At 72.5% G+C, this 56,929-nt stretch carries 48 protein-coding genes, 1 rRNA gene and 1 pseudogene (1 of these 50 cut by a window edge); 22 read left to right on the plus strand and 28 right to left on the minus strand.

All coding sequences use genetic code 11. From position 1 onward, the window contains the following. A 16S ribosomal RNA gene (locus ACZ7BZ_RS29065) occupies positions 1-268 on the minus strand; the annotation flags it as partial. 753 nt (positions 269-1,021) lie between these two features. Between ACZ7BZ_RS29065 and ACZ7BZ_RS29070 the strand changes: the two genes are divergently transcribed. The 4 genes from ACZ7BZ_RS29070 (at position 1,022) to ACZ7BZ_RS29085 (ending at position 6,460) form a co-directional block, all read left to right on the plus strand. Continuing rightward, positions 1,022-1,771, plus strand: a complete 750-nt coding sequence (locus ACZ7BZ_RS29070) for a G1 family glutamic endopeptidase (protein WP_470360922.1) — start codon at positions 1,022-1,024, stop codon at positions 1,769-1,771. A 294-nt stretch (positions 1,772-2,065) separates the two neighbouring features. Continuing rightward, entirely contained in the window at positions 2,066-3,193 is a 1,128-nt protein-coding gene (locus ACZ7BZ_RS29075; protein ID WP_470360923.1) for an NADH:flavin oxidoreductase, read from the plus strand. 50 nt (positions 3,194-3,243) lie between these two features. Beyond that, positions 3,244-4,224 carry a carbohydrate kinase family protein gene (locus ACZ7BZ_RS29080; RefSeq protein WP_470360924.1) on the plus strand — a complete coding sequence of 327 codons (981 nt, stop codon included), beginning with the start codon at positions 3,244-3,246 and terminating at the stop codon, positions 4,222-4,224. Positions 4,225-4,264: 40 nt separating this feature from the next. After that, entirely contained in the window at positions 4,265-6,460 is a 2,196-nt protein-coding gene (locus ACZ7BZ_RS29085; RefSeq protein ID WP_470360925.1) for an HAD-IIB family hydrolase, read from the plus strand. A 75-nt stretch (positions 6,461-6,535) separates the two neighbouring features. On the opposite strand, the gene ACZ7BZ_RS29090 is transcribed toward ACZ7BZ_RS29085, so the two are convergent. The 4 genes from ACZ7BZ_RS29090 to ACZ7BZ_RS29105 form a co-directional block, all read right to left on the minus strand. Further along, entirely contained in the window at positions 6,536-9,130 is a 2,595-nt protein-coding gene (locus ACZ7BZ_RS29090) for a SpoIIE family protein phosphatase (RefSeq protein ID WP_470361007.1), read from the minus strand. A gap of 408 nt (positions 9,131-9,538) precedes the next feature. Continuing rightward, positions 9,539-10,672: an SPFH domain-containing protein gene (locus ACZ7BZ_RS29095; protein ID WP_470360926.1), complete on the minus strand. Its 1,134-nt coding sequence runs from the start codon at positions 10,670-10,672 to the stop codon at positions 9,539-9,541. Between the two features lie 12 nt (positions 10,673-10,684). After that, positions 10,685-10,915, minus strand: a complete 231-nt coding sequence (locus ACZ7BZ_RS29100) for a hypothetical protein (RefSeq protein ID WP_380456622.1) — start codon at positions 10,913-10,915, stop codon at positions 10,685-10,687. Between the two features lie 441 nt (positions 10,916-11,356). Then, positions 11,357-12,343, minus strand: coding sequence for a LacI family DNA-binding transcriptional regulator (locus ACZ7BZ_RS29105; protein WP_470360927.1), 987 nt, complete (start codon positions 12,341-12,343; stop codon positions 11,357-11,359). Between the two features lie 316 nt (positions 12,344-12,659). Between ACZ7BZ_RS29105 and ACZ7BZ_RS29110 the strand changes: the two genes are divergently transcribed. The 4 genes from ACZ7BZ_RS29110 (at position 12,660) to ACZ7BZ_RS29125 (ending at position 17,764) form a co-directional block, all read left to right on the plus strand. Then, positions 12,660-13,580 carry a carbohydrate ABC transporter permease gene (locus ACZ7BZ_RS29110; RefSeq protein ID WP_470361008.1) on the plus strand — a complete coding sequence of 307 codons (921 nt, stop codon included), beginning with the start codon at positions 12,660-12,662 and terminating at the stop codon, positions 13,578-13,580. A 3-nt stretch (positions 13,581-13,583) separates the two neighbouring features. After that, positions 13,584-14,513: a carbohydrate ABC transporter permease gene (locus ACZ7BZ_RS29115; RefSeq protein ID WP_470360928.1), complete on the plus strand. Its 930-nt coding sequence runs from the start codon at positions 13,584-13,586 to the stop codon at positions 14,511-14,513. 55 nt (positions 14,514-14,568) lie between these two features. Next, entirely contained in the window at positions 14,569-15,909 is a 1,341-nt protein-coding gene (locus tag ACZ7BZ_RS29120; protein WP_470360929.1) for an ABC transporter substrate-binding protein, read from the plus strand. A gap of 103 nt (positions 15,910-16,012) precedes the next feature. Continuing rightward, on the plus strand, positions 16,013-17,764 hold the full coding sequence (locus ACZ7BZ_RS29125; protein ID WP_470360930.1) for a beta-galactosidase: 1,752 nt from the start codon (positions 16,013-16,015) through the stop codon (positions 17,762-17,764). Positions 17,765-17,873: 109 nt separating this feature from the next. Here ACZ7BZ_RS29125 and ACZ7BZ_RS29130 read toward each other — a convergent pair whose 3' ends face one another. After that, the gene (locus ACZ7BZ_RS29130) at positions 17,874-18,548 is read right to left on the minus strand and encodes a TetR/AcrR family transcriptional regulator (protein WP_470360931.1); all 675 of its coding nucleotides are present in this window, start codon (positions 18,546-18,548) and stop codon (positions 17,874-17,876) included. Positions 18,549-18,689: 141 nt separating this feature from the next. Here ACZ7BZ_RS29130 and ACZ7BZ_RS29135 point away from each other — a divergent pair, with 141 nt between their 5' ends. Beyond that, positions 18,690-20,945, plus strand: a complete 2,256-nt coding sequence (locus ACZ7BZ_RS29135; protein ID WP_470360932.1) for an MMPL family transporter — start codon at positions 18,690-18,692, stop codon at positions 20,943-20,945. A gap of 185 nt (positions 20,946-21,130) precedes the next feature. Here ACZ7BZ_RS29135 and ACZ7BZ_RS29140 read toward each other — a convergent pair whose 3' ends face one another. Beyond that, entirely contained in the window at positions 21,131-22,471 is a 1,341-nt protein-coding gene (locus ACZ7BZ_RS29140) for a GH1 family beta-glucosidase (protein ID WP_470360933.1), read from the minus strand. A 284-nt stretch (positions 22,472-22,755) separates the two neighbouring features. On the opposite strand from ACZ7BZ_RS29140, the gene ACZ7BZ_RS29145 reads away from it, so the two are divergent. Both ACZ7BZ_RS29145 and ACZ7BZ_RS29150 read left to right on the plus strand, forming a co-directional pair. Further along, positions 22,756-23,280, plus strand: coding sequence for a hypothetical protein (locus tag ACZ7BZ_RS29145; RefSeq protein WP_470360934.1), 525 nt, complete (start codon positions 22,756-22,758; stop codon positions 23,278-23,280). A gap of 8 nt (positions 23,281-23,288) precedes the next feature. Beyond that, a complete protein-coding gene (locus tag ACZ7BZ_RS29150; protein WP_470360935.1) occupies positions 23,289-23,786 on the plus strand; it encodes a CinA family protein in 498 nt (165 codons plus the stop codon). Positions 23,787-23,951: 165 nt separating this feature from the next. Here ACZ7BZ_RS29150 and ACZ7BZ_RS29155 read toward each other — a convergent pair. Next, positions 23,952-24,209 (minus strand): annotated as a pseudogene (locus ACZ7BZ_RS29155) (plasmid stabilization protein); the annotation flags it as partial. 188 nt (positions 24,210-24,397) lie between these two features. Here ACZ7BZ_RS29155 and ACZ7BZ_RS29160 point away from each other — a divergent pair. After that, complete coding sequence (locus ACZ7BZ_RS29160; RefSeq protein ID WP_470360936.1) at positions 24,398-24,907, plus strand: hypothetical protein; 510 nt, start codon at positions 24,398-24,400, stop codon at positions 24,905-24,907. A gap of 169 nt (positions 24,908-25,076) precedes the next feature. On the opposite strand, the gene ACZ7BZ_RS29165 is transcribed toward ACZ7BZ_RS29160, so the two are convergent. Continuing rightward, positions 25,077-25,289: a hypothetical protein gene (locus ACZ7BZ_RS29165; RefSeq protein WP_470360937.1), complete on the minus strand. Its 213-nt coding sequence runs from the start codon at positions 25,287-25,289 to the stop codon at positions 25,077-25,079. A gap of 905 nt (positions 25,290-26,194) precedes the next feature. Between ACZ7BZ_RS29165 and ACZ7BZ_RS29170 the strand changes: the two genes are divergently transcribed. Next, positions 26,195-26,476, plus strand: coding sequence for a helix-turn-helix domain-containing protein (locus ACZ7BZ_RS29170; RefSeq protein ID WP_470361009.1), 282 nt, complete (start codon positions 26,195-26,197; stop codon positions 26,474-26,476). A gap of 205 nt (positions 26,477-26,681) precedes the next feature. Here ACZ7BZ_RS29170 and htpG read toward each other — a convergent pair whose 3' ends face one another. Then, positions 26,682-28,598: a molecular chaperone HtpG gene (gene htpG, locus ACZ7BZ_RS29175; protein ID WP_470360938.1), complete on the minus strand. Its 1,917-nt coding sequence runs from the start codon at positions 28,596-28,598 to the stop codon at positions 26,682-26,684. 221 nt (positions 28,599-28,819) lie between these two features. Beyond that, positions 28,820-29,518, minus strand: a complete 699-nt coding sequence (locus ACZ7BZ_RS29180; protein ID WP_470360939.1) for a hypothetical protein — start codon at positions 29,516-29,518, stop codon at positions 28,820-28,822. 108 nt (positions 29,519-29,626) lie between these two features. On the opposite strand from ACZ7BZ_RS29180, the gene ACZ7BZ_RS29185 reads away from it, so the two are divergent. The 5 genes from ACZ7BZ_RS29185 to ACZ7BZ_RS29205 all read left to right on the plus strand — a co-directional run bounded on the left by ACZ7BZ_RS29185 (position 29,627) and on the right by ACZ7BZ_RS29205 (position 32,219). After that, a complete protein-coding gene (locus tag ACZ7BZ_RS29185; RefSeq protein WP_470360940.1) occupies positions 29,627-30,061 on the plus strand; it encodes an Hsp20/alpha crystallin family protein in 435 nt (144 codons plus the stop codon). A 132-nt stretch (positions 30,062-30,193) separates the two neighbouring features. Next, entirely contained in the window at positions 30,194-30,508 is a 315-nt protein-coding gene (locus ACZ7BZ_RS29190; protein ID WP_465747106.1) for an STAS domain-containing protein, read from the plus strand. Positions 30,509-30,544: 36 nt separating this feature from the next. Further along, positions 30,545-30,949: a DUF2267 domain-containing protein gene (locus tag ACZ7BZ_RS29195; RefSeq protein WP_380456652.1), complete on the plus strand. Its 405-nt coding sequence runs from the start codon at positions 30,545-30,547 to the stop codon at positions 30,947-30,949. Positions 30,950-31,005: 56 nt separating this feature from the next. Then, positions 31,006-31,404, plus strand: a complete 399-nt coding sequence (locus ACZ7BZ_RS29200; protein WP_470360941.1) for a DUF2267 domain-containing protein — start codon at positions 31,006-31,008, stop codon at positions 31,402-31,404. A gap of 611 nt (positions 31,405-32,015) precedes the next feature. Continuing rightward, complete coding sequence (locus ACZ7BZ_RS29205; RefSeq protein ID WP_030918248.1) at positions 32,016-32,219, plus strand: cold-shock protein; 204 nt, start codon at positions 32,016-32,018, stop codon at positions 32,217-32,219. Positions 32,220-32,362: 143 nt separating this feature from the next. Here ACZ7BZ_RS29205 and ACZ7BZ_RS29210 read toward each other — a convergent pair whose 3' ends face one another. Both ACZ7BZ_RS29210 and ACZ7BZ_RS29215 read right to left on the minus strand, forming a co-directional pair. After that, positions 32,363-32,755 (minus strand): hypothetical protein, encoded by a 393-nt coding sequence (locus ACZ7BZ_RS29210; protein WP_380456655.1) that lies wholly within the window; start codon positions 32,753-32,755, stop codon positions 32,363-32,365. 118 nt (positions 32,756-32,873) lie between these two features. Next, on the minus strand, positions 32,874-33,740 hold the full coding sequence (locus tag ACZ7BZ_RS29215; protein ID WP_470360942.1) for a LysR family transcriptional regulator: 867 nt from the start codon (positions 33,738-33,740) through the stop codon (positions 32,874-32,876). A gap of 103 nt (positions 33,741-33,843) precedes the next feature. Between ACZ7BZ_RS29215 and ACZ7BZ_RS29220 the strand changes: the two genes are divergently transcribed. Next, positions 33,844-34,134, plus strand: coding sequence for a YciI family protein (locus ACZ7BZ_RS29220; RefSeq protein ID WP_470360943.1), 291 nt, complete (start codon positions 33,844-33,846; stop codon positions 34,132-34,134). Between the two features lie 264 nt (positions 34,135-34,398). On the opposite strand, the gene ACZ7BZ_RS29225 is transcribed toward ACZ7BZ_RS29220, so the two are convergent. From ACZ7BZ_RS29225 to ACZ7BZ_RS29275, 11 genes are all read right to left on the minus strand, one after another. Continuing rightward, the gene (locus ACZ7BZ_RS29225; RefSeq protein WP_470360944.1) at positions 34,399-35,658 is read right to left on the minus strand and encodes an ATP-grasp domain-containing protein; all 1,260 of its coding nucleotides are present in this window, start codon (positions 35,656-35,658) and stop codon (positions 34,399-34,401) included. A 71-nt stretch (positions 35,659-35,729) separates the two neighbouring features. Next, on the minus strand, positions 35,730-37,841 hold the full coding sequence (locus tag ACZ7BZ_RS29230; protein ID WP_470360945.1) for a prolyl oligopeptidase family serine peptidase: 2,112 nt from the start codon (positions 37,839-37,841) through the stop codon (positions 35,730-35,732). Continuing rightward, positions 37,738-39,834 carry an MFS transporter gene (locus tag ACZ7BZ_RS29235; RefSeq protein ID WP_470360946.1) on the minus strand — a complete coding sequence of 699 codons (2,097 nt, stop codon included), beginning with the start codon at positions 39,832-39,834 and terminating at the stop codon, positions 37,738-37,740. The genes ACZ7BZ_RS29230 and ACZ7BZ_RS29235 overlap by 104 nt, the downstream gene beginning before the upstream one ends. Positions 39,835-40,021: 187 nt before the next feature. Beyond that, on the minus strand, positions 40,022-42,373 hold the full coding sequence (locus ACZ7BZ_RS29240) for a tetratricopeptide repeat protein (RefSeq protein ID WP_470360947.1): 2,352 nt from the start codon (positions 42,371-42,373) through the stop codon (positions 40,022-40,024). A gap of 421 nt (positions 42,374-42,794) precedes the next feature. Further along, positions 42,795-43,541 carry a methyltransferase domain-containing protein gene (locus ACZ7BZ_RS29245; RefSeq protein WP_470360948.1) on the minus strand — a complete coding sequence of 249 codons (747 nt, stop codon included), beginning with the start codon at positions 43,539-43,541 and terminating at the stop codon, positions 42,795-42,797. Between the two features lie 3 nt (positions 43,542-43,544). After that, a complete protein-coding gene (locus tag ACZ7BZ_RS29250) occupies positions 43,545-44,294 on the minus strand; it encodes an SDR family oxidoreductase (RefSeq protein WP_470361010.1) in 750 nt (249 codons plus the stop codon). Continuing rightward, positions 44,291-45,160: a TauD/TfdA family dioxygenase gene (locus ACZ7BZ_RS29255; RefSeq protein WP_470360949.1), complete on the minus strand. Its 870-nt coding sequence runs from the start codon at positions 45,158-45,160 to the stop codon at positions 44,291-44,293. The genes ACZ7BZ_RS29250 and ACZ7BZ_RS29255 overlap by 4 nt, the downstream gene beginning before the upstream one ends. After that, positions 45,157-46,458: an aspartate aminotransferase family protein gene (locus tag ACZ7BZ_RS29260; protein ID WP_470360950.1), complete on the minus strand. Its 1,302-nt coding sequence runs from the start codon at positions 46,456-46,458 to the stop codon at positions 45,157-45,159. Before ACZ7BZ_RS29260 ends, ACZ7BZ_RS29255 begins: the two co-directional genes overlap by 4 nt. Positions 46,459-46,547: 89 nt before the next feature. After that, positions 46,548-50,666 carry an AMP-binding protein gene (locus tag ACZ7BZ_RS29265; protein ID WP_470360951.1) on the minus strand — a complete coding sequence of 1,373 codons (4,119 nt, stop codon included), beginning with the start codon at positions 50,664-50,666 and terminating at the stop codon, positions 46,548-46,550. Next, complete coding sequence (locus ACZ7BZ_RS29270) at positions 50,663-51,268, minus strand: DUF6309 family protein (protein ID WP_470360952.1); 606 nt, start codon at positions 51,266-51,268, stop codon at positions 50,663-50,665. Before ACZ7BZ_RS29270 ends, ACZ7BZ_RS29265 begins: the two co-directional genes overlap by 4 nt. 20 nt (positions 51,269-51,288) lie before the next feature. Next, positions 51,289-52,086 carry a phytanoyl-CoA dioxygenase family protein gene (locus ACZ7BZ_RS29275; protein WP_470360953.1) on the minus strand — a complete coding sequence of 266 codons (798 nt, stop codon included), beginning with the start codon at positions 52,084-52,086 and terminating at the stop codon, positions 51,289-51,291. Between the two features lie 378 nt (positions 52,087-52,464). On the opposite strand from ACZ7BZ_RS29275, the gene ACZ7BZ_RS29280 reads away from it, so the two are divergent. The 3 genes from ACZ7BZ_RS29280 to ACZ7BZ_RS29290 all read left to right on the plus strand — a co-directional run bounded on the left by ACZ7BZ_RS29280 (position 52,465) and on the right by ACZ7BZ_RS29290 (position 54,167). Beyond that, positions 52,465-53,136, plus strand: coding sequence for a TetR family transcriptional regulator (locus tag ACZ7BZ_RS29280; protein ID WP_470360954.1), 672 nt, complete (start codon positions 52,465-52,467; stop codon positions 53,134-53,136). A 108-nt stretch (positions 53,137-53,244) separates the two neighbouring features. Then, entirely contained in the window at positions 53,245-53,439 is a 195-nt protein-coding gene (locus ACZ7BZ_RS29285) for a DUF1918 domain-containing protein (protein ID WP_470360955.1), read from the plus strand. A gap of 50 nt (positions 53,440-53,489) precedes the next feature. Next, positions 53,490-54,167 (plus strand): DedA family protein, encoded by a 678-nt coding sequence (locus tag ACZ7BZ_RS29290; RefSeq protein WP_470360956.1) that lies wholly within the window; start codon positions 53,490-53,492, stop codon positions 54,165-54,167. Positions 54,168-54,193: 26 nt separating this feature from the next. Here the strand turns inward: ACZ7BZ_RS29290 and ACZ7BZ_RS29295 are convergent, their stop codons facing one another. The 4 genes from ACZ7BZ_RS29295 to ACZ7BZ_RS29310 form a co-directional block, all read right to left on the minus strand. Further along, positions 54,194-54,943 carry a PIG-L deacetylase family protein gene (locus tag ACZ7BZ_RS29295; RefSeq protein WP_470360957.1) on the minus strand — a complete coding sequence of 250 codons (750 nt, stop codon included), beginning with the start codon at positions 54,941-54,943 and terminating at the stop codon, positions 54,194-54,196. Between the two features lie 127 nt (positions 54,944-55,070). Then, entirely contained in the window at positions 55,071-56,279 is a 1,209-nt protein-coding gene (locus tag ACZ7BZ_RS29300) for an MFS transporter (protein ID WP_470360958.1), read from the minus strand. Continuing rightward, the gene (locus tag ACZ7BZ_RS29305) at positions 56,279-56,836 is read right to left on the minus strand and encodes a GNAT family N-acetyltransferase (RefSeq protein WP_470360959.1); all 558 of its coding nucleotides are present in this window, start codon (positions 56,834-56,836) and stop codon (positions 56,279-56,281) included. Before ACZ7BZ_RS29305 ends, ACZ7BZ_RS29300 begins: the two co-directional genes overlap by 1 nt. Continuing rightward, positions 56,833-56,929: the end of a type III PLP-dependent enzyme gene (locus ACZ7BZ_RS29310; RefSeq protein WP_470361011.1), read on the minus strand. 1,124 nt of this gene lie beyond the right edge of the window; the window shows 97 of its 1,221 coding nt (coding positions 1,125-1,221); the start codon falls outside the window, past its right edge; the stop codon is at positions 56,833-56,835. Before ACZ7BZ_RS29310 ends, ACZ7BZ_RS29305 begins: the two co-directional genes overlap by 4 nt.

Consider the following 56,929-nt stretch of genomic DNA (forward strand, 5'->3'; position numbering starts at 1 on the left):
CCTTGGTAGGCCATTACCCCACCAACAAGCTGATAGGCCGCGGGCTCATCCTGCACCGCCGGAGCTTTCCACCAACCCCCATGCAGAGGAAGGTCATATCCGGTATTAGACCCCGTTTCCAGGGCTTGTCCCAGAGTGCAGGGCAGATTGCCCACGTGTTACTCACCCGTTCGCCACTGATCCACCCCGAAGGGCTTCACCGTTCGACTTGCATGTGTTAAGCACGCCGCCAGCGTTCGTCCTGAGCCAGGATCAAACTCTCCGTGAATGTCTACCCGACAGTGCTCAATTAAAAGCGTCAGGTCCACACCCGCGTTGAGCGGCACGGCAACCACCGGAATAAGGCGGTCCCGCGCACTGCGTCCTCGCTAGTGTTTGTTTCAAAAGGAATCTCCAACCCCGATCAAGCGATCGAGGCCGGGGATGTCAACATATCTGGCGTTGACTTTTGGCACGCTGTTGAGTTCTCAAGGAACGGACGCTTCCTTCGGACCGCCTTCCAGCGGGCCCTCCGGGCGCTTCGTTCTTTCGTGTTTCCAGCTTATCAGATGTTTTCCGCTCCGTTTCCGGGGCTTCGTTCATCCAACTCGCCGGTGTCTTCCGGGGCTTGACGCCCTGTCCGACGTTTCAAACTCTAGCCGACCCCCGCTCCGAAAAGCGAATCCGGCCGCATTCCCCATAAACAGGCACAGCGAATTGAGCACCGGGCGAACCCGCGAGTACGCGGAAACAGCCGGCACGGATCCGGAAGTGGTGTTTCAGGGGAGTGGCCGCCCCGGGACCGTCCGCGCTGACGCGTGTCCGGTGCTCCCTGCCGAGCGACTGGGAGACAGTACGCCCTACCCGGCGCCCGACACAAATCGCGGCGTGAGCGGCACCGGGGCGGCCCGTCGGCCCGCCCCCGCTGGGCCGACCAGGGGATTCCGGGACCCGTCCCCGCTCCGCGCCCCGTCGCCCCAGCCACCGATCGCTACGTTTGTCGACGCTTGGTCAACTCCGCCCCCCTCACCTGGGATCAACCATGCCCAAAGCCCGTCGGCACGCCCTCGTCACCACGACTGCCCTACTGGCCCTGCTCGCCAGCGCGTCACCAGCCGTCCCCGCACCCGTCTCCGCCCTCCTCCGGGCGCCGATCACCGCGCACCACCACGGCGACGGCGTGTTGCACGGCACCAGCAGCAACTGGTCCGGCTACACCGCCACGGGCGGCAAGTTCACAGCTGTCAGTGCCGACTGGGTCCAGCCGGCCGTCTCCTGCACCAGCACCGACGCCTGGTCCGCCTTCTGGGTCGGCCTCGACGGCGACGGCAGCAAGACGGTCGAGCAGATCGGTACCGAGGCCGACTGCTCCAGCGGCGCCCCGGTGTACTCGGCCTGGTACGAGATGTACCCGGCGTACCCGACCGACCTGAAGAACCCCGTGCGCCCCGGTGACCACTTCACCGCGAGCGTCACCACGAACGGCAGCGGCTCCTTCACCCTCACCCTCCGCAACACCACGGCCGGCTGGAGCCGCGCGGTCGCCAAGTCGCTGAAGGACGCCGCCCTGGCCTCCGCCGAGGTGGTGGCCGAGGCTCCGTCCAGTCTCTTCGGCGTCCTCCCGCTGGCCGACTTCGGCGCCGTCGACTTCACCGGCGCCACCGTCAACGGGCAGCCCCTCGGCGCCTCGAACCCCGCGAGCGTGGACATGGCCGAGGACGGGGTCGCCAAGGCCACCACCTCGGAGCTCAGCTCCGGCACCGACTTCTCGGTGACCTGGCACCACAGCTGACCCCCCCCCCCCACCCACCGGCGCCGTCGGCCACCGAACGGTGGTCGGCGGCGCCCCGGGTACCCCTCAGTCGCTGGCCGGCTGCCAGCAGCCGGCCAGCGGTTCCCACGTCGTGATGCGCAGTGATGCGCAGCGATAGGCAGTGGCGCGTCGTGGTGCGTTGGCGGCACGTAGTGGCGTGGATCACAGCGGGTTCCGCCCGCCCGGCGAAATGCGGGGGCCGCCGAGGTGGTTGGCACGGGCAACCGCTTCCGCCTCCCCGGCGCACGCCACCGCTACCCGCGAGGAATCCGCATGACCGTCATCGAGCCCACCCCCAACCGCGCGGCCGAGATCCTGTCCCGGCCCGTCACGATCAACGGGCTGACCGTGCCCAACCGCATCGCGATGGCGCCGATGACGCGCAGCTTCTCCCCGGGTGGCGTGCCCGGCGAGGACGTCCGCTCCTACTACGCCCGTCGCGCCGCCGCGGGCGTCGGCCTGATCGTCACCGAGGGGACGTACGTCGGCCACGAGTCCGCCGGCCAGAGCGACACCATCCCGCGGTTCCACGGCGAGGAGCAGCTCGCCGGGTGGGCCGAGGTCGCCGAGGCCGTCCACGCGGCGGGCGGCACCATCGTGCCGCAGCTCTGGCACATCGGCATGGTGCGCAAGCAGGGCGACCCGCCGTTCGCCGACGCCCCCGCCGTCGGCCCGTCCGGCATCCGGCTGGACGGCACCGAGGGGACTGGCCGGGCGATGACCAGGGCCGACCTCGACGCCGTCATCGGCGCGTTCGCCGAGGCCGCGGCGGCCGCCGAGCGGATCGGCTTCGACGGCGTCGAGCTGCACGGCGCCCACGGCTACCTGCTCGACCAGTTCCTGTGGGCCGGCACCAACCGCCGCACCGACGCCTACGGCGGCGACCCGGTCGCCCGGACGAAGTTCACCGCCGAGCTCGTCGCCGCGGTGCGCGCCGCCGTCTCCCCGGCGTTCCCGGTGATCTTCCGCTATTCGCAGTGGAAGTCGGGGAACTACGACGCCCGCCTCGCCGAGACCCCGCAGGAGCTGGAGGCGATCCTCACCCCGCTCGCCGAGGCCGGTGTCGACGCCTTCCACGCCTCGACCCGTCGCTACTGGGTGCCGGAGTTCGACGGCTCGGACCTCAACCTGGCCGGCTGGACCAAGAAGCTCACCGGCCGCCCGGCCATCACCGTCGGCTCGATCGGCCTGGACGGCGACTTCCTCCAGGCCTTCGCGGGCGAGGGCTCGCCGCTCCAGGGCATCGACAACCTGCTGGACCGCCTGGAGCGCGACGAGTTCGACCTGGTCGCCGTCGGCCGCGCGCTGCTCCAGGACCCGGAGTGGGCGGCCAAGGTCCTGTCCGACCGCTTCGCCGAGCTGCGCCCCTACGACGCCGCCGCGATCCGCACCCTGAGCTGACCCTCGACGGTCATGGCCCCCCGCCCGGGCCTGGCCCGTATGCTCGCCGGATGGAGACGAAAGGGGCCTTGGCGCCGTACGAAGTCCTGGTGGCCGGGCCGTACTTCACCGACCTGGTGTTCCACGGCCTGCGTCGGCCCGTGCGACCGGGCACCGAGGTCTTCGCCGACGGCTTCGGCCTGGTGCCGGGCGGCGCCTACACCCTGGCGATGGCGCTGCACCGGCTCGGGCGGCGGGTGGTGTGGAGCGCGGACTTCGGTACGGACCCGTTCAGCGCCCATGTGCTGTCCTGCGCCGGGCAGGAGGGGCTGGACGAGGCGGCCTTCCGCCGGCACCCGTTCCCGGTGCGGAGCCTGACCGTCGCCCTGTCGTCCGAGGGCGACCGGGCGATGGTCAGCTTCCAGGACCCGATCGACCCGGAGCCGCTGGCCCCGCTGCTCCGGCGGTTCCGCCCGCGTGTCCTGATGATTCCCCAACTGCGCTGGGACGAAGGAACGGTGGCGGCCTGCCGGGTGGCACGGCAGCTGGGCACGGTGGTGGTGATGGACTGCCACGACACACCCGCGACCCTCGACGATCCGGCCGTCCGCGAAGTCCTGGCGCTGGTGGACGTCTTCACCCCGAACGCCGGCGAGGCCCTGCGCCTCACCGGCGTGGAGGAGCCGGACGAGGCGATCGCGGCGCTCGGCCGCCTGGTGCCCACCCTGGTGGTCACCCGCGGCGCGCAGGGTGCCACGGCCGTCCGGGGCGGCGAGCGCCATGACGCCGAGAGCATCCTCGGGGTGGACGCCATCGACCCGACGGCGGCGGGCGACTGCTTCAACGCCGGTCTGGTGCACGGGCTGCTCGGCGGCTGGAGCCTGCCCGACTGCCTCGCCGCCGCCTCGCTCTGCGGAGCAGCGGCGACCACCGGCCCCGGCTCCAGCGCAGCCCTGCACGAGCCGGAGCTGAACCGCCGACTGGCGGGCCGGCTGGATGGCCGGACTGACCGTCAACTCGGCCTGACCGTAACCGATATCAGCCCGAGGTGAACACTTCACTACCCGCCGTGATCGTGTTAGCGTCCGTCGGATGTCGAGAATTCTGGTCACCGATCTGGATGGCACCCTGCTCGGCGGCACCCGGGACGACCGTCGGCGATTACGGGACGCCCTGGCTCACCACCCCGAGGTGACCACGGTCTTCGCCACCGGACGCGGACTGGCCTCGATCCGTGCGCTCCTCCGCGACCCACTCGTCCCCCGCCCCCGGTGGATCATCGCCGACGTCGGCGCCACCGTCGTCGACGGTACCGACCTCACCACCGTCGACCCGGTCCAGGAGCAGCTGCGAGCCGGCTGGCCGGGCGCCGATCAGGTCCGCGAAGCTCTGCGCCGCTTCCCCCGACTCGCCTACCAGCAGGACGTCCGCCAGGACGGCCGGTGCTCCTACCACCTCCCGCCGGAGGGCCTCACCGAGGACCTCACCGCCGCCGTCGAAGCCCTCGGCTGCGCCTGGGAGTACTCGGCGGGCCGCTACTTCGACGTCCTGCCGCCGGCGGCCTCCAAGGGCAACGCCCTGCGGGCCCTGGCCGGGAAGCTCGGCTGGCGGCCCGACGAGATCCTGGTCGCCGGCGACTCCCTCAACGACCTCTCGCTGTTCCGCACCGGCACCCACGCGGTCGTCGTCGGCGGAGCCGAACCCGCCCTGCTCGCCGCCCTCGACGGGGACCGGCGCGTCCAGCGCCCCGACCGGCCCGGTGCGGGGGGCATCCACGCCGCGCTCCGCAACCTCGGCTGGGCCTCCACGGGTTCCACGAGCCCCACGGGCTCCGCGCCGACCCCCGCCCCCCGGCCCGCTCCCGAACGGCCCACCGGCCCGCACTCCCTCGTGGTGGCCTACCACCGCCCGCCGCTGCACTGGAACGGCGAGAGCTGGCAGCCGCCTGGCAGCCCCAACGGCATCCTGCCCACCCTGACCAGCGTCTTCACCGACGACCTCCCCGGTGTCTGGGTCACCGCCCTCACCGGCCGCGACCGGCGGGCCCCGCTCCCGTACCCCGCCTCCGTGCCGCCACTGGCCGCCGTGCCCGTCGACCAGGCCACCTGGAACGGCTACTTCCACCGCGCCTGCAAGGAAACCCTCTGGCCGGTCCTGATGTCCGAACCCGAGCGGGCGGTCTTCGACGAACGCTCCTGGACCGACTACCGCACCGTTAACGCCCGCTTCGCCCGTCACATCGCCGCCCAGGCCGCCCCCGGCGCCACCGTCTGGCTGCACGACTACAACCTGTGGCTCGTCCCCGGCCTGCTGCACCGGATCCGCCCCGACCTGCGGACCGGGCTCTTCCACCACACCCCGTTCCCCGCCCCGGAGACCTTCGCCACCCTCCCGGTCGCCGCCGAACTGCGCGCCTCACTGACCCGCCTCGACTGGGCCGGCTTCCACACCGAGCAGTTCGCCGCGCACTTCCGCCGGGCCCTGACCGGCCGGCCCCACCGGCCGCGCACCACCGCGCACCCAGTCGGGATCGACCGGCCCCGCACCACCGTCCACCCGCTCGGCATCGACCGGCCGGCCGTCGAGCAGCTCGCCCGCCGGCGCGCGGCGCACCGCCGCCCACCCACCGACCGGGTGGTGCTCTCGGTCGAACGCCTCGACTACGCCAAGGCCCCGGTCCAGAAGGTCGACGCCGTCGACCGCCTGCTCGCCCGCCGACCGGAACTGCGCGGCCGGCTCACCTTCCGGCTCGTCTGCCCGCCGCCCGAGCCCGGCATCACCGCCTACGACACCACCCGCCACCACCTCGAACGCCGCATCGACGAGACCAACACCCGCTGGCGCCACAGACATTGGCAGCCGATCGACTACCTGCCGCACCGACTCTCCAACACCGAGGTCATCGACGAGTACCTCACCGCCGACGTCCTGTGGATCACCTCCCTCCAGGACGGGATGAACCTCACCGCCAAGGAGTTCATCGCCGCCCGGACCGCCCTCCCCCACAGCGACGCCCCTGCCGACCCCGGAGTCCTCGTCCTCTCCCGCCACACCGGCGCCGCGACCCAACTCGGCGAGGCCGCCCTGCTCACCGACCCCCGCTCCCCCGAGGACCTCACCACCGTGCTGGCCCGGGCCCTCGACCTCACCCCCGCCGAGCGCCGCACCCGGATGGCCCGCCTGTCCCACCTCCTCGGCCACGACCGCCCCACCGACTGGGCCCACGGAATCCTCCGGGCCATCCGCGGCACCGACACCACACCACCCCCGCATGACCCGAGAGGTTGAGAAGGATGACCCGTGCGGGGATCGGAGGTGCGGGCATCAGGTTTCCGCGGACCGCCCGGGAGCGGCCTTCACCGGCTACAGGCGCTGCTCGGCCCAGATGATCTTGCCCTCGGGTGTGTAGCGGACGCCCCAGCGTTCGGCGAGCCGGGCGACGAGGAACAGCCCGCGGCCTCCCTCGTCCTCCGCGGCCGCGTACCGCAGGTGCGGGGCGGTGCTGCCGGTGTCGGAGACCTCGCAGATCAGGGTGCGGTCGTACAGCAGGCGCACCCTGATCGGTCCGCTCGCGTAGCGGATGGCATTGGTCACCAGCTCGCTGAGCACCAGCTCGGTGACGAAGCCGGCCTCGTCCAGGCCCCACTCGGTGAGCTGCCGGGTGGCGTCGGCGCGGACCCGGGACACGGCCTCGGGAGTCGAGTCCACCGCCCACTCGGCGATCCGGTCGGGATCCAGCACGCGGGTACGGGCGACGAGGAGGGCGATGTCGTCGGTCTGCCGGGCGGGCAGCAGGGCCTCCAGCACGGCGTCGCAGACCTCCTGCGGCGATCGGCCGCGGCGGGCCAGGGTGGCGCTGAGGACGTCCAGGCCGACGCCGATGTCGCGGGTGCGGTCCTCGATGAGGCCGTCGGTGTAGAGGACCAGGCTGCTGCCCGGCGGCAGCCGCACCTCCGTGGCTTCGAAGGGCATCCCGCCCAGGCCGAGGGGCAGGCCGGCGGGGAGGCCGAGGAGCTCCACCGTGCCGTCCGGGTGGACGACCGCGGGCGGTGGATGGCCGGCCCGGGCCAGCACGCAGCCGGCGGTGGTGGGGTCGTAGACGGCGTAGAGGCAGGTCGCTCCGGTGATCGAGAGCTGCCCCTCGGCCGTGGCCGTCTCCTGGTCGATGTGGGCGACCAACTCGTCCAGGTGTCCGAGGAGCTCGTCCGGCGGCAGGTCCAGGGCGGCGAAGTTCTGGACCGCGGTGCGCAGCCGCCCCATGGTCGCCGCCGCGTGCAGGCCGTGGCCGACCACGTCGCCGACGACCAGCGCGACCCGGGTTCCGGACAGCGGGATGACGTCGAACCAGTCGCCGCCCACCCCGGCTTGGGCGGGCAGGTAGCGGTAGTCGACTTCGAGGGCGCTCTGCTCGGGCAGCCCGCGCGGCAGCAGGCTGTGCTGCAGGGTGACGGCCATCGTGTGCTCGCGGGTGAAGCGGCGGGCGTTGTCGACGGAGACGGCGGCCCGGGCGGCGAGCTCCTCGGCCAGGGACAGGTCGTCCTTCTCGAACGGGCTGGTGTCCCGGCCGCGCCAGAAGCAGGCGACGCCCATCAACACACCCCGCGCCGTCAGCGGAACGGCGATCAGCGACGCCAGGCCGAACTCCAGCACCGCCTGGGTGCGCTCGGCGTCCTGCCTGCGCCACCCGGCGTCGACGGCCAGTTCGGGGACCAACGCGGAGCGCCCGCTGACGAAGCCCGCCGCCTGCGGGGTGCTCCCGGCCCAGGTGACCAGCTCCCCCTGGGGGTACAGCGGCGAATCGTCCCGGACGCCGGTGATGGCCACCCGCCGCAGCACCACCGGGGCCCCGACCGTCAGTGCCGTCGGTTCGTCGCCGCGCAGGACCTCTTCGGCGAGGTCGACGGTGGCGTAGTCGCAGAACTCCCGGGTGGCCATCCGGGCGAGCTCCTCCGCGGTGCGCCGGACGTCCAGGGTGGTCCCGATGCCCACGCTCGCGGCGTACAGCAGCCTCAGCCGACTGCGGGCGACCTCGGCCTTCCCCGCGAGGGCGAGCAGCTCGGTGGAGTCGCGCAGGGTGGTGACGCTCCCGGGCGGGCCTCCCCCACTGCCGGTGGGGCGGTGGTTGACGGCCAGCAGCAGGTCGCCGACCGGGATCACCTCGTCGGTGACGGCGCGGCCGGAGGTCAGCAGTCCGGTCGTACGGGGCGCGAGGCCGAGGCCGGCCACGGCGCGCCCCTCCGCGTCGGCGGGCAGGTCGAGCAGTCGGCGCGCCTCGTCGTTGGCGAGCAGGACCCGGCCGTCGCCGCCGACGATGACCACCCCTTCGCGCACCGCGTGCAGCACCGCGTCGTGGTGCTCGTACATCCGGGTCATCTCCTCCGGCCCGAGACCGCGGGTCTGCCGCAGGAGACGCCTGCCCACCAGTGCCGTTCCGGTCGTGGCCAGGCCGAGCGCGACGACACCGGCGCCCAGGACGACGGGCAGCTGCCGGTTGATCGCGCTGCTCACATTGGCGACCTTCATCCCGGAGGAGACGATGCCCACGACCGCGCCCCGGGCGTCCTCCACCGGGACCACCACCTGGTACTCCTGGCCGAGCGGGCCGTGCACCTGCTCGACGGTGACCCGGCCCTGCAGCGAAGGTCCGATCGTGCCGACGAACTTCTTGCCGATCTGCTCCGGCTCGGGGTGGGTGAAGCGGATGCCGTTCCGGTCGGTCACCACGATGAAGTCGACCTGGGCGGCCTTGCGGGCCGCTTCGGTCAACGGTTGGAGGACCGCGCTGGGATCGGGGCCCTGCATCGCCGCCACCAGGCCGGGGCCGTGGGCGAACGCCTCGGCCGCCGCGAGCGAGCGGTCGCGCGCCGCCGCGAACCGGTCGCCACGGGACTCGACCAGCAACGCGCCGACCGCCACCACCACGAGCACCAGCACGATCAGCACCTGCAGGACGAACATCTGACCGGCCAGGCTGCGGACGCCCGTCACCGACCGCAGCCACCGCCGCGCGGACGAACCCCGCGGGACCGGACGCGGCTGCTCCCGCCCCCGGCGGCCACCCGCTCGGGGGGAGGGACTCGCTTCCTTCGCCATACACCCATGGTCCCGCTCGTACCCGGAACGGACCCGGCCACGGGCCGGCCCGCCGGGGCGCCCCGTGGACACCGGGCCCGTCTCACCCGGGGCGGTCCCTCCGACCGGGCCAAGCAAGGCCGGGTCCGGTCGGCATCAGCCAGCGACTACATCGGCCGGAACTCGCCGGCTGCGTGGAGGAGTCGCACGCCTCTCCGACCGCGCCGCGGGACGCGACACGGCTCAGGTGGATGCATCGCGGATCGGTTGTTCGGCGCGGCCGGCAACCTCCGCCTACTGGCCTGGCTCGAGCCCGGCCCGCTCGCCGTTCCGGTCAGGGCGGCCCTGCTGCGAGCCCAGACCTTGACGGACCGAGTCCAGGATCGTCAGGCCTTGGCTGACCAGGCCCGCGGCGATCTCGCCCAAGCCGTCGGTGCCGTTGAGCACGTTGACGTTGGCGCCCGCGAGCCCGCCCGCCGCCTCCTTGACGATCTGCGGCAACTGATCGATCAGCATCCGGTCCAGCGCCACCCGGCCGTGCGAGGCCGCTGCCTCGGCCTGGATCTTCATCCGCTCCGCCTCCGCCAGCGCCACGACCCGGATCCTCTCGGCCTCCGCCTCAGCCGGCTTCACGATCTCGGCGACCAGTTGCTGCTGGCGCAGCTCCGCCGCCCGCTGGGCCAGCTCGGTCTGCGCCGCAAGCACCTCCCGCTGCGCGTGCGCCTGCGCCAGCGGGCCGGCCTGAGCGGCCTCGGCCTGGGCGCGGTCCACCTCGGCGCTGTACTGCGCCTTCACCACCGCCGTCTGCCGGGCGTACTCGGCCTGTTGCCGGGCAGACTGCTGCTCGGCCTCCGCCGCGGCCTGGGCGGCCTGCGCCTGGGCGATCTGGGCCTGCCGCTGGATGGCGGCCCGGTGCGGGGCCGACATCGCGGCGATGTAGCCGGTGTCCCCGTCATCGATCGACTGGATCTGCAGCGAGTCCACGATCAGTCCGATCTTCGCCATCTCGGCCTTCGAGGTGTCCAGGACCTCGGTGGCGAGCTTCTGCCGCTCGGTGACGATCTCCTCGACCGTCATCGAGCCGATGATCGCCCGCAGGTGCCCGGCGAAGATCCGGCCGGTCAGCACGGACATCTGCTCCTGGTCCGAGAGGAAGCGCTGGCCTGCGTTGACGATGCTCTCGCCGTCGTTGCCGACCTTGAAGGCGATCACCGCCCGTACCGTCAGCGCGATGCCCTGCTTGGTGACGCAGGTCTCGGCGACCTCCGCCTCGCACATCGCGAGAGTCAGGAAGCGGACCTTGCGGAAGACCGGTAGGACGAACTTTCCGTGCCCGGTCACCACGCGGAACGGCGCGCCCGAAAGGCCCCTCCTCCCACCGGAGATCAGCATCGCCTGGTCGGGGGCGGGGACGCGATAGCCGAACATCCTGGTTTCTCCTCAGAGAGTCTCGTCGGTAGGGTCGGTCCACTCGATGACGTCGACCTGGCGACTGCCGCGTGATTCGATCACCAAGACGGCCGTCCCCTCCGGCAGGGGCTCCTCCGACCAGGCGAGGAACGTCTCCGAACCGCCCCTGATCTTCACCAGCACCTCACCGGGACCGGCGGCTCCCCGGGTGCCGATCACCAGCACCCCCGGACAACCGATCACGGCCTGGTCTGACAGCATCGGCGCCCCCACTCTTCTGTCGGATGTCGCACAAACACCCTGGGAGCCACCGGCAACAGCAGCGCACAGGCACACGACCACGTCACCGTACCGGAGCAGCCCGCGTTCCGGGATGTCACGCGGCACTCGCACCGCAGGAGGGACGCGCGGGGGCGTGTCGAACCGTGATGAAGGCGAGCAGACGCTGAAGGGCGTCCGACGGCTGGCTGGAGAGCCGACGGCGGAGTTCAGGAGCTGGCGGCACGGCGCCCGTCCTCACGCGGTTGTGAACGCGTCCGCAGGGGGATCGGCCGGTACAGCGGTTGTTCTTCGGCCGCCCGGACCTGCGCCGCCGTCCCCTCTGCTCCGCCACCGCGTCCTCATCCAGTGCCCGACCCACGGACCTGCCACCGATAACGGGACAGCCGGATCCGCGGCAGGTCCGTGGGTCGGGCACTCCCGTCAGTGGGGCGGCGGGGCAGCGGTGCTGGCCCTCACGACCATCCGGGTGGGGACGAGGGTGGTGCCCTGTTCCGCGGTCTGGTTCCGGATCTGGTGCAGTACGCCTTCGACGCACCGGCGACCGACCTCGTCGAAGTCCTGGTGGATGGTGGTCAGCGGGGGGATGAAGGAGGAGGCCTCGGCGATGTCGTCGAAGCCGACGACGCTGACATCCTCCGGCACGCGCTTGCCGCGCTCGTGGAGCGCGCGCAACAGGCCCAGGGCCATCTGGTCGTTGGCGGCGAACACGGCGGTGCAGTCGGACTCGTCGGCGAGCAGCAGGCCGGCTCGGTAGCCGGAGTCGGCGGACCAGTCGCCCTGCACGACGGGCGGTACGGGACGGCCGGCGTTCTCCAGGACACCCCGCCAGGCGTCCGTGCGGCGCTGGGCGGCGAAGGAGCCTTCCGGCCCGGCGAGGTGCCAGACGGTGTCGTGGCCGAGATCGACCAGGTGCTGGACGGCCATCCGCGCACCCTCGCTCTGGTCGGTGTCGACAACGCTGTAGCGGTCGCCCGCGTCGGAGTCGGCGACCACCACCTTGATGTGCGGCGGCAGCTGGACGGTGGCGCTGTCCAGGAGGTGGACCTCCATGATCACGATGATGCCGTCCACGGCGAGCTCGCCCAGCCTGTCGAACGCCCCGCGCACACCGGTGTGGGTCGGGAGGACGGGCATCAGAGTGATCGCGTAGCCCTCCTTCGCGGCGGATTCGGTGATCGCCTCGAGTGTTCGGACGTTGCCCGTCGTCGAGAGGGTGAACAGGATGACGCCGAGAGTGCGGAATTCTCCGGCCTTCAGGGCGCGTGCTGCGCTGTTGGGCCGGTAGCCGAGTTCCTTCATGGCGGCCAGAACCCGCTGACGCGTGTCCTCCACCACGCCCGGGCTGCCGTTCGAGACCCGGGAGACGGTCTGCGAGGACACGCCGGCCAGCCGTGCCACGTCGGCCATGGACGCGCCCCGTTTCCGCTTGCGCTCGCTTCTCGTGACGTCCCCAGCTGCCTCCACCGCCCTTGCCGTGCCCACCACTTCCTTCTCCTGCTGTCGTTCGTGCCTGCGCCGCCGGCGCTGAAAAGCGGACCCGAGGTGACCTCTTGACGGTCGCCGTGCGGCGGTGTCAGCATCACGGTAATCCAATGTTTACGTAAACATCCAGCCTCGCAGCCCGACTGTGTTTACGTAAACATCCGGCTACTGCCGGGTCGCATGCCTGTCCGGGGCACGGCCGGCGAGGCAGTCGATCACCACCATGAACCACGGGACGGTCATGACGATCACCTCACCACCCGGGGCAACGGGTCGCGGAGCCCCATCGCGCAGGCGGAGCCGCCGCGGCCTGGCCGGCTGGGGCTTCACCGGGCCGTTCCTGGCCGTCTTCGCTCTGGTCTTCCTGGCACCCATCGGCTACTCGATCTACCTCAGTCTGTTCCAGGACCGCCTGATCGGCGGCAACTCCTTCGTGGGCCTCGAGCACTATCAACAGGCCTTCCAGGACCCCAAGTTCTGGTCCGGCTTCGGGCGGGTGGCGCTCTTCCTGTCCGTCCAGGTCCCCATCATGCTCGGGATCGCGCTGCTGGCGGCGCTGGCGCTGGACAGCGGGCGGCTGTACGGAAGGAGCTTCTTCCGCATCACCGTCTTCCTCCCCTACGCGGTACCGGCGGTCGTCGCCACGCTGATGTGGGAGTTCCTCTACGGGTCGCGCTTCGGCCTGCTCGGGGACATCAACCGTGCCCTCGGTGTCTCGCTGCCCGACCCGCTGTCACCGAGCCTCGTGCTCGCGGGCATCGGCAACATCGTGACCTGGGAGTTCGTGGGCTACAACATGCTCATCTTCTACTCGGCGCTGCGAGTGGTCCCGCACTCCCTCTACGAGGCGGCCGAGATCGACGGTGCCGGGCAGTGGCGGGTCATCACGGCGATCAAGCTCCCCGCCATTCGCGGCGCCCTGGTCATCGCGACCATCTTCTCGATCATCGGCAGCTTCCAGCTGTTCAACGAGCCCGCCATCCTCAAGAACCCGGCGCCCAATGCGATCACGACGTACTACACGCCGAACTACTACACCTACACGCTGTCCTTCTCGGGCCAACAGCAGAACTACGCCGCCACCGTGGCGATCATCATGGGTGTCATCACCATGATCATCGCCTACGCCTTCCAGCTGCGCGGCATGCGAAAGGAGGTGTGACCGATGCCCACCGCAACGGACACCCCGACCCGGCCCCGCACGCGCTCCCGCGCCGCTGCGCGGACACGCCGGCGAGTCCACTCGGTCGACCGGCCCCGCCGCAGCGCATCGGTCACCCTCCTCGCGAGCCTGCTGGTGCTCTACACCCTGGTGCCGCTGGCCTGGCTGGTGATCAGCGCGACGAAGACCCAGAAGGACCTGCTGGGATCCCCGGGCGTCTGGTTCAGCGGCCGCTTCGCCCTGTGGGACAACATACGGGAGACGCTCACCTACAACGACGGCATCTTCGGCCGCTGGCTGCTCAACACCCTGCTCTACGTGGCACTCGGCGCCGGCGGCGCCACGTTCCTGGCGGTGCTCGGCGGCTACGGCCTGGCGAAGTTCGACTTCCGCGGCAAGCGGACCGTGTTCGCCGTCGTCATCGGCGCGGTGGCGGTGCCCACGACCGCCCTGGCCGTGCCCACCTTCCTGATGTTCAGCAAGATGGGGCTGACCAACACCCCCTGGGCCGTCATCATCCCCTCGTTGATCTCGCCGTTCGGGCTCTACCTGATGTGGGTGTTCGCCTCCGAGGCGGTTCCCACCGAGCTGCTGGAGGCGGCGCGCGTCGACGGATCGGGCGAGCTGCGCACGTTCTTCCGGATCAGCCTCCCGCTGCTCGCGCCGGGCATCGTCACCGTGCTGCTGTTCACCGTGGTCACGACCTGGAACAACTACTTCCTTCCGCTGATCATGATCAAGGATCCGAACTGGTACCCGCTCACGCTCGGCCTCAACGCCTGGAACGACCAGGCTGCCACCGCCGGCGGGCAGCCCGTGTTCAACCTGGTGATCACCGGCTCCGTGCTCACCGTCCTCCCCCTGATCGCGGCGTTCCTCCTGCTGCAGCGCTACTGGCAGTCCGGCCTTGCCGCGGGAAGCGTCAAGGAGTGACCTTCCCGCCTCACGCTCCATCGTCCCCACCCACCTCGATACCGGAGTGACCGAGATGAGAACCACCTCAGTTCCCCACGCTCTGCGCGGCCTCGGCCTGGTGTGCGCCACCGCACTCGCCGTGACCTCCTGCAGCAGCTCGACCTCCGGCTCCGATTCCGGCCCGGTGTCCGCCGCAAGCCTCGACGCGGCTCTCGACAAGGGCGGCACGATCACCGTGTGGGCGTGGGAACCCACCCTCAAGCAGGTCGTCACCGACTTCGAGGCCAAGTACCCCAAGGTCCACGTCAACCTGGTGAACGCGGGGACGAACAACAAGCAGTACACCGCCCTGCAGAACGCGGTCCAGGCCGGCAACGGCGCCCCCGACGTCGCGCAGATCGAGTACTACGCGCTGGGGCAGTTCGCGCTCGGCAAGTCCCTGCAGGACCTCTCCAAGTACGGGGCGTCCGACCTCGCCAAGCAGTACTCGCCCGGGCCGTGGAGCTCCGTGGGCATCAACGGCGGGGTGTACGCACTGCCGATGGACTCCGGGCCGATGGCACTCTTCTACAACAAGAAGGTCTTCGACCAGTACCAGCTCAAGGTGCCCACCACCTGGGACGAGTACATCGACGATGCCCAGAAGCTGCACGCCGCCAACCCCAACGCCTACATCACCAACGACGCGGGCGACGCCGGGTTCACCACCAGCATGATCTGGCAGGCCGGCGGCCACCCCTTCAAGGTGAACGGCACCAAGGTCTCCGTGGACTTCACCGACCAGGGCAGCGCGAAGTTCGCCGACACCTGGCAGAAGCTGCTCTCGAACCACCTCGTCGCGCCCGTCACCTCCTGGAGCGACCAGTGGTACAAGGGTCTCGGCGACGGCACCATCGCCACCCTCGCGATCGGCGCCTGGATGCCCGCCAACCTCTCCTCCGGCGCCCCCTCGGCCTCCGGCGACTGGCGCGTCGCCCCGCTTCCGCAGTGGCAGGCGGGCCAGACGGCCAGCTCCGAGAACGGCGGCAGCTCACTCGCGATCATGAAGTCCAGCACCAACCAGGACCTCGCCTACGCCTTCCTGAAGTTCGCCAACGCCGGTGACGGCGTACAGGACCGCATCAAGGGCGGCGCCTTCCCCGCCACCACGGCCGACCTCAGCTCGCAGGCCTTCCTCGAGACCGCCTTCCCCTACTTCGGCGGCCAGCAGGCCAACAAGATCTTCTCCGACTCGGCCAAGAACGTCGTGACCGGCTGGCAGTACCTCCCGTACCAGGTCTACGCCAACTCGATCTTCAACGACACCGTCGGCAAGGCCTACGTCTCCTCCACCACGCTGGGCTCCGGCCTGAAGGCCTGGCAGGACGCCTCCCTCAAGTACGGCAACGACCAGGGCTTCAGCACCGGCAAGTAACCGCCCCCGGCCACCCGGCGGCACCCCCGATGACGAGTCCCCCCGACCGACTCGCGTGTCCGCCCGCGCCGCCGGGCCCCTCGACTTAGGAGCACCCCGCACCATGCCCGTCCTTCAGATCGAAGGCGACGACTTCACGCTCGACGGCGAGCCGTTCCGGATCATCTCCGGCGGCCTGCACTACTTCCGCATCCACCCCGACCACTGGGCCGACCGCCTGCACAAAGCCCGCCTGATGGGACTCAACACGGTTGAGACCTACGTCCCGTGGAACCTCCACCACCCACGGCCGGACGCGTTCCGCCTCGATGCGGAGCTCGACCTTCCGGCCTTCCTCGACCTCGCCGCCGCAGAGGGACTCCACGTCCTGCTGCGCCCCGGGCCCTACATCTGCGCCGAGTGGGAGGGCGGCGGCCTGCCCTCGTGGCTGCTGGCCGAGCCCGGCATCCGGCTGCGCAGCCAGGACCCGAAGTACCTCACCGCCGTGGAGAGTTACCTCACCCAACTGCTCCCCCCGCTGCTGGACCGGCTGGCCACCCGGGGCGGCCCCGTCCTGGCGGTGCAGGTGGAGAACGAGTACGGCGCCCACGCCGGGGACGCCGACCACGTCCCCCACCTCGCCCGACTCCTGCGCCGCCTCGGTGTCGACGTCCCCCTCTTCACCTGCGACCAGCCGGCCGACCTGGAGCGCGGCGCACTCCCCGGCGCGCTCGCCACCGCCAACTTCGGCAGCGACGCCCGACGCGGTCTCGCCGTTCTGCGCGCCCACCAACCCACCGGTCCGCTGATGTGCAGCGAGTTCTGGAACGGCTGGTTCGACCGCTGGGGCGGCCGTCACGTCGTCCGCGAAGCCGCCGATGCCGCGAGGGAGTTGGACGACCTCCTGGCGACGGGCGCCTCGGTCAACCTGTACATGTTCCACGGCGGCACCAGCTTCGGCTTCACCAACGGCGCCAACGACAAGCACACCTACCGCCCCACCGTCACCTCCTACGACTACGACGCCCCCCTCGACGAGAGCGGCGACCCCACCGAGAAGTACGAGGCGTTCCGAGAGGTCATCGCCAAGTACGCGCCCGTGCCGACCGATCCGACACCCGGACGCGGCACGAAGCTCGCCGCACCAGGCATCGCCCTGACCGAAAGCGCTCCGCTGTTCGACAACCTGCCCTTCCTGGGCACCCCGGTGGCCTCCGAGCGGCCGCTCACCATGGAACAGCTCGGCCAGGACTTCGGCTTCGTCCTCTACGAGGCCGTCCTGCCCACCGCGGGCCCCGCGCTGCTGGAGATCGAGCACGTACGCGACCGGGCCCAGGTCTTCATCGACGGCCAGCCCGTGGGCGTCCTGGAACGCGAGAACCACGAGCACGCCATCGCGCTCACCGCCCCCCGCGTGGGCGCCGTCCTGCGCCTGCTCGTGGAGAACCAGGGCCGGGTCAACTACGGACCGGGCATCCACGACCGCAAGGGACTCCTCGGAAAGGTCCGCCTCAACGGCACCGACCTCACGGGCTGGACCAGCCGACCGCTCCCCCTCACCTCGCTCACCGGCCTCGCCTTCACCGGCGGCGCCGAGCCCGCCATCGGCCCGGCCTTCCACCGCGGCACCTTCGACGTCGACACACCGGCCGACACCTTCGTCCACCTCCCCGGCTGGACCAAGGGCAACGTCTGGGTCAACGGCTTCCACCTCGGCCGGTTCTGGTCCCGCGGCCCCCAGCGGTCGCTCTACCTGCCCGGCCCCGTCCTGCGCCCGGGGCCGAACGAGATCACCGTGCTGGAACTGCACGCGGCCCACCTCACCCCCACCGTCGACCTGTGTGGGCTACCCGACCTCGGCCCCACCGAGGAGTGACCGGGTCACCCGCCGGACGGGCGAGGTGCCGCCGGGCGGCGGGCGGCGGTTGCGCCCAGGGGACCGTCCTCGCCGCCCGAGCCACGGCCGTCTGCTGCGCGGGCCTCGATCACCACTGGTCCGCGGCCGGCGACAGGCCCGCGGTGCGGGCGGCGACGCCCGCCTGGACCGCGAAGAGGCGGTCCCGCGCGTCCCGGTCGAGCGCGTGGAAGTGACCGTGCGCCTCAAGGGTGACGAAGCCGTGCACGGTGGCCCAGGCCAGCATCAGGGCTTCCGCCGCGTCCGGCACCAGTGGACTGCCGAGCCGGCCGCGTTCGGCCGTGTCGGCGACGAGTTCGACCATGTGCTCCATCGCCCGCCGGCCGGCCACCACGGTCGGTCCGTCCGGTGGGGCCGCGTACCCGGGCACGGGGGAGCCGAAGATGAGGGCGAAGCGCTCCGGATTCCGCTGCGCCCAGGTGCGGTAGCCGGTGCAGGTGGCCACGAAGCGTCCGTCCAGGTCGTCCGGCGGCACGGTCTCGCGGGTCGCCGTCAACGCGTCCGACAGGCTGTCGTACGAGTCGGCGACCAGGGCGGTGAGCAGCTCGTCCCGGTCGGCGAAGTAGCGGTACAGCGCGGGCGGGGTCATCCCCATGCTGCGGGCGATGTCGGTGAAGCGGAGGTTCGCGGCGCCGCGCTCGACGATCAGGCCCAGGGCCGCGTGCTTGATCTCCTCCACGGTGTCGGCGCGCAGCCGCTCACGGCGACTCCGCCCCCTGCCCTCATCGGTCGACCCACCCGTCATCGCATCTCCATCGGCTCGGTGCGCCCGTCACCGCGTTGACAATCCGTACCCGTCGAGGGAAACGTTACGCTTCATAAGAAGCGTTATGGAGCGTAACGCTTTGCCGGGGGGACGGGCCCCTGACGACGTACGGAGGACCACATGTCCCAGGGACCGCGCGAGGATCGGCGGACGGCCGCCGGGGAGAGCGGGCCGCACAGGCCCGGCCCGCTCGGCCGAATAGCCGGATGGAGCTTCCGGAACCGGGGCCGCACGGTACTGCTCTGGCTGCTCGCCGCCGGCGCGGCCTTCGCCCTCTCGGCCGGCCTCGGCGCCAAGTACAGCGCCGACTACACCGCACCCGGATCGGACTCCAAGCAGGCCCAGCAGCTGCTGGCACGGGACTTTCCCGGCCTGGGCGGTGAATCGATCAGCCTGGTGCTGACCTCCGACCGCAGCGTGACCGACGCCGCCGCCCGAGACCGGGTCAAGGACCTGCTCGCCCGGATGGCCGAGGTGCCGCACGTCAGCGGCATCGACGACCCGTACGGCCCGCGCGGCAAGGTGGCGGCCGACGGCCGCACCGCCCTCGGGCAGATCCACCTGGACGTCGCCGTCGCCCCCGACATGCCGAAGGCGGACACCCAGCGGCTGCTCGACCTCGCCCGCCCCGTCGACGGCGGCGTGCGCGTCCATCTCGGCGGCATGACGGTCCAGCAGGCCGAGCAGGGCGCGATCGGCTCGGAGGGCATCGGCATCGCGGCCGCCGCCGTGATTCTAGCGATCACCTTCGGCTCGGTCGTGGCCGCCGGCCTGCCGATGCTCACCGCGCTCGGCGGGCTCGCGGTCAGCAGCGCCCTGCTGCCGGTCCTCGCCGCGATCATGCCGGTCCCGGACTGGTCGACCGCGCTCGCCGCGATGCTGGGCATCGGCGTCGGCATCGACTACGCGCTGCTGCTGGTCACCCGGTTCCGCGAGTGGCGCGCCGAGGGGCTCGAACCCGAGGCCGCCACGGTCGCCACGCTGGACACCGCGGGCCGCGCGGTCGTAGTCGCCGGAATGACCGTGGTGGTCAGCATGCTCGGGCTGTTCGCGATGGGCCTGTCGTTCATGCGCGGCGCCGCGGTCTCGGCGATCCTCTCCGTGTTCGTCGTGATCGCCGCGTCCACCACTCTCTTCCCCGCCCTGCTCGGCTACCTCGGCCGACACATCGAGCGCCTCCGGCTGCCGCTGCCCCACCGCCGCGCCGTCCAGGGCGAGAGCCCGGTGAGCGCCGGCTGGCTGCGCTGGAGCAGGCTCGTCGAGCGCCACCGCGTCGTCGGTGCCGTCACCGGGGTCGTCGTCCTGTTGGCGCTCGCGGCACCTTTCCTCGGCGTGCGCTTCGGCTTCCCCGACGCGGGCAACGACCCCGCCGGGCGCTCGAACCGACTGGCGTACGACGCGGTGGCCACCGGCTTCGGACCGGGCAGCAACGGACCGCTGGTCCTGGTCGCCGAGTTGGCGCCGGGCACCCCCGCCGACGCGACGACCTCGCTGCCCACCGCGCTGAAGGCGGTGCCCGGCGTCACGGCCGTGACCCCTCCGGTGCCCGGCTCCGACGGCCGCTCGCTGCTGCTCACCGTCGTCCCGGACAGCGGTCCGCAGTCCAGCGCCACCAAGACCCTGGTCCGCGACCTCCGCGACCACGTCATCCCGGCCGCAGTCGGCCCCGGGGTCCGGGTGCACGTCGGCGGGGCGACCGCCAGCGCGATCGACAGCACCGACAACATCGCCGGCCGCATCCCGCTGCTGGTCGGCGGCGTGGTCACGGTGTCGATGCTCCTGCTCCTGGTGGCCTTCCGCAGCCTCGCCGTCGCCCTCAAGGCCGCTGTGATGAACCTGCTCTCCGTCGGGGCCGCGTACGGTGTGGTCGCCCTCGTCCTCGAAGGCGGCACCGCCGGCCGACTGATCGGCATCGACAGCCCCACCCCGCTGCCGGCCTTCGTCCCGGTGCTGACCTTCGCCGTCCTGTTCGGCCTCTCGATGGACTACGAGGTCTTCCTGGTGAGCCGGATGCGTGAGGCCTGGCTGCGCACCGACGACAACGCGGAGTCCATCGTCAGCGGACTGGCGGGCACCGCGCGGGTGATCACCGCGGCGGCGGCCATCATGGTCGCCGTGTTCGCGGCCTTCGTCCCGTCGCCCGACCTGCCGATCAAGGTCATCGGCGTCGGCATGGGGTCGGCCATCCTGATCGATGCCACGCTGGTCCGCCTGCTGCTGGTACCCGCCGTGATGCACCTGCTCGGCCGCGGCAACTGGTGGCTGCCCACCTGGCTGGACCGCCGCCTGCCCCACCTCCACGTCGAGGGACACACCGAGTTCTACCAGCCGGAGGCCGCCGCCGAAGCGCCCCGCTCCCCGGCGGTGGTCGGCTAGCCACAACAGCGGACCGCGGGAGATCCCGTGCCGGAGCCGCACCGGGCGAGCGGGCTGCTCCATGGAGTTGGCTTGACGGGAGCCGACCGAGCACCGCCATCGGTCGCGGCGGAGCTTGACTCCGCACCACCACTCTTCCCCACGTCGGCTGTCCAGCGGTCAAGTTGATCTACCTGGCCGGCCCGCTACCCCACCGTACGGTTCCGATGGGCGGCGATCAGGTCGCGGTACCAGGCGTACGAGGCCTTCGGCGTCCGCTCCTGCGTGTCGAAGTCGACGTGGACGAGACCGAAGCGCTGGTGGTAGCCCTCGGCCCATTCGAAGTTGTCGAGGAGGGACCAGGTGTAGTAGCCGCGGATGTCGATGCCCTCGGCGATGGCGGCGGCGACGGCGGCGAGGTGGGAGGAGAGGTAGTCGATGCGGGGCTGGTCGGGGGTGGTGGACTCGTCTACGGAGCACCCGTTCTCGGTGATGGTGATGGGCGGGAGGGCCTTGCCGTAGAAGTCCTTCAGACCGAGGAGGAGTTGGCGCAGGGCGTCGGGGACGACGGGCCAGCCGAAGGCGGTGTGGGGGACGTCGGGGATGTCGACCAGGTCGAAGGGGAGGGCGGGGTCGGTGGGGGCGGCGACGCGGGTGGGGTTGTAGAAGTTGAGGCCGAGGCCGTCGAGGCCGGGGGTGTGTATGAGGTCGAGGTCGCCGGGGCGGACGGCGCCGTAGATGTCGTCGGGGACGCCGAGGGCCGAGAGGTCGGGGTAGCGGCCGAGGAGGACGGGGTCGGTGAACAGCCGGTTGTGGAGGGCGTCGTAGGCCTGGGCGGCGGCGAGATCGGGCTCCGTGGAAGACGCCGGCTCGACGGCGGTGAGGTTGTTGGAGAGCATCACCTCCAGGCCGCGGTCGTGCAGGATCGACGCGGCCAGGCCGTGGCCGAGGAGCTGGTGGTGGGCGGCGGGGAGGGCCCCGAACATCAGGGTGCGGCCGGGGGCGTGGGTGCCGAGGGCGTAGCCGAAGACGGTGTGGACGAAGGGCTCGTTGAGGGTGATCCAGCTGGGGATCCGGTCGCCGAGGCGGCCGGTGACGATCGCGGCGTAGTCGGCGAAGCGGTACGCGGTGTCGCGGTCGAGCCAGCCTCCGTGGTCCTCCAGTGCCTGCGGGAGGTCCCAGTGGAAGAGGGTGGGCAGCGGAGTGATGCCGGCCTCCAGCAGCGCGTCCACCAGCCGGTCGTAGAAGGCGAGTCCGGCCGGGTTGACGGCGCCCGCGCCCGTGGGCAGCACCCGGGGCCAGGAGACGGAGAAGCGGTAACCGTCCAACCCGAGGCCCTTCATCAGGGCGACGTCCTCGGGGTACCGGTGGTAGTGGTCGCAGGCCACCGCACCCGTGTGCCCGTCGCGGACGGCGCCGGGTCGGGCGGCGAAGACGTCCCAGACGGACGGGCCGCGGCGGTCCTCGTCGACCGCCCCCTCGATCTGGTAGGCGGCGGTGGCGGCGCCCCAGCGGAAGCCGGGCGGTAGGTCGAAGCGGTCCGGCATGGCAGCCTCCCGACGGAACATGAGGGTGACTCATGTTACCGGCGCGACCCCGAAAGACCAGAGGCAGGCACCACCGATGACACCCGCCCCGAAGTGGGCGCCGGGCAAACCCCGATGTCGCGGCTGTGTCACGGGCGCACGAGCGCCGGGCGGCTGCTCGCGGCACGATGAGACGGACCGGACAGTTCGGCTCCCATGGCCGGCTCGTGAGCACCGCGCGCCCCAGCGCTCGGCGGTCCCGCGGATCGACCCTTCATCCGGGAGGAATCGTGGCCCCTCAACCGTTGGCCGAGCCCCTGCACATCTACCTGAACGATCACCTGAGCGGCGCGTTCGGGGGCGCTGCGCTCGCGGACCGCATGGCCCGCAGTCACTCCGACAGCCGCCGCGCGGGCGACCTGCGGCGCCTGGCGCGCGACATCGAGCAGGATCGCGACGATCTCGTGCGGATCATGACCCGGCTCGGCGTTCCCGTCCGGCGCTACCGGACGTGGCTCGGCCTCGCCGGCGAGCGGCTGGGCCGGCTCAAGCCCAACGGAACCGTCGTTCGCCGTGCCCCGCTCAGCGACCTGATCGAACTGGAGACGCTCCGCACCGGGGTCGAGGGCAAGGCCGCGGTGTGGCGGGCGCTGCGCGCCATCGCCGACACCGATGAGCGCCTCGACCGGGCGGAACTGGATCGCCTGGCCGAGCGGGCCGCCGAGCAGGGCCGCGCCCTGAACGGCTGGCACCAGGCGGTCAGCGCCGCCGTGCTCGCGCACCGAGCCGGGACGGGGCGGTCGGGTACCGGTTCGGACAGCGGGTGGTGAGCGGCCCGGTGCCGACCGACGAGGCGGGCGAGGGCCGGGTGGTACGTGAACTCCACTCGGCGCTCCTGGCGGCCGGGAGCACGGTGGCGGTGGCGGAGTCCCTGACGGGCGGTCTCCTGGCGCTCGTACTCACCGAGGCTCCCGGTGCGAGCGAGGTGTTCGTCGGCTCGGTCACGGCGTATACCAACGAAGTCAAGCACGGCGTTCTGGGAGTCGACAGCGCCCTGCTGGAGCGCCACGGCGCCGTCCATGCCGAGGTGGCCCGGCAGATGGCGGCCGGCGTCCGGCGGCTGATGGGCAGCACCTACGCCCTGTCCACCACCGGCGTGGCCGGTCCACAGTCCCAGGACGGCCGGCCGGTCGGCACCGTGTTCCTCGGGCTCGCCGACGCGCACGGCACTCGCGTCGTCTCCCCGCAGCTGCGCGGCGACCGGCACACGATCCAGCAGCAGTGCGTGGACGAGGCGGTGCGCCTTCTGCAGACCCACCTGCGCCCATCGCCCTGACCGCCGGAGCCCGGGGCGCCGCACGCGCGGCGCCACCGGACGAATCGTCGTCCGCGTCCCGGGTGACCCTGTCCGTGCTCGTCGCATCGTCCTCCCGTCATGCCGGGTGTCGGGTTCGGTGCGCCCGGGCCGGTCCGGGCATCGGTGGCCGGCGCCTGGCCAGTGCCCGAGCGCGTTGGCGAGTTCCGTCTTGGTCATCTTCGAGCGGCCGTGGATGCCTCGCTGCTCGGCCTCGTTGTACAGCTGCTCCTTCGTCGGCCCCTGGGACCCGGAGTGCGAACGCCGTCCGCCGCGCCGGGAGGAGGAGGTGTCGTGGGTGGAGGAGCGGCTGGCCGTCTTCGACTCGCCCTGCCGGGCCCGTTCCTTGTTCACGGTCCGGGACGCGATCTCCTTGGCCCGCTTCTCGCTCTCTCCCCGGCCCAGGGCGCTGTCCTTGACGTGCTCGTACTGGCGTTCGCGCTTCTTGCTCGGGCGTGGTGCGCGTCATGCCGTCCTCAGGAGGAGGCGGCCTACACTGGTCGGCCACGAGCGGGGCAGCGCGGCTCCGCACCGGACGGCTCGCACCACCGGCAGCGGACACCGGCGAGCACCTTCCCGAGGGACCGATCCCCGTGCCCGACCTGACACCCGTCATAGCCGCCTGCGCCCGCTGGCTGCTGAACGCCTACCCGACCCCGGCCGGCGCCTTCAGCCGCGCGCTCGCCGAGAGCCAGGCCCGACAGGCGACCGCCCTGGCAGCCGCCCTGCGCTATCCCACCCCGATGGACGTCCAGCTGCTGGACCTGCTCGGCCCCGGCGGCGCCGACCGGCTCGACTGGCTCACCGGCACCCACCCCCACCCGGAGGACACCGCTTGGCGGACCTGGGTGGACGAGACCGTCGTCAGCTGGGCCGCGTGCATGCTCGCCGACCCCGCCCTCGCCGCGCACGCCCACCAGGCCCTCGCCACGACCGAGCACCACACCGGGACCGGAGCGCTGCGCCGCCTCACCGAGCCCGGCACCCGCGACACCGAGGCCGCCGCCCTCCTGCGCCACCCCGACCTCCTCGAACCCGTCGCCGCCCTGCACCGGAGCCAGCTCGTGGAGCGGCTGAACATCGAGGGCGCCCCGCTGGCGTGACACCGCCGACCGGGTGAACCGGCCCCGGGCCCGGGCCCCGCGAGGCGCACAACGGCGGCGGTATGCCCGGGACGGGCAGGCGACGACCCCGACCTCACGACGGCCGGACGGGGTCAGGCGTGCTGCAGGCAGCGCTTGAGCCCGTTGAGGTCGTATCCGCCGGTGGACGTCACCTCCGCCGGTGGTCGCCGGGTGGGCGGGCGGTGTCGAGGGCGTCGCGCAGGGCGTACAGGTCGGCGATGGTGGCTCGTTCGGCGAGGCGGGCCAGCAGCCGGCGGATGGTGCGGTCGTCGCCGTCGCGAACGGCCTCGGTGATCGCTTCGATCAGGACTGCCTGCCCGTGTCGGCCGCTCTCCGGTGCTGCGGCCACCAGGTCTTCCACTCCCGCCTCCTGCGCGGTGCTGCTCGGTCCTCGGCGAGCGCGGCGGCGGCCGGGGGGGTACCGCCGCCGCGCAGCGGGGAGACTACCTCACGCGCGGCCGACGCAAAATCTATGCGCGCCGGAGTAGACATTGCTCGCGGGCGGGTCTAGCGTTTCTCTCGTAGACAGCAGTCGGCGATACCGGCCAGACACGAACTGGCCGGGGTTGTTGGACAGAAGTTCGCAGTGCGGTCCGGCAGCGGAGTTTCGAAGCCAGCAGGTGCAGGACGGCGACGGGACTGGCTGCCGGACCGGGCGGCCCTCAGGTATCAGGGGCCGCCGGCGGTATCGAGCAGTACGCAGTTCAGTGAGTGCGGTACCAGCAGTCGAAAGACAGGCAGGACCTCGGCAAAGGCGTCAGGCTGCGGGCGCGCGTGTCGAGGGGTCCGGGCAGTGAGGTTGTGGTCCATCGCCGGTGCAGGACGGCCGGTGAGGCCGGGCTGCCGGACAGGGTGGGCCGCCACGGCCACCGACCAGCAGGTGCAGTACCGGCAGTACAGCAAGTGCAGTACAGCAAGTGACAGTTCAGTACAGAGGATGAACGGAGGACGCAAGCGCCATCAGGATCGCCCGGCCGGTGAACACGCGCCCGGGCGGACACCGCAGACCCCCCGAAGGCACGAAGGACGGTGGTTTCCGGTCACGCATACGCGATCCCCGCACTCCCCCTCCCCCGGGGCAGTGCGGACGTAACAGGACCGGCCCAGGCCGGTAGATGGTGTTGTTTCCCCTTCGGGGCCCCGGAGCCGCAATGGCCCCGGGGCCCCTCGACGCGTTCTCCCGAGAACCAGAGAGGTGCAGTGACTACTACGGCCAGCCCCGACACACCCGACAAACTCGACGACGACGACTACCCCGCGTACACGATGGGCCGCGCCGCCGAGATGACCGGCACCACCGCCGGCTTCCTACGCGCCCTGGGCGAACACCGCCTCATCACCCCACTGCGCTCCGACGGAGGCCACCGCCGCTACTCCCGCTACCAACTGCGCATCGCCATGCGCGCCCGCGACCTCGTCGATCAGGGCACGCCCATCGAAGCCGCCTGCCGCATCGTCATCCTCGAAGACCAACTCGAGGAAGCCCTGCGCCTCAACGAACAACTCCGTCGCTCCCAGTCCGACCAGGAGCCTCCCACGGACACGTGATCCGCGATCGTCCGGCCTGCGGCGCGGTTTCTCCGCGCGCAGGTCGGCTGTGCGGACACCCGAGGAACCAGCGGCGCGGGAGGACGCGGTGCGCACGGCCTGCGGCGCCCCTGCGCCGCGGTGGGCCGCCGGGTGACGCGCCGGCCGGGACGGGGTGCGGCCGGGCGGGCCTCGTCGTGCCGCGGCCGGCCGCACCCCGCGCCGGTTACAGGGTGCGGGTCAGGTGGTCGGCGAGGAGCCGGGTGAAGCGTGCGGGATCGGGAAGGTCGCCGCCTTCGGCGAGCAGGGCGCTGCCGTAGACGAGTTCGGCGGTCTCCGCCAGCGCCGGGTTGTCGGGGTCGGCCTGGTGCGACGTGCGCAGCGCGGTGATCAGCGGGTGGTCGGGGTTGAGTTCCAGGGTCCTCTTGACGGAGGGCAGTTCCTGTCCCATCGCCCGGTACATCTTCTCCAGGGTGGGGGTCATGTCATGGGCGTCGCCGACGATGCAGGCCGCCGAGGTCGTCAACCGGGAGGACAGGCGGACCTGCTTGACGTGCTCGGACAGGGTGGTGGTCAGCCAGGGCAGCAGGACCGCGAAGTCCTGCTCGTGCCGGGCCTTGTCGGAGTCGGTTTCCCGGTCGTCGTCGGCGGCTTCGTCGAGGTCGACCAGGCCCTTGGCGATGGACTGCAGTTTGTGGCCGTCGAAGGCGGGGACCTGGTCGGCCCAGACCTCGTCGACGGGGTCGGTGAGGATGAGGACCTCGTATCCCTTGGCCGCGAACGCCTCCATGTGGGGGGAGTTCTCCACCATCGCCCGGCTTTCGCCGGTGAGGTAGTAGATGGCGTCCTGGCCGTCCTTCATGCGTGCGACGTACTCGCGCAGGGTTGTGGTCTTCTCCGGGTCGTGCGTGGAGGCGGCCGAGATCAGTTCGAGGAGGGTGTCGGAGTTGTCGGCGTCCTCGATCAGGCCTTCCTTCAGCACGCGGCCGAACTGGGACCACAGCTTGCCGTATCGCTCGGCGTCCTTGGCCTGCATGTCCTTGATCGCGCCGAGGACCTTCTTGACCAGTCGCCGGCGCACGCCTTGGATCTGGCGGTCGTGCTGGAGGATTTCGCGGGAGATGTTCAGCGACAGGTCGTGGGCGTCGACGACGCCCTTGACGAAGCGCAGGTAGTTCGGCATCAGTGCGTCGCAGTCGTCCATGATGAACACGCGCTTGACGTAGAGCTGAACACCGCGCCGGGTGTCGCGGGAGAACAGGTCGAGGGGTGCCTGCGAGGGGATGAACAGCAGCGCCTCGTACTCGAAGGTGCCCTCGGCGCGCATGTGGACAGTGGCGGCGGGGTCGACCCAGTCGTGGCTGATCTGCCGGTAGAACTCGTGGTACTCGGCCTCGGTCACCTCGCTGCGCGGACGGGCCCACAGCGCCTTCATCGAGTTGAGGGTCTCGACGGTGGGCGTGGTGGTTCCGTCGGCGTCGGTGCCCCCGGTGGCCATCCGGATCGGCCAGCGGATGAAGTCCGAGTACTGCTTGACGATCTGGCGGATCTTCCGCTCGGAGAGGTAGTCGGCGAGCCCGTCCTCGCTGTCGGCGGGCTTGAGGTGCAGGGTGACCGAGGTGCCCGTGGGCAGGTCTTCGACGGCCTGGATGTCGTAGGTTCCCTGGCCTTCGGACTCCCACAGGGTGCCGGAGTCGGTGCCGGCCCGCCGGGTGCGCAGGGTGACCTTGTCGGCGACCATGAACGCCGAGTAGAAGCCGACGCCGAACTGCCCGATCAGGTTCTGTGCCGCGGCGGCGTCCTTGGCGTCCTTGAGCTTGGCCAGCAGGCCGGCGGTGCCGGACTTGGCGATCGTGCCGATCAGCTCCACGATGTCGTCCCGGCTCATGCCGATCCCGTTGTCACGGATGGTCAGCGTGCGGGCGTCCTGGTCGACTTCGAGGGCGATGTGCAGGTCGGAGGTGTCGGCCTCCAGGGCGGGATCGGTCAGCGATTCCAGCCGCAGCTTGTCCAGTGCGTCGGAGGCGTTCGAGATCAGCTCGCGCAGGAAGATGTCCTTGTTCGAGTAGATCGAATGGATCACCAACCGGAGCAACTGACGTGTCTCGGCCTGGAATTCCAGCGTCTCGACGGTGCTGTCCACTCTGGGGCTCCTTTTCCGGGTGAGGCTTGAGAAACGGGTTCGGCATGAGAAACGGGTTCGGCGTGAGCCCGGACGGCTCTCGCCGACGGCAGTGGCATGGTAGGCGACCGGGCGGCCGGCGACCGCGGGTGCACCTGGCGCACTCCGGTCGCCGGGGACCTGGCCGCCAGGTGTCGGCCGGTCGGGGTGGACCGGCGGGCGGTACCGCGTCGGCGGCGAGGTCAGGTACGCCGTTGGTCGCTGTCCTGGCGGAGCCGGTCGGTGTGCCGGGCGAGGTCGTCGAGGCGGGTGGCCAGGTCCGGGTGGGCCGGGCCGAGGTGGGGGCGCATGGCGGCCAGGGGGGTGACGAGCTCGGCCGGGTCGGGGGTGCCGAGGGCGGTGGTGAGGGCGGCCTGGGCCGACCGGGCGCGGGGGTCGAGGCCGGTGAGGGCGGTGAGCTGGGCGGCGAGCACCCGCAGGTCGGCGGCGTGGTCACGGGCCCAGGCGGTGACGGCGCGCTCCGCGGCCCGGCGGTCGCGCGCCGCTTTGACGCGTTCGGCACCGGTTTCGGTCTGCTGGGTCCCCGTGGTGCCGCTGGCGGGCTTGAGGCGCAGGTAGCGGTTCTCAGCCGCCTGGCGACTGGCGACGCCCATGGGGTGGGCGAGGTCGGCCCAGGTAGCGCCGGCCTCCCGGGCCGTCTCCACCAGTGGAGCCTCCCAACCGGCGAGCCGGCCGCGCAGGTCTCGCAGCAGCGCCAGGGCGGCCAGGGCCTGCTCGGGGCCTTCCTGCGCCTCGGGGCCGGCCGTGGGCTGGGGTGCGGGGGCCTGGGCGGTGCGGACGGCGTCGTCAATGGCGGCCAGGGCCGCGGCGGCGGCGAGGAAGGAGGCGGGCTCGACGGGCGCGGGAGGGCCGGCGGCGGGTGTGCGGGGCTTCTCGCTCATGGAGTCACTCTATAGGCGACACCAAGACTTGTCATCGGATGGATGACGCGCTAGAAAGGTGTCAGGTGAAGCGCACTGGCCCCCTGATCCTTCTGGAGGTGTTTCGCGATGCTGATGCGCACCGACCCGTTCCGCGAACTGGACCGTCTGACCCAGCAGTTCCTGAACACGACCGGCACCTGGTCCCGTCCGACTCCGATGCCCCTGGACGCCTACCGCGCCGGCGACGAGTACGTGATCTGCTTCGATCTGCCGGGCGTGGCCCCTGAGGCGATCGACATCGACGTCGAGCGGAACATGCTGACCGTCAAGGCCGAGCGCCGCCCCCGCCGCGAGGGCGACGATGTGAAGTGGGAGCTGTCCGAGCGCCCGCTGGGCGTGTTCTCCCGCCAGGTGATGCTCTCCGACACCCTCGACCCGGCCGGGATCAGCGCCGACTACGACGCCGGCGTGCTGACCCTGAAGATCCCGGTCGCCGAGAAGGCCAAGCCGCGCAAGATCGCCATCAGCCACAGCGGCTCCCCCAAGCAGATCCAGGCCTGACCAGCCCCCGTTGCCGTTCCGTGTCGCCCCGGTCCCCCGCGGGGCGACACGGAACACCCCCGGCCGAACGAAAGACCCTTCTTCCCGAGCGCGTGAGGCGTCGTGCAGGCCGTACTGGACCCGGAAAGTGCCATGCACACCCAGTTCTCGGCCCCGTTCGTGGTCAGGGCGAGCGGTGACGTCGACCTCGCCGCCGCCCCGCGGCTTCGCCGTGACCTGGCCCACGCACTGGCCGCGCACCACGACGTGGTGCTCGACCTGTCGGAGGTGGAGTTCATGGACTGCGCGGGTCTTGGCGCCCTCGTCGAGGCCCTCAACCAGGCTGACCGGCAGGGCCGCCGGCTCGCCCTGCGGGGGACCGGTCCCCGGGTGGCCCGGCTGCTCGAACTGACCGGCCTTCACCGGCGCCTCGCCGCGCGACCCCGAACGGCGCCGTCCCGCCGGTGACCACCATCCTTCTCGACGACGGAGGGAGATGCTGCGGTGACTGTCCGCTGGGAGGCGTTCCTGGACCAGGTCCGAGAACGCGGCGAATACGACACACCCGAGGAGGCCGAACGGGCGGCGCGCGTCGTGCTGGCCCTGCTCGGCGCCCACCTCGTCGGCGACGTGCGGGCCGACCTCGCCGCGCGCCTGCCCGAGACCCTCGCCCTCGTCCTGCTCAACCCCCTGCAGGCGACCGAACCACTCACCCCGGACAGGTTCGTGCGCGCCACCGCGGCCTGGATCGAGGGCGCCACCGAACAGACCGCCCTGTGGGACATCGGCGCCGTCCTGTCCGCCGCCGCGGACGCCGCCGGCGGCGACCTCATGGACCGCGTGCTGTTCCAGCTGCCCCCCGGCTACGACCTGCTCTTCGGCCGCCCCGCTCCAGGCAACCGCCTCTGACGACATGCCCGCGCCGCCGCACCGCGCGGCCAGCCCGCCCCCGGAAGGCCCCAGTCATGACCCGGCACCGCCACCTGATCCAGCAGGTCCGCACCCTGGGCCGCTACACCACCGACGAAGAAGCCTCACGCGTCCTCGACGCGGTCCTGGCCGTCCTCGGCTCCCAGCTCACCGGCGAGGAACGCTGCGACCTCGCCGCCGCCCTCCCCGAGCGGGCCCGCGCCGTGTTCGCCGCCCAGATCCCCCTGCCCGGACCAGTCGCAGCCCCCGCCTTCGTGGAGGCCGTCGCCCGCAACCTGGGCACCAGCCTCACCGCCGCCCGCTGGGACACCTCCTCCGTCCTGACCGCCCTCACCGACCTCGCCGGCGGCCACCTCACCGACCGCCTCATCGCCCACCTGCCCCGCGGCTACGCGTTGCTGTTCGGCCGCGCCGACCTGACGGTCGCCGCCTGAGCGGCCGGAGTGAGCGGTCGGGAGTGGGGCCAGGAGTGGGGACGCCCACCCATCGAGGTGTTCCCGCTCCCGACCGGGTGCCCGTTCCGGTGATGCTGTCGGCAACGGATGCAACGGGCCGCGAACAAAAAGGCGAGCCGCGCCGCATCCGATGCTCCAATGCGCCGGAAGACGCGGACCCGGTGTCTTTGCAGCGCATTCGATCTTCGGAATGCACGGGCCTGGTACGTCGCCTTCGCGCAACCGGCGCAGAGGAGGCGGCGGCTCCACAGCGGCGCGATTCACCCTCCCCGGGGATTCACCGGATCCCGGGCACGGCGGCGCACTCAGCCACCCGGCTGTCCAGGCACGTTGGCGGCGGCGCCTGGTCGGGCCGGGCCGCCCCGGAGGAGGGCTTCCACGGGATGGGGGGTGAAATGTCCCACCGCGGCGGCCCGTGGCCTGCTAGAGTCGTCTTAGTTGCAGTAGTGGTTCCCATGAACTTTGTGTGCGCCTGCTGATGTATCGCAGGCGCATTTCTGTTTCCCGGCTCTTCCCCGGGTGGGCGCTCATCGCGGCGACTCGAAACCCGCACAGTGCGGGCTTCGGACAGCCCCTTGAAGGAGATTTTTATGGCTAATGGCACTGTGAAGTGGTTCAACGCGGAAAAGGGCTTCGGCTTCATCGAGCAGGAGGGTGGCGGCCCCGACGTCTTCGCCCACTACTCGAACATCAACGCCAACGGCTTCCGCGAGCTGCTCGAGGGCCAGAAGGTCGAGTTCGACGTCACGCAGGGCCAGAAGGGCCCGCAGGCCGAGAACATCCGCCCGCTGTAGTTCTTCCGCCACGGCATCCGCCTGGTGGCGAGGGGCCCGCACCGCGTACACGACGCGCGGTGCGGGCCCCTCGGCATGTCGCCGGACGCCTAACCCGTTCGGCCCCGGCGGCCGACCCGGGCGCGATCAGGTAGGCCCCGGCTTCACTGGTCGGAGTAGCTGAGGTCTCCCACCGTCCAGCTGTTGATGTCGGCGATCGCGATCCGGTACATGCCGCCGGCGTGCGGCAGTCCGTAGCTGCCCTGCAGGATGCGGGCGACATGCAGGTGAAGGTGCGTTGGGCGTCCGGCGGCACGAGGTGCCGAGCCTGTGCCGTCCGCACCGTCGGCGCTGGGCGGTGCGAACAGGGCGGCGAAGGGCTTCAGGTGCTCCGAGTCGGCCAGCACTTCGGCCACTCGCTCGTACCACAGGCTCTGCGGCGCGAGACGGCCGGTGATGACCGCCCCCGGGACGACTACGGTCAGGGGCATCTGGTTGCTGCGCTCGGTCTCCACCATTGCGGCGATGTCGACGAGCAGCCCATCGGGGTTCGACATGCCTCCAGAGGATAGTGCCCCCTGGAGCCCGCTCGCACGGACACCCCCCGGACGGGCCCAGCGCTTCGGCGGTGATCCGCTCGAACTGCGCGCCCATCGCGGCGGCGCGGGGTACCCGTCAGCTCGATCCGGCCGCGACCAGTGCGCGCACCATGGCGACCAGTGCCGGGACGGCCGAGTGGGTCGGAGTGCCCGGGTGCCAGGCGAGCAGCAGCGGCACCGGCGGGGCGTCGACCAGCGGGCGGTATGCGAGGGCGGGGCCGGCGTGCAGCAGCGGCGTCGCCGTCGTGGTGATGCCCACGGCGCGGCCGGCGGCGATGACGGCGAGCCAGTCGTCGGTGTTGCTCACCTCGACCGTCCGGCTGGGCCGGGCGGGAGCCGGCCACAGCTCCGGCGTCGTCGTGCCGGCCACCGTGTTCACGGCGAGCGGTCGGCCGGCGAGGTCGGCGAGGGTCAGTGTCTCGCGCCCGGCGAGCTCGCAGTCCACCGCGACCACCGCCAACCGTTGCTCGTCCATGAGGTGTTGGACCGCCAGGCCCGGTGCGCCGACCCGACCGCGCAGCACGGCGACGTCCACCTCGCCGCGCAGCAGCCCGGCAGTGCGGTCGTCGATCCGATACAACTCCAGTGGTGTGCCAGGATGTTCAGCGTCCCAGCGGTGCATCAGTGGCACGGTGAGGGCGCCGAGCGCGGCCCAGGAGTGCCCGAGCCGCAGCGGCAGGGTGCTCAGCGCGCCCGGGTCCAGGGCGGTGCTCACGGCGGCGAGCGCGGCGGCCGCCCGGTCGCGGAACACCCGCCCGGCGGCGGTGAGTTCCAGGTGGTGGGTGGAGCGGTCGATCAGGCGCACGCCGAGGTGCTGCTCCAGCTGACCGAGCGTTCGGGACAGGGCCGGCTGGCCGGTGTGCAGCCGATCGGCGGCACGCGTGATGGTGCCTTCCCGGGCGATGGCGAGAAAGGCCCGCAGGTGGCGCAACTCGATGGTCATCCCTGCGGAGCATAGCCGCCGCCGAGTCGGCATTTCACCCGCCACCGCCTGTTTCGTACCGTGGCAGTGGCGCACTGCCGGACGAAACCGCGCGGAGGACACCATGGCCTACTACGTCGTCGAGTACACCTTCACCCCCGACCGCCGCCACCTTCGGGTGCGGCCCACCCACCGGGAGTACCTGGCCGTCCTGGCCGAGCGGGGCAGCATCGCGTTGTGCGGACCGTTGGTCCGTGACACCGGCGGGCTGCTGATCTTCCGGGCCGCGAGCGAGGCGGAGGTGCGGGAACTGGTGGACGGCGACCCGTACATGCGGGAGGGCGTACTCGACGGCGTTCGCATCGAGGAGTGGGACCCGGTGATCGGCTCACTGATCGGACGGCTCGACGGGTGACCGCTCGGTGACCTTGACGGTGTCGGACAGCGGTCCTCGGCGGAGCACGTCGATCCGGACCCCCGTGGTGGGATCGGCGAAGGACTGACCGGGCTGGTACGCGGCCGTGTCGAGGGCGGTCCAGCCGGTCAGCGGGTGGCGCCCGGGTCGCCGCTGACCACCTGGACGGGACCATGGCCGGTCCGGGTGGAGGTGTCCACCTGGTGGATCAGCACGCGCGGGCGGTGCTCCTCGCGGTGAGCGGCGTGGAGCGGCCGGTGCCGGTCACTCGACCTCGTAGAAGCCGTCCCCGTCCAGGTAGCGCGCCGTCAGGATGTCGTGCAGCACGGTGCTCTCCGTCTCGTGCACCAGGTAGACGCGCATCGGGTACGTCCAGTCGTCCACCGACCGGTGGATCCGGCCGCCGGGGCGGACGGTCAGGAGGAGGTCGTGGAAGCTGTCGAGGGCTTGCAGCCGCGCCAGCTTCGGGTAGTCGCGCAGGATGCCGGAGACCGGCGAGACCATGTTCACCAGCCCGGCGTGCCGGGGCAGTTCGTAGCCGCTCTCCCAGCGGGCCAGGAACCGATCCGGGTCCACGTACGCGTCGACGGTCCAGTCCAGCTGACTCTCGCCGATCGCGGCCTTCACCGGGACGTGGAGGTCGGCGCCGCAGGCCCGGGCGGCCGTCTCGATCAGGCGCGGCCCGTGCGGGGTGAGCTTGAGTTCGGTGTGCGCGGGACCGTCGAGCACGCCCAGGGCGTCGAGGACCCGGCAGGTGTACGCGGCCAGCGCGTCCTGGTCGGCGCCGTGCCGGGGCAGCAGTGCGGCGCTGGCCCCCAGGTCGCGGACCCCGTTGGCGCTGATGTGGTGCATCTGCCAGATGTCGGTGACGTGGTGCCGGCCGCCCAGGCTCACGGTGTTCACGATGTACTCACCGCCGACGAGGTACTCCTGGGCGAGCACCTCGCGGTTGCGGGCGCCCAGGGCGCTGTCGGCGCCGATCAGCGACTCGAAGGCCGCGCGGACCTGCCCGGCGTCGTCGCAGAAGTGGATGCCGTCGTTGCCCGCGCTGCGGACCGGCTTCAGCACCACGCGGCCGCCGGCCTTGGCGTACCAGTCGAGCAGGGTGTCGAGGTCGGTGGCCAGGATCTGTTCGACGGCGGGGACCCCGGCCGCGCGCACGGTCTCCATCATCCGGAACTTGTCCCGGCGGGCGCTGCTCAGTTCCGTCCCGTTGGTCCGTAGCCCCAGGGCTTCGCTCAGGACGTCGGCCAGTTCGACGCCGCTCTCGATCCCCGGCAGCACGCACCCCGGCGCGAGCCGGGCGACGGCCTCGGCCGTGCGCGCGGCATCCCCGTCGTGCACCACCTCGGCGACGAAGTCGTCCGGCCGGAAGCTGCGCTCGTACGCGGGGTTGGTGGTGGCGGCGCTGCGGATGTGGACGCAGTCGAAGCCCCGCTCCCGGAAGATCGGGGCGAGGCAACGGCCGCTGGAGTAGGCGTCGACGATCGCGACGACGCGGCGGGCGGACGGCTGGGCGGTCATGCGGACCTCATTGTCGTCAGGGATGTCGGGACGGCGTTCCGTAGGGCACTCGGGGCGGCGCCCGTCCGGCGTCAGGGCAGCTCGAGGCCGGTGTGGTGGGCGAGGAACGCGAGGGTGTCGGCGGCCAGCGCGGCCACCCGGGTGGTCGACCGGCCCCGGTGCCCCACCTCGGACTCGCTGCGCAGCAGGACCGGCGCCGTCCCGCTGGTGGCGTGCTGGAGCGCGGCGCACATCTTCCGCGCGTGCATCGGGTCGACCCGCGCGTCGTTCTCGGAGACGGTGAACAGGACGGCCGGGTACGACTCCCCCTCCCGCACGTGGTGGTACGGGGAGTAGCCCAGGAGCCAGTCGAGTTCCTCGGGGTCGTCCGCGGATCCGTACTCGCCGGCCCACAGGTGCCCGAGCCCGAAGTGCTCGTACCGGACCATGTCCAGCAGCGGTGCCTCGCAGACCACGGCCCCGAAGAGGGCGGGCTGCTGGGTGAGTGCGGCGCCGACGAGCAGGCCGCCGTTGGAGCCGCCGTGGATCCCGAGCCGGGCCGGGGTGGTCCAGCCGCCGTCGACCAGCGCCCGCGCGGCGGCGTGGAAGTCGTCGAACACCTGCTGCTTGTGCTCGCGCATCCCCGCCCGGTGCCAGTCCTCGCCCTCCTCGCCGCCGCCGCGCACATGGGCCACCGCGTAGACGCCGCCGGCCTCGACCCAGGCCAGGACCGACGGGTCGTAGGCGGGGACCAGGGAGGAGCCGAACCCGCCGTAGCCGAAGAGGATCGTCGGCCGCGGCCCGTTGCGGTCGGGCGGCTCGACCACCAGCATGCGGACCGTCGTGCCGTCGGTGGAGCGGTAGGAGACCTGCGAGCTCCGTACCTCCGGGACCCGCACCAGGCCGGGTGCGGCCGCCCAGACGCCGGTAGTGCCCGAGCGGGCGTCGTAGCGCAGGATCGACCCCGGCGACATGCTGTCGGTGTAGGAGAACCAGGCCTCGTGACCGCCCTCCGGCCGTTCGTGGAGGCCGCCGATCGCCCCGACGCCCGGCGTCGGCACGGTGCCGAGGCGCTCGCCGGTCTCCAGGTCGTGGACCGTCACCTCGTTGACGGCGTGCCGGGTCCAGCACACCAGCAGGCGCGGCCGGTCCAGTTCGGGGCCGTCCAGGATGGCGAAGTCGGTCAGCACCGCCTCCGGGTCCTCCGGCACCAGGTCGCGCCAGGACGCGTAGGACAGGTCGGCGGGGGTGGCGACGCAGAGCCGCGAGCGCGGCGCGTCCCGGTCGGTGAACAGGTAGGCCCGGCCGTCGCGCCACACGTACAGGCCGGTGTCGGCGTCCTCCCCCACCTGGACGGGGCGGAACACCGGCTGCTGCGGCGTACCGGCCGAGAGGTCACCGAGCCAGAGGTCGCTGCGGTTCTCGGTGCCCCGGGACGCACCGAGGCTCAGCCAGCGTCCGTCCTGGCTGACCAGGATGCCGTAGTCGGTGCCGTCGGGGAGGCCCTCCCCGAACACCAGGACGTCCTCCCGCTCGGGATCGGTGCCGACCCGGTGCAGGTAGACCCGGCGTCCGCGCGCCGGCGGGACGGCGGTCGGTCCCTCCTCGTCGGCCGCCGGTCGCTCCTCGTCGGCGGCGGGCAGCTCGCGGACGTAGTAGTAGGCGGCGCCGCCGGGGAGCCAGGCGACGGCCGAGTGGCGGGTGCGCGGGATGGGGCCTTCCAGCAGGGCACCGGTGGCGACGTCAAGCACATGGAGGTGGGACTCCTCGTTGCCACCCCGGGAGACCTTGTAGGCGAGCCGCCGCCCTTCGTGGTCCGGCTGCCAGGCGTCCAGGGTGGTGCCCCCGGAGGGGTCCAGCCGCAGTGGGTCGAGGAGCACGCGCTCCTCCCCGGTGGGCTCCACGGTGAGCAGCACGGCACGCTCCTGGTCCGGCAGACGGCGGGTGAAGAACTGCCGCCGGCCCCGCCAGACGGGGGCGCCCACCGCGCCGGTCCCCAGCAGTCCGGCGATCCGCCCGCGCAGACCGACCCGGCCGGGCAGCTCGCCGAGGACGCGGTCGCACAGCTCGCGCTGCGCGGCGGCCCAACGCCGGGTCTCCTCACTCCGAGGGTCCTCCAGCCACCGGTAGGGGTCCTCGACCACTCTCCCGTGCAGCTTCTGCGCCTCGGAACTCCGGTGTGCGGGCGGGTAGTCGAAGGTCACTGTCCGGCTCCTCGGCGGGTGGCTGCTCGACGGGTGGGGCCTCGGCGGGTGGCTGCTCGACGGGTGGGCCCTCGGCGGGCGGCTGCTCGACGGATCGGGCCTCGGCGGGCGGCTGCTCGACGGATCGGCCCTCGGCGGGCGGCTGCTTCGGCGGCAGGTGCTCGGCGAGGGTGTGGAACCCGCCGCCGAAGAAGACCAGGGGCGCCCGCCGCTGCCCGTACCGGTCCGGCTCGGTGCAGGAGGGGACGTCGGTGAAGGAGAGGACCTCGGCCAGGACGATCGAGTGGTCTCCGGCCGGGACGACCGTCCGCACCGCGCATTCGAGCCACGCGGTACCGGCTTCCAGCAGCGGGGCGCCGGTCTCCTTGCCCGGTCTCCAGGGGTGCCCGTCGAACTGGGCCTCGCCCGACGGCCGGTCGCGCTTGGCGAAGTGCACCGCGGTGTCCCGCTGCCCGGCCGAGAGCACCGTGATCCCCAGCGGGGCCTTCTCGGCGATCAACGCGTCCAGGCGCGAGCCGCGTTCGACGCAGACCAGGACGAGCGCCGGGTCGAGCGAGACGGTGACGAAGGAGTTGACCGTGGTGGCGTGCGGGATCCCGTCGTGGACCGTCGACGCAACCGTCACGCCGGTGGCGAAGGCCCGCCCCGCCTGCCGCACCAGCGGTGCGGCCGACGCCGGGTCGGGCCCGGACGCCCCGTACGCCGCCGCAGGGGTCTCGCGGTCCTCCGGGGCCCCGGGAGCGTCCGGACCGTCCGGGGCCCCGGGTGCCCGGTCCCCGTGGCGGCGCAGTGCGGCGGCGCCCACCAGGGCCGAGGCCAGAGCGGAGGCCGCGGCCACCAGCAGCAGGACGGTGAAGGAGCGCCGCATCGAGCCGGCGCCCGTGCCGAAGCCGGTGACCGCCATGAACAGCAGGATGCTCACCGTCACGCCGGCGAAGGTCCCGAGGGTGAAGAGCCCGGACACCCGGCCCGCCACCGCGACCGGCTCGTTCTCCAGGATCCGCGACTGGAAGAGCACCGCGAAGACCTGACCGGCCGCCAGCATGACGGAGCTGGCGGGGACCGCGACCCAGGCATTGGTCACGAAGGTCATGCAGGCCAGCGCCCCGGCCACGACCAGGGCGGCGAGCACGCCCGGACGCAGCCCCCGCTGCTTGCGCAGCCGCCCGGCGAGGGTGGCGCCGATGACCGCCCCGGTGCCGTTGGCGAGGTTGATCACGCTCAGCCAGGTGGCGCCGCCGCCGAGGAAGTCCCGGGCGACCACGTTCGGGTAGACGTTGATGAGCCCCGCGCCTGCGTTCAGCGCGAAGACGCTGACCAGCAGCAGCCTGCTGTTCCCGGTCAGCCGCGGCCTGCCGGAGCCGGCCGCGGCGGAACCGTGCCGGGCGCTCGTCACCGCGGGCGCCGGCATCAGCCGCAGGAGCAGCAACCCGGAGACGACGAAGGTGGCGATGTCCAGCGAGGTCAGCGTGGGCAGGTCGCTGACCTGGAGCATCAGGGGCGCGGCGGCGGTGCCCAGGATGAACATCGACCAGTCGATCCTGGACAGCGACGCCAGTGCCGCGGGCAGCCGGTCGTCCGGCAGGACCCGCCGCAGGTAGGCGGTCTGCGAGGCGGTGAAGAACGGGGTCAGCAGGCTGAGGAACGCCATCACGCCGATGGTGGCCGCCGAGGTGAAGCCGGCGCCGGCCGACACCACCACGAGCAGCACCGCGAGCACCGCGGCGCGCAGCGCGTCCAGCCCGATCAGCGTGCGCCGGGTGTCCCGACGGTCGGCCAGCGGGGCCAGCAGCCGGGAACCGAACAGGATCGGCAGGTACACCAGCACGATCGCCGTGGTGAGCACCGCGTTGGAACCGTGGTTCTGGTTGTAGGCGTAGTACACGACCCCGGTGCGGAACAGCCAGTTGCCGAACTGGCTGACCGCGTAGGCCGACAGCAGCGCACGGAGGGAACGGCGTTCGGACGGTTCGCTGCGCTCAGCGGGTGGCACGGTGGTGCTCCTTGTCGATGCCGGCGGTGCACGCACCCGTAAGCCGCGCGCTGATCAGACGGGGTCAGTCGGGGTCAGACAGGGTCATACGGAAGCCGATCGGATCCGATGGAAGCCGAGGGAAGCCGATTCGATCCGATGGGTTCCTGGGATCCGATGGGATCCCGGCAGAGGTGCCGGAGCTTCGCTAATCCGCCGCGCCGGCCGAGGCTTTGGCGAGCCGGGCGTGCAGGTCGTCCAGATCGGTGGCGTCGGCGCCGCGCTCGGCGGCGAGTTCGACGTCCGCGCGGGCCCCGGCCGGGTCGCCGAGTTCGAGGCGCAGCACGGCTCGGTTGTAGGCGTAGTCCGGGTCGTCGGAGAGTTGGACCGCGCGGTCGAGGCAGGCCAGCGACTCCTGCGGGCGGCCGCTCGCGTGCAGGACGTGGGCGAGGTTGTTCCAGGCCTCGGTGAGCTTGGGGTTGCGGGCCACCGCGGTCCGCAGGCTCTCCTCCGCCTCGTCCGCGCGCCCGAGTTCGGACTGGGCCAGGCCGCGGTTGCTCCACGCCTGGGCGTTCTTCGGGTCGTGGTAGACGGCGGCGTCCAGGCTGACGAGTGCTTCGGCGGGGTTGCCCCGCTTGAGGTGGAGCACCCCGAGCCCCAGGTGCGCCCGCGCCTCCCCGGGCTTGAGTTCCACCACGCGCCGGAAGTCGCGTTCCGCGCTGTCCGAGTCCCCCCGCTGGACGTGCAGCCGGGCCCGGTTGAGGTGGGCCTCGTAGTACGGCGGGCACAGGGCGATGGCCCGCTCGTAGTACTCCAGTGCCTCGTCGAACCGGCCGGTGCGCTGCAGCATGTTGGCCAGGTCGTTGGCGTACTCCCCGTAGTTCGGGTCGAGGCCGATGGTCCGCTGGTAGACCTCGTAGGCCTTCGGGAAGTCCTTGACCATTTCGTGGATCTGCGCGGTGTTGTAGACGAGGATCGACTGGTGCAGCGCGTACTTCTCGTCACCGTAGATCTTCTGCATCCGGTCCATGCCCTCGGTGCAGAGCGCGAGCGCCTCGTCCATTCGTCCCTGCCGGGCGCGGATGTAGGCCAGGGCGTTCTCCGCGAAGACCTTGATGTACTCGAATTTGGGGTGGTCCTGGAATTCGGTGCCGAGCTTCTCCAGATTGAGCAGGGCGAAGCGTTCGGCGGTGTCGAGGTCGGGCGGCGACTGGTAGCGGCCGTGTGCCATGCTCTGTGAATAGAGCACGGTGGGTGTGTAGAGGCTCTGCGGGAAGTGCTGGTAGAAGGCGTCCAGATACGGAATGGAGACGTGCGCCAGTCCGAGCGAGTACAGCACGAAGGACATCCGCAGGTAGACCAGGTTGTGGGTCTGCCCGCCGCCGGGGAGGGTGCGCAGCTGGGGGTCCGCCCAGAAGCGCGAGAAGAGGTCGAACCAGGTGTCGTAGAGGCCGATCTCCTGGAGCGAGATCGACAGCGGGGCGAGCGCCACCATCCGGTCGGCGGCGTCGCGCAGGCCGAGGTGGTGGACGGGGTGGAGGACCTCCTCCGGCTCTCCGGCGAGTCCGGCGAGCACCTCCCGGTGGACCCTCTCCCTGGTGCCGCCGTCGTACGTCTCGTAGTTGCGCAGCACGATCGGGTCGTCGTCCGCGCAGTGCGCCCGGACGTACCGCTCCAGCAGCTCGTACCTGGGCCGCTCGCCGAGCAGGCTCAGGTAGAGGTCGAGGTGGGTCTCGAAGGTCAGGTAGTCCGGCAGCGAGACCTTGGCGTCGAGGCACCGCAGCAGCGCCGAGAGCCGGGCCGGCCTGCCCTGCGACAGCCGCCACAGGTGGTCGAACTGCTTGGCGGCCAGGGCCCCGTAGCCCCACGCCTCGATGAGTTCCCGGGCCTCGTCCTTGGAGAGCGGCGGCAGTACGGCCTGTGCGGCGTGCTCGACGAGGCCGATGTCCGGCTCGCCGTTGACCAGCAGGACGATCCGCAGCCGGCGGCAGAGCGTGCGGCGGCGGGCGACGATGTCGAGGAACCGCATCACCGTGGGAGAGAGCCGCTCGGCGTTGTCGATGACCAGGGTGTGCGGCTGCCCGTCCCGGGCGAGGAAGCCGTCCAGGAACTCGTACACGCCGTTGAGCAGCTTGTCCTGGTACTCGTGGAAGTAGAACCTGGTCCGCTCGTCGCGGTCGGCCACGCCGGTGAGGTCCTTCGGCATCCGGTAGGCCGGGGACTCGCGGTGCGGGAAGAGCCGCTTCAGCGACTGTTCGGCGGCCGCGACCAGTTCGGGGGCCTCGGCTTCCGCGACGGCGATCGCCCGGTCCAGCAGGGGCTGCAGCCCGGCCAGGTACCCGTGGCTCAGTTTGTCGCCGTTGCCCTCCACCGCGGTACCGGCGCGCCCGTTCGCCCCGGCTTCCAGCCAGGCGCGCACCGTGTCGGCCTTTCCGCTGCCGTCGGGCGCGGTGACCAGGAGGAACAACGGGCCGTCCGGGTCCGCGGAATCCAGTCGCCTGTCCGCCGTGTCCAGCTCACCGAAGAAAGCGGCGCGCACCCGCGAATGAAGAGCAGTCATACTGGATTCTCCCGGTCTCCCGAATCGTCGCGTCCGTGGTAGTGGGAGGCCCCGTGAAGGACCTCCCACCGAATTCGCCTTAACCGGCGACGTACGGCGTGGTGGTGCGCACGGTGTCCTGCTTCTCCGCGACCTTGACCTTCATCCTTGTCACCTCCTCACCCTGTCGTGGGCACCCGGGCGATGGCATCGGGCGCCCACAGCGTGCAACTAGAGACATGATCATGTCAAGGCGTTCATTCGATTATTGACGCCTTTTCCCGGGAACTCCGATAGCGATCGAATAATCTTCGCGGGCCTTCTGCGCGCCCGCGGTGATACGGGCGATGTTCACGCGACGGAAGGGGTTCGTGGTGGAGATGCCGCGGTCGGCGATCTGAAGCCGGTACGGGCCCGCCGTCGGGGCGACGGCCGCCTCGCCTCACGCCGCCGGGTCCCGGTGCCGCCACCGCACCGGGTCGAGGGCCGCCGCCGTACCCGGGGCGGTCGACGCCGGGGCCCGGTACCCGGCGCTGCCGAGCACCAGCATCTCGCCGTCTCCCGGCTGGAACTCGTACGCCACCCGTTCCACCCGGCTGCCGATGCCGACGCCCGCCAGCTCCTCCCGCAGCCGCTCCAGCCCCCGGTACCGCTCCCCGGTGTCGTACACCATGACCGGGAAGAGCCGGACCTCCCGCCGGGCCACCCGGGCGAGTTCCAGCAGCGCGGCCCGCACCGCCTCCCTGCCGAGCCGGTTGCCGTACGAGAAGACCAGGTGCGAGCTGAGTACCAGGTCGAAGGAGTCGTCGGGGAAGGGGAGTTCGGGCAGCGCCCCGGCGGCGTAGCGCTCCGGGCGGGCGGCGATGTCGGCCCGGAACAGCCGGGCGTTGGCGGTCCACTGCCGGATCATGTCGTCCGCGTCGGCGTACCAGGACCGGGACCAGCCGGTGGTCTCCTGGACCAGGAGGTCCCGCTTGAAGCCGGTCTCCCGTTCGACCAGCAGGCCCAACTCCTCGCGGTGCACGGCGTATTCGCGGTCGACGGCGACGGCGTCGATGCCCTGCCGGCCGGCTTCCGCGACGAAGCTCGCCGCGCCGCCCGGGCAGTCCAGGACCCGCTGGGCGAGGTCGCGGTCGGTGAGCGCGAACATCGCCCGGTACTCCGCGAAGGAGCGGGCACTGACCAGCACGGTTCAGCCCCTTCCGACGAACGGCATGGTGGTCGGCAGCACCACCAGGGACTGGATGGTGGTGTCCGGCGGCTGCGAGGCCATCAGCAGCAGCGCGTCGGTGAAGCGCTCGACCGGGATGGTCGCCTCCACCGCCATCGACCCGTCGGCCTGCATCGCGGCGGGCTGCGGCCCGCCGTCCGTCGGGGTGACGTTGCCGACGTCGATCTGCCCGCAGGAGATTCCGTACGGGCGGCCGTCCAGGGCGAGCACCTTGGTGAGGCCGAGGACGGCGTGCTTGGCGGCGGTGTAGGCCAGGGAATTGGGGCGCGGCACGTGGGCCGAGGGCGCGCCGTTGTTGATGATCCGGCCGCCCTGCGGGCTCTGGGCGCTCATCAGCCGGAAGGCCTCCCGGGCGCACAGGAAGCTGCCGGTCACGATGGTGTCCAGGACGCGGTTCCAGTCCTGGAAGGGCGTTTCGGTGATGGGCCGGCGCGGGGCGGCGGCGCCCGCGTTGTTGAACAGCAGGTCGAGCCGACCGTAGCGGTCGCGGACGGCGTCGAACAACCGGGCGACCTCCTCGGGGCTGCGGATGTCGGTCGGCACCGCGAGCACGCGTTCCGGGTCGACGGCCGCGAGCGCGGCGGTCTCCTCCAGCGCGTCCTTGCGGCGCCCGGCGAGCACCACCGTCCAGCCGGCGCCGAGCAGGGCGAGCGAGGAGGCCCGGCCGAGGCCGCTGCCGCCGCCGGTGACCAGCGCCACCTTCGGGTTCACGGCGTCCACGTCTCCCCCTCGTTGAGCCAGATCCGCAGCATTCGCCGGGCGTACCGGCCGGGTTCGTCCAGGTACGCCGAACGCCCGTGCAGCACCCGGCTGTTGCGGATCATCAGCAGGTCCCCGGCGGCCATCGGCAGGCCGAAGGCGATCTCCGGCCGGTAGAGCACCTCGTCCAGCACGCCGAGCGCCTCCCACTGACGGTCGGTCAGCTCCGGTCCGCCGCGGTCGGGCGAGGAGCGGACGGTGCGGGTCTGGTAGTAGCAGCCGATCGTGCCGTCCTTCCGGGGGTACAGGATCGGGGTGACGACCAGCTGCGGGCCGGCCCGGCCGGTGCGGTCGAAGGTCCAGTCCTCGCCGAGGGTGGCCAGGGCGTCCGGCCGCTCCCGGCCGATCAGGTCGTGGACGTGCCGGGCGCTCGCCAGCTTGGTCAACCCTCCGCCACGGTAGGCGGGTTGGAGGCAGAGCAGGATCAGCAGGTCACAGGTGTCGCAGTGGAAGCCGAGTTCGGTGTTGCCGTCGCCGTCCTGGTCGCGAAGCACGGAGGTGAGGTCGCCGCGCCCGTTCTGCGGGACGATCCGGCCGTAGTCCCGGAGCAGGAAGGCGAGCGCCTCGGTGATCTCCTGCTCGGGCCGGTCCGGGTCGACCACGTTGGCCAGGTGGGTGAGCCCGACCGAGTCGACGCTCTCCCGGACGAAGGCCCGCAGCCGCTCGCGCACCGGCTCGGCGGCACCCCAGCGTCCCGCCCGGGCGTCGGCCCACAGCAGGTCCCGTTCGTCGTCGCCCAACGGCAACGACCACATCTGCCGCCTCGCCTCCAACTCCAGGCTGTTCCAACCGATTTCGGTCACGGTGTGCTCGTTCACTGCGCCTCCTCGGGCCGGGCCCCGGCCGCGACGGCCTTGGACCAGAGTGCCAGTGCCTCGTCGGTCTGCGCGGCCGTGACGACCAGCGCGGGGATCATCCGGACCACGTTGAGGTGGATCCCGCAGAGCAGGAGCAGCAGTCCGAGCTCGGCGGCGGCCTGCTGGACGCGCAGGGCGGCCGCCGGATCGGGCGAGCCGTCCGGCCGGCAGAACTCGCTGGCCGCCATCAGCCCGAGGCCCCGGACGTCGCCGATGCCGGGCGCCCCGGCGGCGACCGCCCGCAGGCCGTCCAGCAGCCGGACGCCCTGTTCGGCCGCGTTCTCCACCAGCCGTTCCTCGCGCAGCACGTCCAGGGTGGCCAGCGCGGCGGCGCAGGCCAGCGGGTTCCCCCCGTAGGTGCCGCCCTGGGAGCCGGGCCAGGCGCGCCGCATCAGGTCGGTCGGCGCGGCGAGCGCGGACAGCGGCAGGCCGCTGGCCAGGCCCTTGGCGGTGATCAGGACGTCGGGCCGGAAGTCCTCCTCGCGCGGGCGGGCGGGCTCGTGCTGGTGGGCCCAGAACCGGCCGGTACGGCCGAAGCCGCTCTGCACCTCGTCCACGACCAGCAGGAAGCCGTGCCGGTCGGCGCGCTCGCGCAGTCCGGCGAGGAACCCGGCCGGGGCGGGGACGTAGCCGCCCTCGCCGAGCACCGGCTCGACGAACAGGGCCGCCGTCTCGGCGGGCGCGGAGACGGTGGCCAGCACCTCGTCCAGCCCGCGCAGGGCGTGCGCCACCGCCTCCTGCTCGGACAGGCCCAGCGAGAGCCGCAGCCGGAAGGCGGCCGGGAACGGCGCCACCGCGACCCCGGGCACCAGCGGGCCGATGCCCGCCCGGTAGCGGATCCCGGCGGTGCTGAGCGAGGCCGCGCCCATGGTGCGGCCGTGGAAGGAGCCTTCGAACACGATCACGTTCGGCCGCCCGGTGGCGTGCCGGACCAGCCGCAGCGCCGCCTCCACCGCCTCGGTGCCGGCGGTGGCGTAGCACACCGAGTCCAGGCCCGGCGGCAGCACCTCACCCAACCGTTCGGTGAGGGTGAGCAGTTGGTCGTGCAGCACGGTGGTGTACTGGCCGTGCAGCAGCCGGCCGGCCTGTTCGCGGACGGCCTCGACCACCCGGGGGTGGCAGTGGCCGGTGCTGGTCACCCCCACGCCGGAGGTGAAGTCGAGGTAGCGGCGGCCGTCAGCGTCGTAGAGGTGGAGGCCTTCGCCGCGCACGGCGACGACGGGGGTTGCCTGCTTCAGCACGGGGGAGAGCTGGGACAACGGAGTCTGCCTTCTCTCGGAGCCTGTCGGATCGGAGCCTGTCGGACGGGTCGAGCGGTTCGGTTCGAGGCGGGCCGGGCCGGGCCGGGTCAGCGGGGTGGCAGGTGGCCCGCCTCCGCCGCCCAGGTCTGCGCGGCGGACCACCACTGCCGGGTCGGCGCGCTGAAGCGCACACCCAGCCGGTCCAGCACCGAGGTGGTGTACGCGCCGTCCACCCGGACGTTGCGCTCCTCCTGCTGGGTCCAGGCGGCGGCCAGCCGGGCGGCCGTCGGGTGCTGCCGCTCGACCCGGGCGAGGGCGGCGGCGAAGGTCGCGTCGTCGGTGAGCCGGACCGGGTGGCCGTGGGCGGTGAGCCAGCCGACGAGTTCGTCGTGCGGCGTCTCGTACGGGGTCTCGACGTGGTAGGCGCCGGGTGCCGCGTACGGGTCGAGGGCGATCGCGGCGATCCCGGCGGCCACCGTGTCCACGTGCGAGAACGCGAAGGCGGTGGCCGGCCGGCTGGGGGCGGCGCCGGCCAGCAGGTAGCCGCGGACCAGCTGGTAGATCCGGTTGTCGCCGAGGTTGGCCTGGAAGGCGCCGGTCCGGCTGTGCGCGGCGATGTGGCCGCTGCGGTACAGGTAGGCGGCGTGCCCGGTGGCCGCCCAGGCCCGGACGGCTTGCTCGGCACGGTACTTGGAGCGTTCGTACGGGGTGCGGAAGTGCTGACCGATCCACAGGTCGGCCTCGCTGAACCGGCGCGGCGGGCCGTCCACCCCGCCGGACACGGCCAACGTGGAGACGTGGTGCAGCCGGGCTCGCGGGGCGTGCTCATCGACCCAGCCGAGCAGTCGGCGCACCGCCGTGTGGTTGGCGCGCTCCAGCTCGTCGGGCGAGGCGACCAGCCGGACGTCCGCGGCCGCGTGCACCACGATCCGGGCGTCCCGGGCCCGCTCCAGCCCGGCCGGGGAGAGGCCGAGGCCGTCGCGGTCGAGGTCCCCGGCGACGACGTGGGCCCGCTCGCCGGCCAGCCGCCGTACGGCCGCGGCGTCGTCGGCGGCCCGCACCAGGCAGGTGACCACCGCGCCGCGCCGCCGGAATGCGTCCAGCAGGTGGCGGCCGAGGTAGCCGGTGGCGCCGGTGAGCAGCACCCGGGCGGGTTCGCGGACGGCGGCCCGGGCGGTGGGCGCCACCCGGGCGTGCAGCAGCTGCCCGGAGGTGGAGAGCGGTGAGCGGACGGGCTGGGCCGCGGTGGGCCCGGCGAGGGCGGTGGCGAAGCCTTCGAGGATCCGCCGGGCGGCCGGGTGCGCCATGGCGGGCCGGCCGTACACCAGGTCGGCGACCAGCCGCTGCTCCACCACCCGTGCGGTGAGCCGCAGTCGATACAGCGGGTCGCCGCCGGCGCAGCGGGCCGTACCGGCCTGCTCGTCGGCGACGGTCCAGTCCAGCGCGGGCTCCTCGGGCAGCCGGAAGGTTCCGAGGAAGTTGAAGCCGACGTCCGGGCGCGCGCCGGGCGCGTCCATCGGCCGGACGGGTGTCTCGCGCAGCCGCCGCGCCGTGTCCGCCGGTCCGGCGGCGGCCGAGGGATCCAGGGCGACGTGCTTGACGGCGGTGAACCAGCCGACGGTGTCCAGGTGTTCGCCGGGGTCGCCGCCGGTGTCCCGGCCATGGGTCTCGACCTCCACCGCGAGCCGGGGCTCGCCGCGCCAGTCGGCGACGGCTCCGGCGAAGGCGTCCAGCAGGACGGCCTCCAACCCGGCCCCGCCGCCGTGCGCGGCGACCAGTCGGGCGGTGGCGGCGGCGTCCAACGCCCAGCTGAGCGCGGCCGGTCGGGTGGGCGCCCCGGCGGCGGGAGCGAGAGCGGGAGCAGCGGGATCGGAAGCAGGAGGGGCGGCGGCCGCCCACTGGTAGAAGTCGCCCGTGGGCGGCGGCTCGGCCACCCCCGGAGCGGACACTTCCCCGTCGAGCACCGCCCGGTACGCCTGGGCGAGGTCGTCCAGCAGGATCCGCCAGGACAGCCCGTCGACCACCAGGTGGTGGGCGATCAGCGCGAGCCGCTGGTCGGTGCCGGGCGGGCCGGTGAACAGGTGGGCGCGCAGCAGCCGGCCGGCCGCCGGGTCGAGGCTGCGGTGGAGTTCGGTGCAGACCCCGGCGACGGTGTCGGCGATCGCACCGGCGGCGCGGGGGATGCGGGAGTGGGAGAGCGGGTCGAGGTCGGTGACGGCGAGCGGTTCGCCGGGGCCGTCGGGGCGGACGGGTCGGCGCAGCGCCGGGTGGCGTTGCAGGACGGCCGTCAGGGCCGCCGCGAGCGCGGCCGGGTCGACGGTGGCGCGGCAGCGCAGCAGGACGGACTGGTTCCAGTGCCGCAGGTCGTCGACCGACCGTTGCTGGTACAACCACCGCTGGGCGGGGGCGAGTTGGCCGCCATCACTCTGCTGCGTCGGCCCAGTGGCAGCGCCGACGGGCACGGCCACCGCGGCCAGTCCGGCGGCCGTCGGGTGCCGGTAGAAGTCCTCGTAGGCGACCCGCAGTCCGGAGCGCCGCAGCAGGGCGATGGTGCGCATGGCGAGGATGGAGTCCCCGCCGAGGCCGATCACGTCCGTCCGCGGTCCGACGGCGGGCAGTCCGAGCGCGCCGGCCCAGAACCGGGCGATCTCCCCGGCCAGGCCGTCCGCGGCTGGCTCCGCCGACTCGGCTCGGGCCTCGACCAGGTGGTCCACCAGCTCGCCGAGCCGGGCCCGGTCCAGCTTGCCGTTCGACCCGTACGGGAAGTCCGGCAGCACCAGGATCGGCTGCGGCACGGAGTAGCCGGGGAGCCGGTCACGCAGGTGGTCGACCAGCCCAGCCACCTCGACGGACGGGTCCAACATCCGCACCGTGCCGATCAGTTGGTTTCCGAGCGCGGCCTCCCGCAGCAGCGCCGCGGAGCCGACCACCCCCGGGTAGCCGTCCATCGCCCGCTCGACCTCGGCGAGGTCGACCCGGTACCCCCGGACCTTCACCTGGCGGTCCACCCGGCCGAGGAACACCAGCTGCCCGTCGGCCCGGCGGCGGCACAGGTCGCCGGTGCGGTACGTGCGCCGGCCGTCCCGCCGGACGAAGCCCCGGGCGGTCTCCTCGGGCCGTCCGAAGTACCCGGCGCTGACGCCCCGCCCGCCGATCAGCAGCTCCCCCGCCGTACCGTCGGCCACCGCCCGCCCGGCGCCGTCGACCAGGGTGAGCTGCACCTCGCCGATCCCGCTGCCGATCGGTACGGTCGGCTCCCCCTCGGGCAGTTGGCGGGCTGTGGTGGCCAGGAAGCAGGTCGCGCCGACGGTGGTCTCGGTCGGGCCGTAGTGGTTGACCAGCCGCTCGGTGACGCCGCCGTCGAGCAGAGCGGCGGCGAGCGGGCGCGGCAGGGCCTCGCCGCCGAGCAGCAGGGTGCGCAGCGGCGGGGTGCCGGCCGGGCGGCCCTCCAGCAGGGCGGTCAGGTGCGAGGGGGTGGTCTTCAGGGTGTCGGCCCCGGCGCGGCGCAGGGTGGCCCAGAAGGCCGCCGGGTCGCGCACCTCGCGGTCGGGGACCACGTGCACGGAGCCGCCGGTGACCAGGGCGAGCAGCCAGGCGGTGTGGCCGAGGTCGGCGGCGAACGTGGTGACGTGGGCGAGGACGGGGGCGTCGGCCTCGGTGAGCCCGAGCCGGTCGGCCAGCGCGTGCGCGTAGTGGACGGCGTTGGCGTGGGTGACGGCCACCGCCTTGGGTTCGCCGCTGGATCCGGAGGTGAAGGACAGGTACGCCGGGTCGTCCCCGGTGGGCTCGTCGCCCGACCAGGACGGAGCCGCCGGGGGGAGGCCCAGGACGTCCACCACCTCCCGGCGGGGCCCGTCGAACCCGTCCTCGGTGGCGAGCACCCGACCGACCCCGACGGCCGCCAGCCGCCGGGCCAGGTCGGCCGCCGTCCAGTCCGGATCGGTCAGTACGGCGGCGGCGCCGGAGCGCAGCACCCCGTGCAGCAGCACCAGCATCCGGGCGTCCCGGGGCCCGAGCAGGGCGACCCGGTCGCCGCGCCCGGTGCCGCCGGCGGCCAGTCGGGCGGCGATCCGCCCGGCGGCGGCGTCCAGGGTGCGGTGGTCGAGGGTGTGGCGGCCGTCGCTGACGGCGGGCCGGTCGGGGTGGGTACGGGCGAGGTGGGTCAGCAGCGCGCTGAGCGAGCCGGTGGCGGGCGTGGACCGAACGTGCTGCGTCGCGGAGGTCACGCCGGTTCGTCCCCCGTCCGGATCGGGGCGTCCGGTGGGGCGAGGTCGGCCCGTTGGGCGGGGGCGTCCGGCGCAGCGAGGTCGGCCGGGTCGCCCGCCAAGTACCCTTCCAGCTCGGCGCGTTCGATCAGCCGGCCGGCCAGCTCCCAGGCCAGCATGCGGTGCAGTCCGTCGACGTGGATCAGCCCGTGACTGACCGTCAGACCAGCGTAGTCGGGGTGGTCGACCGGCGCGGTGGCGAGGTAGAGCGCACTGAAGGGCGCTCGGCGGAGCAGCCGCAGCTTCGCCGAGCAGACCGGGTTGGCCGCCGCCCAGTCGGCGCCGCCGGTGCGGACGCGTTCGGCCGCGTCGGCGACGGTCAGCCCGGTGCGCGGGACGAGTTCGAGTTCGCCGCCCTCGCTGAGGTGCCAGGGCAGCACGACGCCGAGGACGTCGGCCCGGGTGAGCCGGATCCGCCACCAGCCACCGGGGATCACGGCGGCGCGTTCGAGGTTCTCCTCGCCGTACAGGTTGGTGTTCGCCTCGTGGGCCCGTTCCACCGGGTGGTCCCGCAGGTAGGCGTCGTGCACCTCGGAGTGGGCGACGGCGGTGACGATCTCCACGGCAGTGCTCCTCAGGCGGTTCAGACGGTTCCGGTGTACTCGGTGAAGTGGTGTTCCGCGAACAGGTCGGGCCACTGGCCGTCGGCCAGGTCCAGTTCGCGGGCCCGGGCGAGCATCCGCCGCCAGTGCGGCTTCACCGGGCGCCAGCGCGCCCCGACCTGGCAGTAGGAAGCGTCGATGAAGTAGCGAGGCCGGCCGGGCCCGTCGGGCGCCGGTCTGCGGGTGTGGAACAGCGCCGAGTTGAGCAGCACGGTGGTGCCGGGCGGCAGCCGGTCGAGGACCACCTCGCCGGGCAGTTCGCCGGTGCCGTGGTGGGCGTAGGCGGTCTTGTCGGCGGCGGTGCGGTGCGAGCCGGGCAGCACGGCCAGGCTGCCGACCCGCTCGTCCAGGCCGCCGAGGTAGTGCAGGGCGTGGACCATCAGCAGCGACGGGTCGGCGCTGTCGTTGGGCTCGCAGTCGTGGTGCCAGGGCTTGCCGGGGATGTCGGGGGCCTGGCGGTCGCTGTGCAGGTGGTGGAAGACGAAGTGCGGGCCGATCAGCCCGGTCAGCGCGCGCAGCAGCGGCGGGTGGGTGAGCAGCTCGCCGTGGGCGGGGAGCTCCAGTTCCAGCACCGGGGGCGGCCCGTGCCGTTCGGGGTCGGCGCAGGCGGCGATCGAGCGGGCCCGCAGGCCCTCGTCCACCCACCGGTCCACCTCGGGGGCGAGGCGTTCGCGCAGTGTCTCGGGGAGCAGCCCGGGCAGGACGAGGTAGCCGGAATCCAGGAACTGGCGGCGGTGCTCGGTGTCGAGGGCCTCACGCCCCGTGGAGAACAGCGTCACCGTTCCGACCACCTCCTTCCGTTCGACGGGACGCACAGCCGGTGCGTCGGGTGCGAGCACAACGGGACTCGGTACGGGCAAGGGGGCTCACGGGTCCGTCCAGACTTCGGGTGGCGGCGGTATCGCCCGTCGTCGCCACGGCCAGCTGGGATCGCGGTCACCACGAAGAGGCACGCAATGATCACGCAAGGTGATCCGCCCCAGGAGTATGAACCGGCCATCGCGTCCACGACAAGAGCAAAGCCAACCCGTCGACACCTTCCCGCCACCGTGCCGTTCAGCTCCGGCCACCAGTTGATTCCCTCCCCAGCGGGAACACCGGCGCTCTCCCGCCCCGATGATTCGCCGTCGGAACAGCCGATGCGGCAGAGTTGCGCCATGAGCGTCGACGCCCGGAGTCTCCAGCACAGCCCAGGTCCGGCCAGGCGGCGGCCGGTCCAGCAGCGCAGCCAGGAGCGGTACGGCCGCATCCTGGACGCCTGCGCCGGACTGCTGGACGAGGTCGGGGCGACCGCGCTCACCACCAAGGAGGTCGCCCAGCGCGCCCAGGTGCCGATCGGCACCCTGTACCAGTTCTTCGCCGGCAAGGAGGACCTGCTGGCCGCCCTGGCCACCCGCAACCTCGACCACTACCTCCAGCGCCTGGACGCCCTGCTGGCCCGGTCCGCCCCGGTCGACCCGGCCGGGTTCTCCGACCTCGCCGTGGAGGAGTTCGTCGCGATGAAGCGCACGGTGCCCGGCTTCGGCCAGGTGGACTTCGGGCTGGCCGGCACGGTCGTGCCGTCCGGGGTGCGGGACGAGACCCACCTGCTGGACGCGGGCGTGGACAACAACACCGCCGTCGCCCTGCGGCTGCAGGCGCTCGGCGGCGAGCTATTCGAGGCGGGCGACCCGGCGGCCACCACGCTCGCCCTGCGGGTCGCCCTGGAGGCGGCCGACGCGGTGCTCAAACTGGCCTTCCGGGGGGACCCCCAGGGCGATCCGGCCCTGATCGCCGAGTGCAAGCGGCTGGTGCGCGGTTATCTCGCGCAACAGCTGCCCGTCCGCTGACGCCCGGCCCAGCGGCCCCGCGAAGCCCGTCCGTCCGAGCCGTTGCGAGGCCGTCGCCCGCGCAGCACAGTGGATAGCGGAACGGCCGTACGACCCGAGGAGCAGACCATGCACGCAGCGGTAGGTGACCAGCTCCACATCCACAGCAGAGCGGTGGGCATGACCGACCAGAAGGGCGAGATCATCGAGGTGCGCGGCACCAACGGCGAACCGCCGTACGTGGTCCGCTTCGAGGACGGCCACGAGGGCCTGATCTACCCCGGCCCCGACTGCAACATCGAATCCCGCCTGGCGGAACGCTGACCCACTCCCCCACCATCCCGCGCCGGTCCCGGGCGAGGTGGTGAGGAGCGGTGTCCGCGCCGACGACCCCCCTGCCCGGGGCGCTCTCCGGGCTCGCGCCACTGCTGGACCACTACGGGTACCTGGCGGTGGCGCTGCTCGTGCTGCTGGACAACTGCGGCATCCCGGTGCCGGGGCAGACCATCCTGGTGCTCGCCTCGGTCTACGCGGGCACCGGACACCTGGACTTCGCCGCCGTGCTGCTGATCGCGGTGGTCGCCGCCACCCTCGGCAACAGCCTGGGCTACCTGATCGGCCACACCGGCGGGCGCGCCTTCGTCCACCGCTGGGGCCGGTACGTGCTGCTCACCCCGGCCCGGATGGAACGCGCGGACGGCTTCTTCGCCCGGCAGGGCGGCAAGGTCGTCACGGTCGCCCGCTTCGTGGACGGGCTGCGCCAGTACAACGGCATCATCGCCGGGACCACCGAGATGCCCTGGCGCCGCTTCGCCGTCTTCAACCTGCTCGGCGCCGTGCTGTGGACGGGCGTCTGGGGCACCTTCGGGTACGTCGCCGGGGCCAACATCGGGACGGTGTACCGGACGGCGCTGCGCTACCAGCTCTGGTTCGCGGTCGGGCTGGGCGTGCTGGTCGCGGTGCTGCTGCTGCGGCAGGTGCTGCGCTACCGGCGCCGGGGCCGCGAGGACGCCGGCGCCTCCGCCGACGAGCCCCCCGCGCCCCGCGAGTGACTGGGTCCCGTCCGGCCGGACAGGGCCTAGCGCAGCGGGAACACCTCGAACGGCACCGCGAAGCGCGTCCCCAGCCGGGTGCCCGCGCCCCGGCCGAAGCCTTCCAGGAACTCCCGGGGCTCCGCCATCGCCCCGCCCAGTCCGGCGAGGTACGCCTTGTGCTCCGCCAGTGAGGCGACACCCAGGTCGAAGGTGTCGGTGGTGTCCGCCGCGTGCCGGGCCTCGGGCGAGGCGGCCGCCCAGATCTGCCGGACCCCGTTCCAGGGCTCGTGGCCCTCGTCCAGCAGCTCGCGGAACACCCAGCGGTTCCCGGCGTCGCGCACGCCGTCCAGGGTGGCCCGGCCGACCGCGATGTGGTCGGCCTGGTTGAGGAACACCCCGCCGTAGGTGTCCCGGAAGTTGCCGGTGATCACGATGTCCGGGCGGTGCCGGCGGACCACCCGGGCGATGTCGCGGCGCAGCGGCAGGCCGTACTCGACCACGCCGTCCGGGTGGCCGAGGAACTCGACGGTCTCCACCCCGACGACCCGGGCCGAGGCGATCTGCTCGGCCTCGCGCAGCGGCCCGCACTCCTCGGGGTCGAGCGAGTCGATCCCGGCCTCGCCGCTGGTGACCATCACGTAGATCACCTGCTTGCCCTGGGCCGTCCAGCGGGCGACGGCCGCCGCGCCGCCGTACTCCATGTCGTCGGGGTGGGCGACGATCGCCACGGCGGTGTGCCAGTCCTCGTCGACAGGCTCGAAGGGCTCGAAGGTCTCGGGGGTCTGCTCGGTCATGCTGTTCCCTCTCCTGCGGCTCACACGGCTCGTGGTCGTACGGTCGTACCGCAGGTGACTCTAGAAGCTCTCCTGCCCCACACGCCGTCGGACGCCCTCCTCCGGGCGGGCGACAACCGGTGGGCCGTCAGCTCGCCTCGGGGGCGAGCTGGGTGGCAGGTCGGGGTCGGGGCTGCGGCCAGCCGATCCGGGTGGCGCACAGGGAGACCACCGCGGCGGAGACGGCCACCGCGGCCATGCCCCAGACCAGGCTGGTGCCGCCGGCGATGAAGCCGATCACGGCGGGGCCGGCCAGCAGGCCGGTGGTGCCCATGGCTGCGACCAGGGAGAGCGCGTCCGGGCCCTGCCGGGCGGCGGCGACGTAGACGCACGGGGTGACGGCGGCGACGCCGAGGCCGACGCAGGCGAAGCCGAGCAGGGTCGGCACGACGCCGCCGGCCAGCAGGGCGAGCGCGAGGCCGAGGCCGGCCAGCAGGCTGCCGGCGCGCACGATCCGGCCGTCGCCGAGCCGGGTGCGCCAGCCGTCGGCGAAGATCCGGGCGCAGACCATCATCACCGAGACGACGGCGATGCCCAGCGGGGCGATCCCGGCACCCGCGTGCACCACGTCCTTGAGGTAGAGCGCCGACCAGTCGTTCATCGCGCCCTCGGTGACGGTGCCGAAGACCATCGCCAGGCCCATCCAGAGCGTGGCCGCGGCGGGCAGGGCGAAGCGTCGGCGCCCCTTGTTCCGCTCCGTCGCAGCGGCGGCCTGCGGCGGCCCGTCGGCCAGCAGGCCCGGCCGGGCGGCCACCACCAGCAGCACCAGCAGCAGGGCGGCCAGGCCGAAGTGGACGGCGAGGGTGCCGGTGAAGGCGTTGACGCCGGAGGCCAGCAGGGCGGCCAGCAGCGAGCCGGCACTGAAGGTGGCGTGCAGCCTGGACATCGTGGTGCGCTCGAAGCGGGCCTCCAGCGCGGCGCCCTGGGCGTTCATCGCGACGTTCAGGCAGCCGACCGCGACGCCGTCGCAGAACAGCACCAGCAGGGTGACCGGGTAGTTCGGCACCACCGACAGGGCCAGCAGGATCACCCCCAGGGCCAGCGCGGACAGCACCGAGAGCAGCCGGGAGCCGAGCCGCCGCATCAGCACCGCGACCAGCGGGAAGGACACCGCCGCGCCGATCCCGCAGGTCATCAGCAGCAGGCCAATCTGGGCCTCGCCCAGGTCGAGCCGGGCCTTGAGCGCGGGCACCCGGGAGACCCAGGTCGCGTACTGCAGTCCGAGGACGAAGAACAGTGCGCCGATGGCCAGTTGGGACCGGCGGAACTCGTCGCGTGCGGGGGAGGACATCAGCATCAGCCCACTTCGGCTCTGGGCGCGGATCCGGGGGTCGGGTCCACGGGGTTCGGGGCGGCGCGGTCCAGCGGCTTCGCCATGTAGACCGCCTCGGCGCCGTAGCTCGCGGGCAGCCCGACCTCCGGCCGGGCGCGGTAGCCCAGCCGGCTCCACAGCACCTCGGAGCCGCGCACGGCGACCAGCGAGAGGGTGCGGTGGCCGGCCACCCGGCCGGCCACCTCCAGGTGCCGCAGCAACCGCGGGGCCAGGCCCCGGCCGCGGGCCCGCTCGGCGATCACCAGGTCGTGGGCGTGCAGGTTGCTGGACCGCACGGCGCCGTCCGAGGAGGCCCGGCTGAGGTCCGGGCAGCGGAACAGCGGGAACGGCAGGGCGAGCAGGTAGCCGACGAAGCCGTCCGCGTCCTCCAGCACGAAGCAGGTCGACGGCGAGGCACGGTGCCGGGAGCGCAGCGCCGCACCGCCCTCGGACAGGCCGCTGGCGGCGTAGGCCCGCTCCTCGGCGGCGATCACCGCGGGCCAGTCGGTGTCGCGGAGCAGCCGGATCCGGGTGTCGGTCATGTGTCACCCCGCTCGGTGGGGCGGCCGCCGACGCAGGTGTACGGCAGCGGCGCGAAGCCGTTGAACCCCTGGGTGGCGTAGGCGGTGGCGTAC

It is taken from the genome of Kitasatospora sp. NPDC036934 (assembly GCF_055608425.1).

Bases quoted from the DNA above. Each gene is read 5' to 3' on its own strand.
- ACZ7BZ_RS29070 (WP_470360922.1), top strand. From the start codon at position 1,022: ATGCCCAAAGCCCGTCGGCACGCCCTCGTCACCACGACTGCCCTACTG.
- ACZ7BZ_RS29075 (WP_470360923.1), top strand. From the start codon at position 2,066: ATGACCGTCATCGAGCCCACCCCCAACCGCGCGGCCGAGATCCTGTCC.
- ACZ7BZ_RS29080 (WP_470360924.1), top strand. From the start codon at position 3,244: ATGGAGACGAAAGGGGCCTTGGCGCCGTACGAAGTCCTGGTGGCCGGG.
- ACZ7BZ_RS29085 (WP_470360925.1), top strand. From the start codon at position 4,265: ATGTCGAGAATTCTGGTCACCGATCTGGATGGCACCCTGCTCGGCGGC.
- ACZ7BZ_RS29090 (WP_470361007.1), bottom strand. From the start codon at position 9,130: ATGTTCGTCCTGCAGGTGCTGATCGTGCTGGTGCTCGTGGTGGTGGCG.
- ACZ7BZ_RS29095 (WP_470360926.1), bottom strand. From the start codon at position 10,672: ATGTTCGGCTATCGCGTCCCCGCCCCCGACCAGGCGATGCTGATCTCC.
- ACZ7BZ_RS29100 (WP_380456622.1), bottom strand. From the start codon at position 10,915: ATGCTGTCAGACCAGGCCGTGATCGGTTGTCCGGGGGTGCTGGTGATC.
- ACZ7BZ_RS29105 (WP_470360927.1), bottom strand. From the start codon at position 12,343: ATGGCCGACGTGGCACGGCTGGCCGGCGTGTCCTCGCAGACCGTCTCC.
- ACZ7BZ_RS29110 (WP_470361008.1), top strand. From the start codon at position 12,660: ATGACGATCACCTCACCACCCGGGGCAACGGGTCGCGGAGCCCCATCG.
- ACZ7BZ_RS29115 (WP_470360928.1), top strand. From the start codon at position 13,584: ATGCCCACCGCAACGGACACCCCGACCCGGCCCCGCACGCGCTCCCGC.
- ACZ7BZ_RS29120 (WP_470360929.1), top strand. From the start codon at position 14,569: ATGAGAACCACCTCAGTTCCCCACGCTCTGCGCGGCCTCGGCCTGGTG.
- ACZ7BZ_RS29125 (WP_470360930.1), top strand. From the start codon at position 16,013: ATGCCCGTCCTTCAGATCGAAGGCGACGACTTCACGCTCGACGGCGAG.
- ACZ7BZ_RS29130 (WP_470360931.1), bottom strand. From the start codon at position 18,548: ATGACGGGTGGGTCGACCGATGAGGGCAGGGGGCGGAGTCGCCGTGAG.
- ACZ7BZ_RS29135 (WP_470360932.1), top strand. From the start codon at position 18,690: ATGTCCCAGGGACCGCGCGAGGATCGGCGGACGGCCGCCGGGGAGAGC.
- ACZ7BZ_RS29140 (WP_470360933.1), bottom strand. From the start codon at position 22,471: ATGCCGGACCGCTTCGACCTACCGCCCGGCTTCCGCTGGGGCGCCGCC.
- ACZ7BZ_RS29170 (WP_470361009.1), top strand. From the start codon at position 26,195: ATGGGCCGCGCCGCCGAGATGACCGGCACCACCGCCGGCTTCCTACGC.
- ACZ7BZ_RS29180 (WP_470360939.1), bottom strand. From the start codon at position 29,518: ATGAGCGAGAAGCCCCGCACACCCGCCGCCGGCCCTCCCGCGCCCGTC.
- ACZ7BZ_RS29185 (WP_470360940.1), top strand. From the start codon at position 29,627: ATGCTGATGCGCACCGACCCGTTCCGCGAACTGGACCGTCTGACCCAG.
- ACZ7BZ_RS29190 (WP_465747106.1), top strand. From the start codon at position 30,194: ATGCACACCCAGTTCTCGGCCCCGTTCGTGGTCAGGGCGAGCGGTGAC.
- ACZ7BZ_RS29200 (WP_470360941.1), top strand. From the start codon at position 31,006: ATGACCCGGCACCGCCACCTGATCCAGCAGGTCCGCACCCTGGGCCGC.
- ACZ7BZ_RS29205 (WP_030918248.1), top strand. From the start codon at position 32,016: ATGGCTAATGGCACTGTGAAGTGGTTCAACGCGGAAAAGGGCTTCGGC.
- ACZ7BZ_RS29210 (WP_380456655.1), bottom strand. From the start codon at position 32,755: ATGTCGAACCCCGATGGGCTGCTCGTCGACATCGCCGCAATGGTGGAG.
- ACZ7BZ_RS29215 (WP_470360942.1), bottom strand. From the start codon at position 33,740: ATGACCATCGAGTTGCGCCACCTGCGGGCCTTTCTCGCCATCGCCCGG.
- ACZ7BZ_RS29220 (WP_470360943.1), top strand. From the start codon at position 33,844: ATGGCCTACTACGTCGTCGAGTACACCTTCACCCCCGACCGCCGCCAC.
- ACZ7BZ_RS29225 (WP_470360944.1), bottom strand. From the start codon at position 35,658: ATGACCGCCCAGCCGTCCGCCCGCCGCGTCGTCGCGATCGTCGACGCC.
- ACZ7BZ_RS29240 (WP_470360947.1), bottom strand. From the start codon at position 42,373: ATGACTGCTCTTCATTCGCGGGTGCGCGCCGCTTTCTTCGGTGAGCTG.
- ACZ7BZ_RS29280 (WP_470360954.1), top strand. From the start codon at position 52,465: ATGAGCGTCGACGCCCGGAGTCTCCAGCACAGCCCAGGTCCGGCCAGG.
- ACZ7BZ_RS29285 (WP_470360955.1), top strand. From the start codon at position 53,245: ATGCACGCAGCGGTAGGTGACCAGCTCCACATCCACAGCAGAGCGGTG.
- ACZ7BZ_RS29295 (WP_470360957.1), bottom strand. From the start codon at position 54,943: ATGACCGAGCAGACCCCCGAGACCTTCGAGCCCTTCGAGCCTGTCGAC.
- ACZ7BZ_RS29300 (WP_470360958.1), bottom strand. From the start codon at position 56,279: ATGCTGATGTCCTCCCCCGCACGCGACGAGTTCCGCCGGTCCCAACTG.
- ACZ7BZ_RS29305 (WP_470360959.1), bottom strand. From the start codon at position 56,836: ATGACCGACACCCGGATCCGGCTGCTCCGCGACACCGACTGGCCCGCG.